Genomic DNA, 57671 nt, shown 5'->3' on the forward strand with positions numbered 1-57671 from the left:
TATATATGTGTTGCTTGTGCCCGGAAACTCAAGCTGTACTTCTCCCGGAAGGTCACAAACAGGGTGTTTGATGGTAACATTAATTGCGGGCTTTGTGATTGTAAAATCGGGCACAGTTACATCCTGCTCTTTACGGTCTCCGCCTGATGATGTAATTACCAGCTTGTATACTCCTGGCGAAATATATCTGAATTCTCCCGTTTGATTAGTTACGTTATTCAGCGTGTAAAAATAGACGTCGGGATGTACTGCGGTATAAACTTTAACGCTCGCCGTTTTAAAAACGTCGCACTCGGCAGCAGTTTCAATTTTCTCGATGGCTATAAAAGGGCAGCTTGCTTCGGCTATCACATAGTCAAGCTCATCTGCAATACAACCTTCGGCAGTTAAAATGGTAAAGTGATAGGTGCCCGTTGATAGTGCGGTAAATTCTTGACCTAAATCATAAGTGGTGCCATCATACTTTATCTTGTAGCCGTTACTTGCACCCGATAGACTGAACTTTATGCTACCTTTCGCGTTGCAAAGCACATCGGTTTTAGTAACATGATATGGGGGTATGCCATACACAGGATCTTTCACCGTTACCGACCGCCCTACCTGCTGACCGCTTGCCGATATAACAAAAAGCTGGTAAAAGCCGGGTTCCACATTGCTAAATAAGCCGGTAGTATTTGTTTGACCGGCGAGCGTATAGGTATAAACTTCCGGCGAGGGTGCGGTGTTTATTTTAACCGTCGACATTTTGAAGGCATCGCATTGTGGCGAAACGTCTACGCTGTTAATTATAATCGGCGGGCAAGGTTGCTGGTCAACAACATATATTTTTTTATAGGCAATACACCCATCCGGCTTAATGATGGTTAATTGATAATCGCCTGCAATTAAATTTTCGAAAGTATGATCGAAGCCATACAACTTGCCCTCAAACTGGATCTTATAACTGGAATTAAATGTACCGGCATCCAATTTAATACTGCCTGTTGTTCCGCATGCTGCGCTAACTATATTGGCTGTAACATTTAACCCGGGCACACTGAAACTAGGCACTACAAATGTTTTTCCATTTGGGCTCTCATTCCCATCGGACCGGACTACAACCTGGTAATTGCCCGGCGATAAGTTATCAAAAATACCTGTAGTATTGGTTTGGCTGCCGTTAAGCTCATAAGTATAGTTTGCGGTGTGTGCAGGCGTTTGTACCGTTACCCGCGCTTTGTTAAACGCATCGCACTTTTGCTCTATTTTTATATCGCCTAACTGTATTACAGAGATGTTACCCACCTCATCTGCACTGCCCGCATCAAAAACTGAGTATGGAAGCTGGCCAATTAATTTAGGCGGCGTTTTGTTTTCCATATCAAGCTCATAAACATCGGTTAACGAGTAGTTGGTTGAGTTGCCGGTAAATGTATATAGTTTTGAAGATCCGTTGATCTTGACTGTAGTTAAACCATATCCTGCGTTATAGGTGGGGTAATCTATAGAACTGCTCTCGGGGTAGTTTAACGAAACTTTAACAATGCCCGGGTATGAGGCCATGTATAATTCATCTTTATAAAATGCCAAATCGCCGGAAGGGCTGTATGGCATCTCGCCCAAAAAAAGCTTGGTGTTCGTTGCCGGGTTATAGGAGTACAGTTCAAGAGAGGAAGCGTAGTACAGGATGCCGTTTTTATCGACTGTAAGTGAGTTACTGGAAAAATCAGCTGTAATAAATTTGCAATTTGTTAAATATGGCGAAGGCCCGTCAACAATATCCGCACTGTACAGCGACCCTGTGGTTCCAAAGTAATAAAGCTGGTTGCCCCGTACCGCGATAGAAAAAAATCCACCCATACTGCAGCCGCCAACCGGAACGGAAGTTAAAATGTTATTTGTTATGGTTACTTTATTAAGCGAGCCATAGCTTGTAGCAACATAAAAAGATTGGGAATAGCTTTTAAGTACGGCGCAAACCGTTAACGCAAACAATAATATTATACGTTTAAATTTAGGGCTTAGGGTTAAAATTAAGGGCAACACAATAGTTCCCTAAATATAGCATTTTACCCGTAATAATAAATTTTTTATGCGATGAGCAAATTGCATCCGCGTATATCGGAGTTGTCGAAACGGCCTGCTATTTCAAAGGAGCCGTCATTATAGACCTTGCCTAAATCCTGTGTGGCAATAAACGAGCATGAATTGATATTGGCCAGATCGATGATGTTTATCCCGCCCGTTTTTCCTGTCGGGTTTAAACTGAGCGGGTCGTTAGGATCGCGGGTTATAATGCGCATCCAGGGCGGGCAATTGAATATGCCATGGCCCTTTGAATAAGCTTGAGATAGTAGCTCCGTCATGCCGTATTCGGAGTGTATGGCATCTACCCCAAAGCCTTTGCACAGTATCTGGTGCAATTCTTCGCGGATCATTTCTTTTCGTCGGCCTTTCATACCGCCGGTTTCCATCACAATCAATTCAGGAAAATTAATTTGGTAATTATCCGTAAAGTCAAGCAGGGCAAAGGTAACACCTATGAGCAGGGTAGGTTTACCAAGCGCTTTTTGTGCAAGCAATGTTTGGTAAAGATCATCATGATTGTAAAGGTAAAAACCACTTGCCGCGTTTTCCGATTCATTGATCATATCCTGCGCCATGTAGATAAGAGAAGAGCCTTCACGTTCCATATAGGCCGGTAAAAGCGCAAGCACCGTATAGTTACGGATATCTCCATAGAAAAGATCAAACGCGCGGCGGAAACTTTGCACATACCAATCAACATCTGTTACATGGTGGCGGCTGGTTATCATGCCCGTTGTACCCGAGCTGGTAAATATCACCTCGTCAGCATCGGTTGTGCTAACAATGTTATGCGCTTTAAAAAACTCAACCGGCATAAAGGGTATATCAGCTACCTGGTTAACAGCAGTAACATCGACCCCTAAGCCATCAATAAAGGTTTTATACACAGCATTATGCTCCGCCTGAAATTTAAAGATCTGCAAAGCGGCATCATTAAACTGCTGCTGTGTTTTAATTGCGAATACCTGTTCTTTACCGGGCTTAACCATACGTTGCAAAGATAGCAAAGATGATGCAATGCAAGCCACCGATCAATTACACAACCCAGCGGCTTTGTGCCATTTGCCTGTAAAGACATTGCATTTGCCCGAAACATTTTAAATCATGAGGCGTTAATTCCAGCAACAGTAAAAATCTACATAAAATGAAATTCCTTAAATTTTTAACATTGCCTTTATTGCTATCGGCATTTGTTGTTTTAGCCTCTACAACCCCTGCAGATGATAAAGGACCCGAAAAAATTGTGAGCGCTACCAAGGTGCTTAAAGAGTTTAGCGAAATGAAAGAGAGCATACCCCATGACCTGATTGAGCAGTATGAGGGTATTGTGATCATCCCCAAACTTATAAATGCCGGTTTTGGCATTGGCGGTAAACGCGGGCACGGTATTGCCATGGTAAAATTGGCCAATGGCAAGTGGAGCGACCCTGTATTTGTTACCCTGACGGGGGGGCAGCATTGGTTTCCAGATTGGCGTTCAATCTGTTGAGATGGTATTGGTTTTTCGTAACAAGGGCGTACTAACAAAAGTTAAAAATGGCGACTTCACCATTGGCGGCGATGTATCTGCAGCTGCTGGTCCGGTTGGTCGCAGCTCATCAGCAAGTACTGATTACAAGCTTGAGGCCGAGGTTTATTCTTACTCGCGCAGTAAAGGTTTGTTTGCCGGTATCAGCATAAACGGCTCAAACCTGGCGATAAATAAAAGTGCCAACGCCGAGTTTTACGGTAAAAATACAACATCAGCCCAGATCTTCGAGAGCTCGAAAAATACAACTCCAGCCGTTGTAGAATTAAAAGCTACTTTAAACAGTTTGTAAGTAAATACAATAGCAAAATGGAAAGTCCCGGTCAGAAATGGCCGGGACTTTTTTATTAGATACCTGTCTGTATATTCGAGAAATTCTTTAATTCTTTTACTTCGAGTTCAGACGGCTTGTTTCTTTTCAAATATCCGCTTAACCATTAACCCGGAAAGCGAAGACATGCCACCAACTATACCACCAATAATTGCCGTTATGGCTAACAATATCAGCCAGTGCGGCAAATGAAATGTTTTGGCAACCCGCATGGCGAGCAAGTGGTCATTAGGGAAGCTTTTGAGCAATGCCAAAGCTATCCAGCCAAGCGCAATGCCCGCAAACCCCGACCAAAATGCCTGCGACGATTCGCGACCCAAGATCAGGGCAGCGCCGAACGCCAAAATGCAGGCTACCCACCATGGCAGGATATAGCCGCTGATAAAAGTAAGTAACAGTATGAGTGAGAAAAGCATAGCTTTATTTGCTTAAGGTTAAAGTGGTTTTAATACGTGATGATTTTTGCGTGGCCGATTGCATGAACAATAGTTCGTTAAGTTTGCCGGCCTGCCAGGTTTTAAGCATGTTGTCATAATAAAAACTTCCCGGGTTGCCCGATTGCCCGCCGGGAATTATGCCATAGCCTTTTACATTTGGCCCAAGTTGCACCACCATTCGCCATGACGGGCCATGCCCATCAGTAAGCGCGTTTACGGTTGAGCCGGTGCCGTCGCTTTCAAAATTTCCTGATCCCCAACCTGGAACGTTACCCAAATGCTTAACCTCAAACTTTTTTACTTTGCCCCATGCCCATGACGGCCCCGGCTTTCCATAATCGCGCTGCAATTCATCTACCGTTGCAGCAAAGGCGAGATTGAGTATGTCGGCGGCAACTTCTTTGCCGGGGCTTCGTTTGTTATCAAACCAACGGGAATTAGGCTCATTCAATAGTAATGCTTCGGTACGGTCCATGGACGGGCGGTACATATACATCTTTTGATTGTCGAAATCATCCATCCAGGTAAAACGATAAAACTTGTCCCACCAGTTCCAAAAAATGCTTGCACCTACCGAGTTTACAGAAAAGTGCTTATCCCATTGCTTAAGCTCCTTTAGTGCAGCCAACTGCGTTTCATCAAGTTTGCTGGCATCCAGATAGCGCAGCATAGCAGGCAGAATATCCTGCGCGCGTATGCTGTAATCGTCCATCTGCAATAGCCTTATGCTATCGGGCGTAGCATTTTTCATAGCAGAAAGACGGTCATTAATACGCTTGCCACGCTCATACCCAGCAAACTGCCAGTTAATGTAGTATGGATAAGTTTGATCTGTTGATGATTGATTTGCCGAACTTACAAAGCCGCGTGGTGGATTTTTAACCGTTGGGTTTTGGCTGTAAGGTATCCAGCCCTGCCAGTTGTTGGCTGTATCGGCACCGTCCATTATAAACTTGCCTTGGTCCTTAAACTTCAATGGGATTTTGCCATTGGCCGTTATGGCTATATCATTATCAGCCGATGCGAATACAAAATTTTGCGCCGGGGCCGTATAATAAGTTAGTGCCTTGCGATAGTCGTCGTAATTTTTGGCCCGGTTAAGCAGGTAAAAGGTTTTAAACTCGTCCGACTCATCATGTGCCACCCAGCGCAATGCATCGCCGATAGGTATGTTTTCGCGCTTGTTGGCCGTATCGCGCAAGTTATCGTAAACAACCGGGCCATGGCGTGTGTATAGCACGGTGTCAATAACATCTGGCTGCCCTTTAACTTTTATTACCTCAACGCGGCGGTTTATCTTGTTCCATTGTTTGTTGTACCAATACTCATTTTTGCTATTGTCTTTAAATTTTATCTGGTACCAATCCAGCACGTCGGCATCAACATTGGTAACGCCCCAGGCCACTTTTTGGTTATAGCCAATAACAACGCAAGGGGCACCAGGTAACGATGCACCGTAAACATTTACGCCGGGCGCACTTAATTGCACCTGGAACCATATAGACGGAAAGGTAAGGTTCAGGTGCGGGTCGTTCGCCAAAATAGGATAGCCGCTTTTGGTTTTTGCACCTGCTAACGCCCAGTTATTGCTGCCAATACCTTCAATCTTTTCATTATCCTTAAGCGTGCCATCCATTTGCGCTTTAAAGCTTGCTGATGGTTTGGGTATAGGTAGCGGTTTAAAATCCCATTTGGTGCCCGCCGGTATTATCGGCGACTCGTGCAAAGGATAGTCCGGGAAAAGGTCATTTGTAACCTGCGCCCCAAAGCGGTTAAGCGCATTGGTCATACCCAGCTCGTTTGATCCACCCGCTAAGGTTTCCGACATCAGCTTAAGCAGGTAAGCGCAATTGATGGGCTTCCATTCTTTGGGGGCATAATCCAGCAATTTAAACTCTATTGGCCTGTTGCGTACGCTAAGCTGTTTGATGTATGCATTTATGCCCTCCGTGTATGCGTTTATCACCTTGCTCATTACCGGGTCTTTCATGATACCCTGCAAGGTATGCTCGGCCCCGTAGGCCATACCCATTCGCCTGTGATAGCGGTCGATAGCAAGGGCTTTAGGCCCAACTACTTCGGCCAGCCTGCCTGCTGCACTGCGCGTTTGAATATCCATTTGCCACAGGCGCTCTTTTGCAGTTACAAAGCCCTGTGCAAAATACAGGTCGTGATCATTTTGAGCAAAAATGTGCGGCACCATGTTTTCATCATAGTGTATGGTAACTTCGGCCTGCAGCCCCTTCATTTTTAGCTTATTCTCAGTATCAATGTTTTTGCTTTCTGCGTTTTGCCAAAACCCAGTGGCCGGGTTTAAAAAGGCGCCAAGCGGAGGTAAATCGCCAAATTTTGTTTGCAGTGCCCAAATAAGCACACCCGTAAATGCAAGCGAAATAAATGCCTTAAAAATTTTCATTAAAGGTTATTATGATGCAGCAATTTAAATATCGCGCAGCTAAAACACAACCGTATCTGCCTGCCTTTGTTTGCGTTTGCGGTAGGTTCGTTTGGTTCGCTTGCTTTTTTTGGCCGCGCCTGTTTTGCCTTGCCTAAATTGCTTTTCGCCTTTACGGAAATCCCAGGGCGGGGTAGGGTTGCTATCCTGCCAAAGGCCAAGCCTGCTTTGGCGGGCGTGCTCTTGTAACAATGACAGCTCAGGATTTTTTGAATAGGCTTGGTACTGCCATGCATAACCATTCTTTACTATCTCGTAATTAACGTTAGTGCCATCCTCTAAAAGCACCTGCCCAACAGTGCGGCCGTAGCGGTCGCGGTTGTTTACAACCAGGCTCACCATTTTACCAAAGCATAGGTCGGCTGTAAACTGTTTTGCTTTTTGGCCGAAGGCTTGGCTTTTTTCCGGGCAGTCAATCTCGGCAAGGCGCACGGTAACGGGTACATTGTCGGGGCTTAAAAGCTCAAGCGTATCGCCGTCCTTCACTTTTACAACGCGGTACAAATTCTCCTTTTTGTTGCATGCCGTGATGGATATGATAACAATGAGCAGGACAATCAGCGTTCTTTTAAACATGGCGCTAACTTCGGAAAATATTTAAGGCCGGGAAAATAAATGAGCTGGTTTATTAATCGCGGGAATAAAGTGCAGACTATGGTTTATTTACGATAGAATAATAAACTTATTTATCAACTCTATTTGAAATAAAACAGATATTTGAAAGTTTAGTTAAGCACTAAGATATTCAAGCAATGGGAAAATTTTTTGTACCGGAGAAGGTTTTGTTTGTCTGTACCGGCAGCAAGTGCGCAAAGCGCGGGGGTAAGGACATGTATAAACGCGCAGAGAAATTTGCCAAACACTCCGACAAAGCTATTGAAGTGATACGTATAGAATGCACAGACCGGTGCGATTGGGCACCGGTCTGTACATTTTCGCCGGGTAATACCTGGCTTAAAGAATATAGTGAAAAGGAAGTTTTAAAACTTCTTTTAAGTGACGATTAGGCTTCGCTATCGTATTTAATTTTACCAACGTGCTTGTCAATTTCCCATTGACCGGTACCTTCTTCACCAATAACTTCAAACAGTTCAAGCGCACGGCGTGCTTTGTATTCCTCTTCACGTTGCTCTTTCAGGAACCAGTTTAAAAACTCATTGGTTACGTAGTCCTGCTCCTGCAGGCAAAGCGCATAGATTTTTTTGATTGATTGTGTTACGCTGATCTCTTGGTCAAGCGCATCTTCAAATACTTCGCGGAAAGAGTTGTACTCCTGTTTAATGCCGGTAACTTCCGGAGAGATGGCGTTACCACCCATATCCAGGATGTATTTATAAAATTTTAATTGGTGGTGTCTTTCTTCCTCGGCTTGTTTAAAGAAGTACTCAGATGAATAATCGAAGCCGTTACGGTTGCACCATGAGGCCATTGCTAAATATATTGAAGAAGACAAAGCTTCTTTTTTTACTTGCTGATTTAAAAGAGCCTCAACTTCGTTAGAAATCAGGCTGCGTACGCGCATCAGGTCTTTCATGTTATTAATATTTTTGATGTGTAAACAAAGGCAACAAACGTGCCGAATTGGTATAACACAACAAAAGTATTGCTATAACATCAGCAATAACGAAAATAAAAGCAATATGAATTCAGTCTAAATTATTAGAACGCAGCACGATAAAGTTTATCGTGAATGATGCTGTTAAGTTGGAGCATTACAAAAGTGCCTTCCAGAATCTCCTTTAGCGCAATGATTTGTAGAATGCTGAGGATGTAGGTATGGTCGCAAGCGCAGATGAAAATTATTTCAAGGTCGGGGTCTTTAGCGCTGCTTAAAAGTTTTTCTTCAATATTAACATTGTAAACTGCCTTTTTTAGTTTAAGCAGGCAACGGTAATCAAACTTGGCAAGCTTACCAGCAAAGTTCACATACCAGCAACGATCTTCATCGCTTTGGAAGATAGCACCTTGCGTTGTGCTAAAAACTTCTGCCCAGGTGGTTTGTTTAGTGTCTGCTAAAGTTGTCGTAATCATCTTGCATTACAAATGTACGTCTATTTATAATTAATCCAAATAATGTTAATAATTATTTATAACGATTATTGACAAGCCAAAGCATAGCTTTAGAACAATGGAAAACATACAAGCCTGCATATTCGACCTTGATGGCGTTATTGTAGATACCGCAGTTTATCACTACAAGGCCTGGAAGCGACTGGCCAATACCCTTGGCTTCGATTTTACCGAACACCAAAACGAGCAACTAAAAGGTGTGAGCCGTATGGCGTCGCTCGAGTTAATATTGGGATGGGGCGGCATCAACGGAAAAACTGAAGAGGAAAAGTTGGCGATGGCTACACAAAAAAACGAGTGGTACACGGAGATGATCAACAAAATGACACCAGCAGAAATACTGCCCGGCGCGCGGGAGTTTGTTGAAAGCTGCAGGGCGGCAGCCATAAAAACTGCGATAGGCTCGGCCAGTAAAAACACACTCACAATATTAAATAAATTAGAACTTACGCCCTTGTTTGACGCCGTTATTGACGGGAATAGCGTTAACAAGCCTAAACCGGACCCTGAAGTATTTATTAAAGGTGCCGAGGCATTAAACGCAAGACCGTCTCAATGCATCGTATTTGAAGACGCTATGGCTGGTATTGAGGCAGCTATAGCTGGCGGGATGAAAACCGTAGGTATAGGTTCGGCAGATACACTTGCCCTGGCTGATGTTGTGGTAACTGGTTTGGACAAGGTTACATTGGAAATGCTAACGAGCATATAGTAAATAACAAGATTTAAAAGATGAAGTGGCTGATTATAGTAATATTCCTATTTCTTGCGGATACAGCCTTTGGGCAGACTAACAAAGATTTTAAGATCAAGATCACACCGCTTGAGAAGGAATTTTATATCTGCACATCATACGGAATGCCCGATGGCAAAACGCCCTTCCCATCAAACAGCCTGGTTGCAGTCACTGCTAAAAGTATTGTGTTGATTGACACCCCTTGGGATGAAGATCAGACACAGCAACTTTTAGAGTGGCTAAAAGATCATTTTGAAAAGCCTGTAGCGCTTTGCATTGCTACTCACTTCCATGACGACCGTGTTGCCGGGCTTGATGTGTTAAGAGCCGAAGGTATTAAAACTTATACCAGCAAATTAACAGACCAATTGTCGGTCAACAACGGCAACAAACGTGCACAATCTACTTTTGAGCAGGATAGTACTTTCACGATCGATGGCTTAAAGCTTAATACTTATTATCCGGGTGCCGGCCATACCCCGGACAATATTGTGGTTTGGTTTCCGGCGCAAAAAATCTTGTTTGGCGGTTGTTTTATAAAAAGCTTTGATACGCAAAGCATCGGCAATATTGCCGATGCCGATCTTAAACAATGGGGAAGTTCCATCAATAAGTTAAGCCAAAAATATCCTAACGCAGCTATCGTAATTCCCGGGCATCAGGGGTGGGGCGGAGCTACCAGGCAATACATTCACACATGCAACCTCGTAAACGCTAACCAGTAATCATATTAGTTTCGGCTAGCATTTACGGGTACCCGCTCTTTTGTGATAATAGCCGCAGCTTCGCGCACAAAGGCTTGCTGACTTGCTGTTAATTCATCCACTTCATCTCCGTTGAAACTGTATTTGATGTGCCGTTTTGTTCGGGATGTGCCTCAAATTTTTCATCATCCCGCTCAAACAATAGGTAGCCACCGTCTGAGATATGCTCTATTCCTTTTTTATCAGCCGTAAAAACTACCTGGCCCGAGTATTCGGTTTTTTGATAGTGGCTACCATCATTAGATCTTATAATAACTCTATGGCCTGGTTTGCACCTTAAAACTGTTACAGCTAACAGCACTACCATAAATCCCTTAATTTTTGCACTAATATTTTCCATGACTTGCAATTTGTTGAATAAATATAGCCATTGCAAGGTATAATGCAATACATAGTACTAAATTTATTTAGTTTTCTTTTTGTTCCCGCAACTCAATAGGATTATTGATGACGGCCGAGTTTGTGTTTGTTGATTTATTCACGTTAATAGACGCAATACGGCTTGGGTCAATATCGCCAAAAGGTTTGTTACCACTGCGCATACGTTGCTGGCCGCTTCCCTGGGTTGCTTTTGCAAAACCTTGAGGGTCTTTAATTCTTATTTCTTTCAAATGTGCCAGATCTTTCACGGTGGTTTTTATATCGTCTTTAGGCAGGGTTATATCTATCGCTTTATCGCTCACATCCTCAAAGCCTTTAAAATTGAACATCACTTCTTTCTTGCTGTCCATAGCTTGTAATATCAAGCCCGGCAATCCATTTAATTGCCAGGGGCCGGTGCGGAAGGGTAGCTCGCTGCAAAACCAGGCTTCATAATCGCGACCTTTAAAATGAGTTGTGGCCTTTTGTGCGTGCAATGCGCCAAAGCTCATGGTGTCTTTTTGTATATGCCATTTAATAACAGGTAAGGCTTCTTCTGTTAGGTAGTAATTAACCACCTGATCTTCTATGAAAAGTTTTTTGTCGTTTATAAACTGGTAGTACTCTTCATCGCTATGCACACCGCCTCCGGTGATAGTTAGGCTAAGTTTATTTGGATCGACTGCACTTTTAACCTGGCCATCTATTTGTTTATCCAAGGCTTCCTGTTCCTGCTGTTTACTAAGGCTTTTGTAAACACTTGCATTGCGGCCAACCAGCAAACTCATTGTTTCCTTAAATGGTTTATCACTTTTGGTCGTGTCGCGTATATGGATAAATTCATAAGTGGCCCGTCCAATAGCTGGTTCGGGCTTTTGGGCAAATACTGTTAGGAAAGCACAACAAGCCGAAACAGTAAATAAGATGTTTTTCATTTGATAGGATGTTTGCAAGTAAAACTAATTATTTAGTTTTAATACACAAACATATCATGTCATAAAAGACGATCATCAAAACTAAACGGCGAAGTTTTGATGATAACGGCTTTTTTAATGTCGGGGTGCCATGGGTTTAGCAGGTAATTATATTCTTGCGGTACTACGGCCGATGGTACCTTCATCATCAGGTATTTTGTTTCCTGTATAAACTGGTTGCCTATTTGTTTTAACTCCGCAGGGGGTAGGGCATCCTGCCAGTTCACAGGTAGTGTATTGGCGTTAAGGGTTAGGATGCTGTTATCGGGTACCTCAATTTCGGCAACGCAAAAATTGTTTGGTACCATAAGCGGGGGCAGGTGTACCAAAACTTCCAGTACCGCCAATGAGCGGGAAGATGCTGTATAAACCATTGATTTACCTTCGCTGTTCCAGCGGCCGCCGTAAAGGCGCGCGCCGGTTCCGGTAAGGTCGGTTATGTAATTACAGTTGGCAATACGGTAAAGTATCATTAAGCAAAAATACCGTGCTCTATGCGGCCAAGCTCTTTAAAAACCATATCAAACCCGGCCGATGTATCAAGAATGGTAACGGGCGCCTCGCCGTTAAAAATGTGTGCAGGTGTTTTAACCCAGGTTTTAAATTTATCCATTGAACCAAATACTTCTTCGCCACGGGTGTAAAGGCGTGCAAGCTCAACGGCCTTTTCGGCATACTCGGTTTTGATGATGGCATCATCCTCATAGCGTTGAAGCGTGCGCTCAGAAATATGTAGAATACTAGATAATTCCTGGATGTTTAAGGATATCTTTTTAGCTAAAGCCAGTAATGTTTTTTTCGGAAAACCCTGCCTCGCCAGTTTGATGATATCAAAATCTGAAGATGATTTTGCAGTTTTGGTACCGCCCAATAAACCAAAAAACGGGGTTGATGAAGCCTGAGTAATATAAATTGCCATAGGCTCATTAACCTCGTTTTTTGCGGTATGTTTTATTTTGTACGACATTTATCCAAAAATAAATACAAATTGTCGTATTAGCAAATTATTCGGCAATTATTAAAAAATAATTCTTCTTGCCCTTTTGTGCCACAAGAAACTTGCTATTAATAAGATGCGATGTATTATAAACGTCATCGGCAGTGCCAATTTTGTTGCGATTAATTGATACCCCGCCACCTTGTATCGTTTTTTTAGCTTCTGTTTTTGATGGGAACACCGCTGTTTTTCCGGCTAATAAATCGGCGGCAGTAATGCCATCTGCCAATTCGCTTTTGCTAACAGTGAAGTTTGGTACACCGCCAAACAGGCCCAACACTTCCTCATCATTCAACTCATTTAAAAACTCGATGCCGGTACTGCCAAATAAAAACTCCGATGATTTAATCGCTTTTTCATAATCGGCCTCGCTGTGCACGCGGATAGTAATATCTTTTGCCAACGCTTTTTGCAGGGTGCGGGTATGCGGTGCTACTTCATGCTCAGCTTCCAATGCCTCAATAACATCGCGTTCAAACAAAGTAAATATGCGGATGTATGCTTTAGCATCAACATCGGTTGTGTTTAGCCAAAACTGGTAAAATTGGTATGGGGTGGTGCGGGCAGGGTCTAACCATACGGCGCCGCTTTCTGTTTTACCAAACTTGGTACCATCGGCTTTTTTAATAAGCTGCGTAGTTAGAGCAAAGGCTTCGCCGCCATCTTTACGGCGGATAAACTCGGTACCGGTAACAATGTTACCCCATTGGTCGCTGCCGCCCATTTGCAGTACACAGTTGTTGTTTTTCCACAAGTAGTAAAAATCATATCCCTGTACCAACTGGTATGTAAACTCGGTGAAAGACATTCCAGTATCGCCTTCAAGACGTTTCTTTACCGAGTCTTTAGCCATCATGTAGTTAACGGTGATGTGTTTACCTACATCGCGTATAAAATCCAGGAAAGTGAAGTTTTTGAACCAATCGTAGTTGTTGACCATTTGGGCACTGTTGGCCCCAGTATTAAAGTCAAGAAACTTCTGCAACTGGGTTTTTACCGATTCGAGGTTATGCTGCAACACATCTTCAGAAAGCAGGTTACGCTCGGCCGATTTACCCGAAGGATCGCCAACCATACCTGTAGCACCACCAACCAAAGCATAAGGCTTATGACCCGCACGCTGAAAATGGATCAGCGTCATGATTTGGGTTAGGTGGCCCACATGCAGCGAGTCGGCAGTAGGGTCGAAGCCGATATAGCCCGATGCCATTCCCTTATTTAATAATTCTTCGGTACCGGGCATAATGTCATGCAGCATGCCTCTCCAGCGTAGTTCCTCTACAAAATTCATCAGTATATATGTTTCATCGCCCGACAGTTATCGAGGCTGGCAAAGATAAAATAATAATTATTTTAAGGGTAATGGCACTTAGTTTTCGGGCCAATAAATGGGCTTGGCGGCGCCTTGGTTGAGATTAGAAGCCAATATATTGCCAAAATTTTGCTATTTTGTTCAAAATGCGCTTTGCGCAAATTTATTGCCCATGAATTTTTTGTCGCATTATTACTTTGATCGAAACACTGCCAACTGCTACTTTACATTAGGTACGGTATTGCCCGATCTTTTAAAAAATGCCGATAAAAATATCATCCTTCACCCGGAAAAATTAGTTCATCCCGACGCCCGTGTTAATGCTATAATAAAAGGTTGGAATAAGCATTTGCTGGTAGATAAGTACTTTCATTCGGCCGATTTTTTCCTTACCCATTCACATCAGTTAAAGCTCGAGTTGGCTTCGGCGATAACAGGGTCGCCGGTGAAGCCTTTCTTTTTGGGCCATATAGCTATCGAGCTGATTTTAGATAACTTACTCATCACGACCGGGGAGGTAAACGTAGATGCGTTTTATAACCACCTAGATAGCTGCGATGAGGCCGTAATTGCAGCGTTTTTATCTTTTGCCGGGCTTACAGATACTACGACTTTTTTAAAGTTTTACGCCGAATTTAAACGAAGCCGTTACTTGCATACCTATGTAAACCTGCCCCAGGTTACCTATGCACTTAAGCGTATTTGCATGCGTGTTTGGCCCAGTCCTTTTACCCCGGAGCATGATGCAGCGATGACGGACATCATTTTGAATTATCGTTTAGGGCTGATTGATGGTTATAAAGTTATTTATGATGAGATAGAGCAGAAATTAACAGAGGTTTAATCCTTTGGTGTGGCACCTATAGCGCCGAGTGCGATTGTTAGTGTGCGCTTGTACAAAGCGTTTGCCCCGCCGGGGCAGATGCTAAACTGGAGAGTTTAATGCTAAATCTTTAATACCAATGTCCCGATAGGGACTACCGCTTTGTAGCTTTTCATTAAGCAGTCCTACTTCGTGCCGCAGGTACGAAACTAATCTTTTTATTTAGCCAATCATACCGCGCAAACTCGCGTTAGCGATAGCAGCGGAAAGCACGTAAACGCAGCGTAGCGAAGTGCGGACTTGCAGCGGATAGCGCGGGCCGACGGTAACGCCCAACGATAATAGCATCGAGCTGTTTTTTAAAGTGCTGAGCCTGCGATGAATATATACTTCAAAGCCACATACTTAGCCGCTTGTACATATACGAGCCTCATTTTTATAAAAACTGCCTAAAAATCAATAATTAACATTGAAATTTCTTTTATGTATGAAAAATATATCCGTACCTTTGCAGTCCCAAACGAGTGTTGGGAAAAAGGAGTAAAATTAATTAATGGCAAAAAAACAAGAAGCAGAAAAAGAATTAAAAGCTAAGGAAGCTGAACTGGGTACAGTGAACGCAACCGCAGAAAAAGAAACAATTGAGTCTGAAGCAGATTCAAAACTTATTGAAGACATCAAGTCACAAATCCTTGCTACCCCATCAGCAGATTTTGACTGGGATGCCGACGATAAAAAATTTGGTAACTACAGCGATAGCGACCGTGAGAAATTTGAGAAACTTTATGATGGCACTTTTAGCTCTATCACTAAAGGAGAAATCATCTCTGGTACAGTTGTAAGCATCAATAATAAAGATGTTGTATTAAACATCGGATTTAAATCTGACGGTTTAGTATCAGTTTCTGAATTCCGTGATACGCCTGACTTGAAAGTTGGCGATACAGTTGAAGTATTTGTTGAATCGCAGGAAGATGCTAACGGTCAGTTAGTGCTTTCACGCAAACGTGCAAAAACTCAAAAATCATGGGAGCGTATTAATTCGGCTCTGGACAATGATGAGATCATTACTGGTTTTGTTAAAAGCAGAACTAAAGGTGGTTTGATCGTAGATATTATGGGCGTTGAAGCCTTCTTACCAGGTTCACAAATCGATATCAAACCGATACGCGATTATGATGTGTACGTTGGTAAAACAATGGAATTTAAAGTTGTTAAGATAAACCATGAGTTTAAAAACGTTGTGGTATCGCACAAAGTGCTTATCGAAGACGATTTGGAAAACCAAAAAACCGAGATCGTGGCCAAACTTGAAAAAGGCCAGGTATTGGAAGGTACAGTTAAAAATATTACTGATTTCGGTGTATTCATCGACCTTGGTGGCGTTGACGGCTTACTACACATTACTGACATCTCTTGGGGCCGTATCGAGCATCCGCGTGAAGTATTGGCATTGGATCAAAAGATCAACGTTGTTGTTCTTGACTTCGATGACGAGAAAAAACGTATCGCTCTGGGCTTAAAACAATTAACTCCACACCCTTGGCAAAGCCTTTCTGAAGATATTCAGGTTGGTTCAAAAGTTAAAGGTAAAATTGTTACTGTTGCTGATTACGGCGCATTCCTTGAAATCATCCCTGGTGTTGAAGGTTTGATCCACGTATCAGAAATGTCATGGTCTCAAAACCTGCGTAACCCTCAGGAATTCCTGAAAGTTGGCGACGAAGTTGAAGCTCAAGTTTTAACTCTTGACCGCGACGAGCGCAAAATGAGCTTAGGTATCAAACAATTAACTCCTGATCCATGGCAAAACGCTGGCGAGAAATACGCCGTAGGTACAACTCACGTTGCTACTGTTAAAAACATGACCAACTTTGGTGTATTTGTTGAGCTTGAAGATGGTATTGATGGTTTAATCCACATCTCTGACTTATCATGGTCTAAAAAAGTAAACCACCCTAACGAATTTACTAAGGTTGGCGAAAAATTAGACGTAGTAGTTTTAGAGCTTGATATCGATAACCGTAAATTGAGCTTAGGCCACAAACAGCTTGAAGAAAACCCTTGGGATACTTTCGAAACTGTATTCACTATCGACTCGATACATGAAGGTACAGTTATCAAAGTAACTGACAAAGGTGCTATCGTAGCTTTACCTTATGGTGTTGAAGGCTTCTGCCCAACCAAACACCTGGTTAAAGAAGACGGTAAATCAGTTAAAGCTGAAGAAACTGCCGAATTCAAAATCATTGAATTTAACAAAGAAAACAAACGTATAGTGATTTCTCACTCACGTATATGGGAAGAAGCTCGTGCTGATGCTCGTGTACAAGAGTTTGAAAACCGTAAAAAAGAGGCAAAATCTGCTACTAACGCGGTGAAAAAAGTGAAAGAATCTGTTGAGAAATCAACTTTAGGTGACCTTAGCGTTCTCGCTCAGTTAAAAGAGCAGATGGAAGGTGCTGAAAGCAAAGCGGCTAAAAAGCCTGCTGCTCCGGCAACGCCAGAAGCTGATGCAACAGAAGAAGGCGCTGAGTAATCAGTTTGATCTTTAAAAGATTCGCATAATATAAAGCCCTCCCGATTTTTCGGGAGGGCTTTTTTGTTGAGCTACTTTTTATATAATTAATGCTTAGCGGTTGTAAGGATATTCGTTTATCCAATGGAAGCCACGCGTCATCAAGCGGTTATTGTTACTATCCATATCTTTAAGCAAATCAAGGTTAAAATTGATGCCCTGGTAGTTACCGTCAAGCACCATTTTCCCTGCACTAAGTTGTTTAAAGCCAAATTTGTAATGAGGCACTTTGTCGTCGTCTACAAACAAAAATAGCTGCTTACTTGCCATATCCACATTGCACAAAAATCCCAAAGGTGCAAGGCCGCTACGCCCAAACACTGCTGAATCTTTATTGATGGTTAGGCTCGTCCATTTAAACTGATCAATTGGCTTAACAATTTCATATTTGCCATATACCTTTTGCTGCTCGGTATAGGGCTTCATTTGTTTTTGGCGGTAAATACCCTGATAAATATTACCTGCCAGCACTTCGACTATAAAAAGGTACTTCACTACCGCTAGCGCTATATTTTGCCATTTGCTATATCGTGGTGCTTCCACTATTGCCGGGGCTACCGGCCTGTTCATTACAAAAAAGTTAAATAGCCTTTTAACGTCTTTAGCCAGCAAGAAAAGGCTTAAAACCACCAGCGTTGTCGACAGAATTTTAACCGGCACATCAAAGCAATAATTTACCATCATAATGTTTGCCGATACGGCAAGGGTAACCAACGCGCCAAATGTAGCCGTGCGTCTGAAAAATAAAAGTACGCCGCCCAAAACCTCGGCAAAGCCCATAAAATAATTGTAGCCTGCAGAGTAACCAAAGAATGTCCAGGCCAAACCCATTGGCGATGAAGCGCCATAAGTTTCCTCGAGGCGATAAGTGCCGGGGAACGGAAACTGCGTTTTAAAGATCTTGGCAAAACCATACATCACCATAGTGGTAGCCAAATAGTACCTGATAATTACTGAAACCCAATACAGCAGTTTGCTGTAGTTACGACGCTTATAATCGAGCGCCGACCATATCGCCGTTATAATTATGCTTGTAACAAGGGCGGATAGCAGCAACAGATAATTGAGTGTTGTGTCGCCACTGCCTGTTTGAAAAGGCTTTAAATCTCCGCTTAGCTGGTATAAATTCTTACCCAGCCAGTTGGCCAAAACCATAAACGGAATGGAGTAGATTTGATATGCCTGGTGAAAAAAGGGAAGGGGTATGCCGCCATTTGGGTTGAGCAGTATAACGGTCACCAAAAAAACAGAAAAGAACCTGAAAGCCAGTTTAGTTGCCCATAGCCAGGTTGTTGTATCACTTGTGTATTGCATTTTTTATTTTACTGTTTTAATACCGCTTTTGGAGATATAGTTATGGATGTTGTTTTATAGCCGAAGTGTCCGTTAAAGTCCGCCCCTTGTACAGTAACGGTATATGTGGCAGGTTTATCGGCAGCGTAAAATGATATTGTTGCACGGCCGTCGCTATCTGTAAATACGTTTGGCTCCCAATGTATGGTTGATCGATAATCCGGTTCTGTTGTTTTGATATTGGGGAGATAGCGTGGCCTGTAAAAGTCCATAGGTAATTGCATGGGTTGCGGACGATATACAAAGGTACCCACCGGCGATTTTTGTAAAGGCCCCTGCCCGCCCCGTGTGGTAATGACCAGGTATGCCACCACATCATTTATGGCCGCGATATAACCAGTGTAAATGGCTATTTTCTTGGTATCGCTAACCATAGTAGCCTGTAAATAATTATTAAGATGGTCATAAAAGGAGTTAGGCCCGCTGTAAACAAAGTTTTGCGATACGCCCCGCCCGTCAACAATAATATCTCTTAAAAAATTTCCCTTGATAGAAAATACCCGATTTGCCGATAGTCTAAAAGGGCCACTGTAAAGGCCGGCACCACTGCCTGTAAGGTAATCAAATAGGGAAACCCTTTTGGCTTTTATCAATTCCTTTTCGCTTATTACTTGTTTAGGAGCAGCAAAAAAGCTACCTATCATCTTTGGCGATACTTTGCTTTTTATCACTACTTCATTAAGCAGTTCTCCTTTGATTTCCCCGGCTTTTATGCGCTCAAACTTTTTAGCCTGTTGCTGGCTAACAACCGCGTAATTTATCATTGTGCTATCCGGATTGACTTGCCAAGGCATAATTTGGCGTGTTGGTAAGCTAACAAGTTTAGCCGGCTCAAAGTCGTCGAATTGCAGGTTTGATCCTGACGAGCCGCCCCGCTTTGTTCTGAGTTTAACAGTGTAGGCTGCAGTATCGCTGAGCGGTAAATCTGTGAATGCAAAGCGGCCTTGCTCGTCGCTAACAGTATCTAAAAGGAGAAGCTCTCCATTGTGGGCAGACATCAGCACAACTTTAACACCTGACGATGGTTTACCAAACAAACCCGTAACCTTACCTCTAACACCATTGTCGGTTTCAGCTATAAAACTTTGTTTAGTATTTGTGTTATCCCAATTAAATCCAACCCATCCTTGTGTTAGCAATAAATTATCTAAAGCTTTAACTGTTTCCTTGCTATTATCCTTAAAATACCAGGCTGCATTTTCAACGTACCCCTTCAAGTTGGCACTTAGCAGCATATGGCTAAAAATATTGTCTGAATATTTAGCCAGTTTTACAAGATCATCGCTGGTAACGCTTACCGAGAGGTTTCCACGGACAGATTTTCCCATGTTGTCACTAACATGCAGATTGATAGCTATACTATCTTTTGGATGTAGCGTAGTGTTATTTGGGTGTATATCTATATTAAGTTTACCTGTCGGGTTGTCGATAAAAATCAGTCGTTGTGTTAATAGTTGATTGTTTGCGTTTAACAAAGCCAATTGATTTATTCCTTTCCCAAGCCGGTTTTTAGGGATGCGAACGTTATAAAAACCATTCGTTAGCTCTATCTCTGTAGCATAGCAAACGGAGTCGCGTATTTGCGTTATAAAAACATAGTGATTCCTCGCCAAATCAGGTGTAGCTGAAACATACAGGTACACAGAATCAGGATTTACGGTATTCTCAACCCGCATAACAATGCCTGACTCTTTTACTTTTGGCAACGTTATCCGCCTCGTATCTCCGTTTGGTGATGATAGTACGGCAGTATAGCTTTCTGCGGCATTTGGCACCAGCATGAAACTGCCCATTCCAAATTTAGCTGATGAAAATTGTGTTATAGTTTCATTTTTGTTGTTTACAATTATGCCTTTTACATCCTTACCTAAGCCATCTGTACCAACTGCCTTAAACGCAACCTTATTTAAAAGCCCGGCAACCAAATAGCCACCCTCAGGCAAAAATTGCACATCTATACTTTGAGGGATATCTAAATTTAGTGGAAATGTGATGTGTTGCCGTTGATTTTTAGCCTCACTGATATCTACCGAGATACCACTGCCTGTTCCTTCAGATTGCAACCTGAAACTGAATTTAAATTCGCCATTTTGAGATGTTGTTAACCTGTTTTTTAAAATGGTTTTGCCGCTACCACTTACTTTTACTTCAAGAGGTTGGTTCGCAACAGCTAAATTGCCCTGCATGGTTTTAAGCCTTCCAGTTAACTCTATTTCGGTACCATCAGGTAAGTTTGTTAAGTTAACGGTATTTGTCAATAGCCACGATGAGTTTCCCGGCTTACCGATATAAAAGCGTGTAGTAAAAAAATTGTCGTACCCGAAATTTTGCGACCAACTGGTATATGCCCTTAAGGTATACGTGCCGTTATTGATGATGTCTTTTTCCAGCGGGATATACCCTTGCCCCGTGCCGGAAATCAAGGGTATAGTAATTTGTTGTATTAATTTACTACTGTCATTAATTAGCTCTACATGTAATTTGGCGCTCTTAGATGTAGGCATGTTATCAGCAGCCATAACTATATAGGCTTTAAACCATACAGTGTCGCCTACGGCATAATAAGGTTTATCAAAATGGAGATAAATTTTTTCGGCCGGATGCTTATCGTAATATGCTTTGGTCTCAGCTATTAAATTTTTCAGCCCGTGGGCAGCATTGGGCTGCGCACGGGCTGAAATTGTTATAGCAAGTGCAAGGATGAGTGCAATAAACTTAAAATAACAGCATTTTGCAGGCATATACTTGTTTATTGCGTTTGCCTTGGTTGTACTTTAATCTTGGATGTATAAACGCCAAACCGTCCGTTTAAATCCGTACCCTGTACATTTATGGTGTATGTGCCCGGTTTGTCGGCCGTATAAAAGGATAACGTTGCTTTTCCGTTAGCGTCAGTAACCATGTTAGGCTCCCAAAATATGGTTGAGCGAAGGTCGGGCTGGCCGGTGTTTTCGTTAGCTGCGTAGCGGGGCTGATAAAATTTCCTCGTAGTTTGGAAAGGTAAAGGATGATATACATAAAGCCCCCTTGTTGGCTTTATCCATGGGCCGTGACCACCACGGGTAGTAATAAAAATTACGTTAATAACAGGGCCGTACAATTTGATGCTTTTAACGCTCGATGCAGGTACGTAATTTAAAAGCTCTTTTATGTATGCCATAGCTGCGCCGTTCATGGGGTCTGTAAAGAAGGTTCCAAACATTCCTTTCAAACTTATATTGTCAACAAAAATATCATCGACAGCTACTTGGTTTATCACGAAGCGCGAGTATCCCTGGTCAACAGGCCTGCTTGAAATGTTATTTGCAAAAAACCTTGCTTCCCTAAAGCCTCTAAGCCTTATGTAAATTAAATCCATCAGCGTTTTATCGCCTGCGGCAATCAATTCTTTTTCGTCAATGCCATCAATCTCCCTCAAAAAATTGTTATTAACCCTAACGTTCTTTTGGCCATTGATAATTACTGTTTCCAGTTGATTAATGCCGTTAAAATTAGTTTTCCGTTTTTCGTGGAAAGCCTGGTTCTGGCTAAGTAAATAATTGTTTACAGTTGTATCATTTGATGCGTAAAGTGGTGCAAACGGCTTTTGTACATCTGTATAAGCTGCGGGTTTAAAATCATCGATGGTAAACTTGGCGTTTGTATTTTTACCCTTACTGTTTTTAAGCCTGAAGGTATAACCAATTGTATCTGAAATGGGCAGGTTATTAAAGGCAAAGTACCCATCTTTATTACTAACAGTATCCGCAAAAAAAGCCCCGCCGCCGGTGGCAACTAAATAAACTTTGGTATCAGCCACAGGCTTATTTAATAAATTGGTGAGTTTCCCTGTAATTCCGTTAGTAGGCTCGGCCGCGAAAACCGGCTCAGTTAAAGGCGCGGTTATTTTATCCCAACTGTAGCCAACCCAGGCCTGGGTAAGCATTAAATTATCCAGCTGCCTTTTTACCTCAAGAGTGGTATCTTTAAAATACCATGCAGGTGTTTCGATATTGCCTTTCAAATCTGAAGTAAGCAATAAGTTGCTCATAATGTTGTTGGCATATTGTTGCTGCGCAACCTGGCTATCATCCGTTACAGAAACGGAGAATGATCCTGTAACCGGCTTATTAAGTTTATCGGTTACAGATATCGTGAGAGCTACGCTGTCGCGTGTGCTGTATTTTGAAAGGCTTGGGGCAACATTAATAGCCAAGTTGTCTGGTTGTTCAATAAAAACAGCACGTTCGGCCAATGGTTGCGCATCAGCGTTGAGTAACGAAAACCTGACAACGCCGGCAGGGAAAATATTTTTAGGAATACCAACGCTAAAACTGTTTTTATTAAAGGTTACCGGGGCCCCGTAAAAAACCTGGTCTCTGGATTGGCCTATCAGCATTGCTCCCTGTGGGATAGTGGTGTTGTTGCTGTTTAAATACACAAACACCGAGTCGCGATTGGTAACACTGTTGGCGCGCATAACCACTCCCGAAGATTCAAGGGCCGGTAGCGATACTGTTTTTTGCGTGCCGTTAAATTTTATAATTGCTTTATAAGTTTCTGCAGCCTGCGGTACAAATGAAAAGCTGCCTATACCTTTATATTGCGACTGCAATGTACTAACCGGTTTGTTTTTACTGTCGACAACTACACCTTCAACATCAACACCCAAGCCGTTTTGGCCAATGGCTTTAAAACCTATACGGTTATACAAACCCGCAACCATATTGCCACCTTCGGGCATAAATTGAAGATCAACTTCTTTATTTAAAGCGGGATATACCGGGATACTTGCAATTTGCTTTTTGCTTACAGCATCTCTGATTAGTACAACGACATTATCGGCATTTGCAGGTATGTTAAAATTCAAATCGATCTTCCCGTTGCTGCCGGTATTTTGCTTCGACGACGAAATTTTCTTACTTCCTTGGACTACCTGTATGTCGACGTTTTTCGATATGATAGGTTGTGCTTTTATGTTTGTAAAATCAATAGCCATACCAACGTTTGTGTTGGTACCCTGGGGTTTTATACTTTGCTTAGCATTAAAAAGCCAGCCATTGTTGCTTGCATCGCCAATATTAAATTGCTGATGAAAAAAATACTCTTCCCCAAAATTACGTGTCCAGCTGGTGTAGGCACGGACAGTATAATTACCTTTCCATATAGTGGCAGAATCCATCGCCAAATATCCGGCTGCCAAACCATTGTTAACAGGTAAAGCAAATCTCTTAATTACCTGTGCGCTATCATTAAATAATTCAATGTAAAGTTTTGCGCTAAGCTTAGATGGCGCATTGCCCTGGCCATTTGTAACATATCCCTTAAACCAGGCTGTGTCATTTACAGCGTAGTAAGGCTTATCAAAATGCAGATATATTTTTTCTGAAGGCTTTTTATTATAGAAGCTTTCAACTTGTTGAACTGTTTTTTTTACGCCTACCAAGACGTTACTTTGCGCTAAGGCGTTAAAAAACAGTGTTGTTAAAATTGATGGTAAAAAGATGCGCAATAAGGACGACTTTTTCATAAATGTGATAATGTTACAAGGTAAACAAATTTAGGGGTTTATAGTAGGAGCTAAAAATCAGCCCAAAGTTTAACGCACCTAACGTTTTTCATGAAATTTAGATGAAAAATATTTACAGTGGTAATTTTCAGAAATCTTTTCTGGTAGATTGCACCCTTTAACTTGAAAAGCAAAAGGCCGCCCAACAAAATCAAAATAATTTTTACCTTTGCCCAAATCCACCCAAACGATGCAAAATCTAACGCTGCTGGACGGTCAGAAATTTCAAATCACAATTCAGCGTTTATGCCGGCAATTAATAGAAAATCATAACGATTTTTCGGGCTCCGTTTTAATTGGCATCCAGCCAAGGGGCATTTATTTGGCAAAACGTGTGGCCGAAGAATTACGCAAAATACTTCCCGATAACAAAATAGAGCAGGGCGACCTGGACATAACTTTTTACCGTGACGACTTTCGGAGGCGAGAAAGCCAATTGGTGCCTAACCAAACCAAGATTGATTTTATTATTGAAGGCAAAAAAGTGATCATGATGGATGATGTTTTGTGGACAGGTCGTACCATACGGGCTGCTATGGATGCCATGCAGGCTTTTGGCCGCCCCGCAAAGGTTGAGCTGCTTACGCTGGTCGATCGCCGGTACTCACGACATATTCCGGTGGCTGCCGACTATGTGGGTATCGAGGTGGATTCCATCGCATCGCAAAAAGTTGTAGTGAGCTGGAAAGAAACCGATGGTGAAGACAAGATCGTTCTGGTTTCGGAAAGTAAAGAAGAATAGGGTCACGGTAATAACGAGCGTCATTGCGAGGTACGAAGCAATCTCCCGATAGATTAGCCTAAAGCGCAATGATATGATTTTATAAGTAAATACAAAATGGCTTTAAGCACACGGCATTTATTAGGTATTAAAGATTTAAACAGGGCAGATATCGAGCTGATATTTGAAACGGCCGATAATTTTAAAACGGTTTTAAATCGCCCGATAAAAAAAGTGCCTTCACTGCGCGATGTCACCATTGCCAATATATTTTTTGAAAATTCTACCCGTACCCGCCTTTCCTTTGAACTGGCTGAAAAAAGGCTTTCAGCCGATGTGGTAAACTTCGCAGCTTCGTCATCATCGGTAAGCAAAGGCGAAACCCTGATAGATACAGTGAATAACATACTGGCCATGAAGGTTGATATGGTTGTTATGCGCCATCCTTATGCCGGTGCGGGCATATTTCTATCCAAGCATGTAAAAGCACAAATTGTAAATGCCGGCGATGGTGCACATGAGCACCCTACACAGGCGCTGCTTGATGCTTTTTCGATCCGCGAACGCTACGGCGATGTTGCCGGTAAAAAGGTGGTTATCGTCGGTGATATTTTACACTCCCGCGTGGCGTTGTCAAACATACTTTGCCTTAAACAGCTGGGTGCCGAGGTTATGGTTTGCGGGCCTACCACGCTTATTCCAAAGTATATTGGCGCTTTGGGCGTAAAAGTTGAGCATGACCTGCTTAAGGCACTTAACTGGTGCGACGTTGCCAACATGCTGCGCATTCAGTTGGAGCGCCAGGATATCAAATACTTCCCTTCGCAGCGCGAATACAGCATGCTTTACGGCTTAAATAAGCAGATACTCGATGGACTTGACAAAGAAATCACCATTATGCATCCCGGCCCTATCAACCGTGGGGTGGAAATAACCAGCGATGTTGCCGATAGCAAGCAATCCATAATTCTTGACCAGGTTGAAAACGGTGTAGCCATCCGTATGGCGGTACTTTACCTGTTGGCAGGCCAAGCCGTTTAAGCATGAAAAAGCTCGGCGGTAAAGTTGCATTGATAACAGGAACCGAGTCGGGCATTGGGCATGCCATAGCCGTTGAGTTTGCGCAACAGGGTGCTGATATTGTGATTACTTACCTGAACAATTCTGAGGCCGCTGCCGAAACCCTTTTGGCCGTGCAGCAAGCAGGTGCGAAAGGTGTAATAGTCCAGGTTGACGTAAGCAATGAGCAATCTGTCGATGCGTTATTTGATGCTGCACTTCAATACTTCCCTCAAATACATATTTTGGTTAATTGCGCAGGTGTGCGCAGTACCGATAAATATATCCATGAAGTTAGCGTGGCCGAGTTTATGGCTACCCTTAACACCAATTTGGTGGGCACGTTTATGTGCAGCCGCAAGTTTATACAACACCGGCTGGCCAACGGTGGGCTGGGGCGTGTTATTAATATCAGCTCAGTTCATGAGGAGGTTGTGAGCCCCGGTAAGACTGATTATTGCGCATCAAAGGCGGGCATACGCGGGCTAAGCCGTGCGCTGGCCATGGAAGTTGCCGATAAGCAAATCGCAGTAAATAATATTGCGCCCGGCATGATTTTAACGCCAATGAACAAGCGCGCGTTCGAAGAGCCCGAGTACCGGAAAGCATTGGAGCAACGCATCCCCTCCAAAACATCGGGCATGCCGCAAGATGTTGCAAAGGTGGCCGTGTTTTTGGCATCAGACGATGCCGCTTACATTACAGGCACCACGCAGGTTGTAGACGGCGGCCTTTCGTTGAGCAGGGCGCAGGGGGCTAAATAAGCTGCTGAAGCTCAAAGTTTCCTAAAGCCTCAGAAAACAATACTTCTATATAGCGGTTTGCAATCTGATAAGTTGCCAAGTCCGAATCTTATACGCATGAATATTTTCCTGATACTCTTTACGGCGTTACTGCTCTCTTTTACCTTGTTGTCTGTTACCAAGAATCAATATTGGGTATTCAGGGTTTTTGACTATCCGCGATTGCAAAAACTGGTTTTATCTGTGGTTTGCGCGGCGTTAATCATCAGCTTTTACAACGGCGATGCTTTAGTGAAGTGGGGAATGCTGGTGCTGCTTTTAGCCAATATAATTTACCTTGCTACCCAGGTTTTACCCTTTACCCCGGTTGGCCGAAAGCAAGTTTTAAGGACCTTTACAGATAAGCCCGGCGATTCTATATGTGTTATGATAGCCAATGTTTATGAAGACAATACCAATAGCAAAGGTTGCCTTAACGAAGTGCATAAACATAAACCCGATGTGCTGTTACTATTGGAGACCAATGCCCGGTGGGATAAGGAAACCAGCAGCCTTAGTAGTGATTACCCCCATAGTGTAAAGGTGCCTTTGGATAATACATATGGCATGCTTTTTTACTCGAAATTGCCGCTTAGGGATGCAAAAGTGAATTATTTGGTTGAAGATGATATTCCATCCATCAATACTAAAATAAAGTTGAGAAGCGGACGCGAGGTGGAGCTGTTTGCCGTGCATCCTACACCGCCTGTGCCAAATGAAAATCCGCGATCCACCGAACGGGATAAGGAACTGCTGATAGTGGCCGACATGGCAAAAGCATCAAAACTACCTGTTATTGTAATAGGCGACCTCAACGATGTGGCCTGGAGCTACACGACAGAGCTGTTCCTGAAAATGAGCGGCCTGTTGGATCCTCGTCGCGGGCGTGGCTTTTTTAATACCTTTCATGCGCATTACCCTTTCCTCCGATTTCCGCTGGATCATGCTTTCATATCAACGGATTTTAAACTCAGGGGAATAAAGCGCCTGAATAACTTTAATTCAGATCATTTTCCTATCTATATCAACCTGCAATACGAAGCCCAGGCCGAGCATCAACAGCAGTCAATGCAACCCGACGCGGAGGATATTGAAATGGCCGAGGAAAAAATGGCGGCGGTGTAGGGGTAATAAGAGCTAAAAATATATGGGCAAGAATTTTACTTTATTAATTTTGATTTTACTTGTTAGCTTCAATGCAATAGCTCAAGACTTAAAACATTATCATGATAGTGAATTAGTAAAAGTTATGGATGGTTTTCAGTATGACTCAGCTAAAGTTTACAGCATTAACTGTCAATTTGATGATATTGCGCCGCTGACTATAAGTATTGATACGCCTGCGTTATATCTTCAAAAATATCACTCAAATAGTTCTTTAAGTAAGGGTAAATTATTGAAAAGTAGGGATTCAAAACGATTGAAAAATCTAGTTAAGAATATTTGGAAGGACACTTATGCAGATGATCCAATAGGAGTTTTTATTCCGGCGATCAGCGTAATTTTTTTTAAAGGGGATGAAATTGTTGGCAATTTAGAGTATAGTCCTGCTTCTTTAGGTTTGACTTTACAAATCAGAAAAAAAACAACACTAATTAAAGAGGAGTATTGGTCTGTTGTTGGGTATAAAATGATATTGTATTTTGATAGCTTATGTAAAAGATATCAATTAGAATGTTGTGACCATGAAAAGAGTGTAAAGGCAATTTACCAACGAAACAAAACTGACTATGAACGAAGCAAAATAAAGTTGTCAATTAAACGTTTTCTTGACAATGGAAATCTGAATTAAACAATCCTCACTTTACCACCACCAAATCATTTATCTTATTGCCCACATCCAAGCCGCTGCTAAGGGCGGCTTCGACGGTGCCCATGGCGGTTCCGTTGTACAAATATTCACCGGCAAAATAAATGGTGTCTTCAATAGTTGTGTTTAGTAACTGCCGTGCCTGGGGCGCTTCAACGGTATCGTAACCGTATGATCCGCGGGTAAAAGGGTCGGCGGTCCAGTTCATGATGCGCCGGGCTATCAGTTTGCCTTTCAGCGCTTCAATATCCAGCTTGTAAATATTAGCTAATGATTGTAAGGCCTTTTCCAGGATATCCTGCTCGGACAAGTTCACCAGGTCGGCCGCCATTGGCCCGGCAACCCAGCCGGTAAGCACGTTCGATTCGTCGGGCGCTTGTGTCCACCAGGTAGGCACAACTTCGTCGCTGAACAAATAGCCCATTTGTTTAACGTCTTCTCCCGCTAACGCCTCCGCCTTTTTATCAAACCAAAAAGCGTCTGTAAACTCAAGCAGCAATTTGATAACCGAGCCAAAACCCATTTGCTGTATAGCTGAGGTGTAATTTTCAATCGCCGGTTCAAAAGTTATTGAAGCTTGTTCATTCATGGTTTGCAATACACCAAGGGGCATAGCTATAATCAGTTGAGCAGCTTGGTAAACTTTACCATCCTGCGTAGTAGCTTTAACAGCGCCTTTTTGCCATTTGATGTTCTTCACTACAGAACTCAACAAAATCTCCCCGCCATTTGCCTTTATCTCACTATTGAGATAATTAATTACTGCACAATACCCGTTATCAACGCGGTATTGCGCATCCATATCCTCATTTTGCCATTCGTTGCGCATGGCAAAAGCACTGGCTTTGCGGGCGTCGGCTGTATCATAGCCCGACACATATTTCCATACGCCATCGCGTAGCGCAGCATATTTGTCACCGGGGAAATGCTGATCCAAAAAATCGGCTATATTGGTATCTTCCTGCAACTCTTCAAGGCGAGTTATCAGCAGGTCCCAATTATCAATAACCATGGCATTTTCATGGAATTGCCCGTTTTGGTAGCGCCACATTTCGCCGCTTGCTTGGCGGTACTCAATATTGGCCTCTTTAAGCAGCTGCAACGTAACGGGTAAATCGCCATGAATAAACTCGGCACCCAGCTCAATCTGGCTAAAAAATGAAGAATTGTTTATGGTGTAAATGCGCCCGCCGGTACGGTTGCGCGCCTCAAGCACGGTAACCTGCTTGCCGGCATTGGCAAGTGTTTTGGCAGCCATCAAGCCGGACGCACCGGCACCGATGATCAATACTGAATTTTTCATAGATAGGTAATGCAAGATAAAGCTAATAGTTGTAAGCTGCAAATTGCGGCTTTTGCATAAACATATTTAAAGGACTTTATCTGCTTAGTAATGGTTTAAATAGATACTTTAGTAAAAACTAAACGGCCGCTTTGCGGTACAAACAATAGCATGAAAAACTATTTTAAGGTTGACGAGTGGAAGATCATTGAAGAAGGTTTTGATCCTGAATATAACAAGGTTGCCGAAAGTGTTTTTAGCCTGGGCAATGGCCGCATGGGGCAGCGTGCCAACTTTGAGGAAGCTTATAGCGGCGAAACCTTGCAGGGCAATTACGTTGCAGGTGTATATTATCCTGATAAAACCCGCGTAGGCTGGTGGAAAAACGGTTACCCCGAATACTTTGCCAAGGTGCTTAACGCCGCCAATTGGATAGCTATTGATGTTAAGATTGGCGATGAGCAACTCGATTTGGCGAAATGCGAAATTATCGACTTTAGGCGTGAACTGAACATGAAAGAAGGCTACCTGAGCCGCAACATGGCTGTGCGAACCGCTTCAGGGAAAGAGCTTAGGGTTGAAAGCACGCGCTTTTGCAGCATTGTTGATGATGAGGCAGGTGCTATAGCTTACACCGTTACCGCATTTAACTTTGATGGCGTAATAACCTTAACAACGTTTATTGATGGAGATATTGCAAATGCCGATGCCAATTACGACGAAAAGTTTTGGGACGAAGTTAGTAAGCAAGTAAACGGCGACAGCGGCGTTTTGCAATTGCGTACCAAGAAAACAGGATTTGAAGTTGCTACCGCTATGAAGGTTTCCGTATTGCAGGGCGGGTATCCAATTAATTTCTCGGCCAATCCGGTACGAAAGGAAAAATACATTGGCCTGGAGATAAAGATAAACGCTACCCGCAACCAGCCGGTTACCTTGTTTAAATATGCAGCTAACCTGTCCTCGCAAAATTATGAAAAGCAGGAGCTTTCTGCAAAAGCGTTGGATACTGTAGAGCGCGTGAGTGAAAAGGGTTTTGCTATCATGTTAAAAGAGCAAGCCGAAGCATGGGCCGAGAAATGGAAACACAACGATATTTTAATTGAGGGCGACGCTGCTGCACAGCAAGGCATCCGCTTCAATATATTTCAGCTTAATCAAACTTACACAGGGGAGGATGATCGCTTGAACATTGGCCCTAAAGGTTTTACGGGTGAGAAATATGGCGGCAGCACTTACTGGGATACCGAGGCTTATTGCGTGCCGTTTTACCTGGCCACTGCCGAGCAGAAGGTATCCCGCAATCTACTATTGTACCGTTATAAGCAATTGGGCAAAGCTATTGAAAATGCGCAGCTGCTTGGCTTTAAAAACGGTGCTGCCCTTTACCCCATGGTTACCATGGATGGTATCGAATGCCATAACGAGTGGGAAATAACTTTCGAGGAGATACACCGTAACGGGGCCATTGCCTATGCCATGTTCAACTATGTACGCTACACCGGCGACGAGCAATATTTAACCGATTATGGATTAGAAGTGCTGATAGCCATATCCCGTTTTTGGGCGCAAAGGGTAAACTGGTCCGCGCAAAAGGAGCTATATGTAATGTTGGGTGTAACTGGCCCAAATGAGTACGAAAACAACGTCAACAATAATTGGTACACCAGTACCATAGCAGTTTGGTGCTTGAAATATACGCTTGACGTTATTGAAAAGGTAAAGGCAAAAGATGCGTCAAAATACGCTGAACTCGCTGCCCGTATCAATTTTGATGAGCAGGCCGAAACGGATAAGTTTAAAGACATCATTGCAAAAATGTACCTGCCGTATGACGATGAATTGCAAATATTTTTACAGCAGGACGGCTTTCTGGATAAAGAACAGACACTGGTTAAGGATCTGCCCGAATCAGAACGTCCCCTGGTAAAAAAATGGAGCTGGGACAGGATACTGCGCTCGCCATTCATTAAACAAGCCGACGTATTACAGGGTCTTTACTTTTTTGAGGATGATTACGACCTCGAAACCATCCGCCGAAATTATGATTATTACGAACCGAGAACTGTTCATGAATCTTCATTGTCGCCGTGCGTGCATTCGATTTTAGCAGCCAAATTAGGCGATGTTGACAGAGCCTATGAGTTTTATTTGCGCACCTCGCGCCTGGATATTGATGATTATAATGATGATACCGAGGATGGCTGCCACATTACGTCCATGGCCGGCACCTGGATGTCGGTAGTGCAGGGTTTCGGGGGCATGCGCGTTAAAAATGGGCAGTTGTTGTTTAACCCGCTGTTGCCGCCCAAATGGAACGCTTTTTCGTTTCATATCGGTTTCAGGGGCGTGCTGCTTAATATTAAAGTAAGTAAAGAGGCTGTTGCTATAACCAATACATCTGATAGGGATATCGAAGTATCGGTTTACGATGGACGTTATTTTATAAAAGCGAATAGCGAAGAAGTGATCAAAAAATAGCTTTGTCATTCTGAGAAACGAAGAATCTGATTGCAAACATTTCAATCGGCGAGTAGATGCTTCACTGCGTTCAGCATGTCAAATTAAAATATTGAAAAATGTCAACCAACCATAAATTAACCATATATCAGTTACTGCCTCGTTTGTTTGGCAATACAAATACAACCAATAAATTTTACGGGTCGGTGCAGGAGAACGGGGTGGGTAAATTAAACCATATAACGGACACCGCCTTGCAATCGATAGCCGAAATGGGATTTAGCCATGTTTGGTACACCGGTGTTATCGAGCACGCTACCATGACAGATTACTCAGCCATCGGAATAAAGCCCGACGACCCGGACGTGGTCAAGGGCCGGGCCGGTTCACCCTATGCTATCAAAGATTATTATGACATCGCAACTGATCTGGCTGTCGACGCGGAATTTCGTATCTCGGAGTTTAAAGAATTGGTTGGCCGTACCCACAAAAACGGCATGAAGGTAATTATAGACTTTGTGCCCAACCATGTGGCGCGTACCTACTCGTCTGACGTTAAGCCCGATGGCATGCGTGATATAGGTGAAGATGATGACACCAGCCTGGCGTTTAGTCCGCGAAGCGATTTTTACTACCTGCCCGGCCAGCACTTTGTTGCACCGGCTGAGTATAATCCCGGCGGCGATGAACTTACATCGTCATTAAAAGACGGCAAGTTTGACGAGTACCCGGCAAAAGCTACAGGCAACGATGTGTTCAACGCCGAGCCATCTGTAAACGATTGGTTCGAAACCATCAAACTTAATTATGGGATCGATTATTTGAACGGCCGTGCTACCCACTTCTATCCCGTTCCCCCGTTGTGGAGCAAAATGCTGCATATTTTAACCTATTGGGCACAAATGGGTGTTGATGGTTTCCGTTGCGATATGATAGAAATGGTCCCAGTTGAGTTTTGGGCATGGCTCATCCCGCAACTGAAGGCGTCATTCCCCGGCCTGCTATTCATTGGCGAAGCATATAACAGGGAGCAGTACCGCAACTATATACACAATGGTGGTTTCGACTACCTGTATGATAAGGTTGGCCTTTATGATACCATCCGTGGGCTTACGTGCAATCACGATGGTGCCAATACCTGGCAAATAAATGCCGTAATTAACCATGATACCAAGGGTATAGACGATCACATGTTGCGTTTTATGGAAAACCATGATGAGCAGCGTATTGCAAGCCGTTTTTTTGCCGGCGATGCCATGCTGGCTATACCGGGCATGATTGTAAGCGCAACATTGTCTACCGGCCCGGTAATGATTTATTCGGGGCAGGAGGTGGGCGAACCCGCCTTGGGTGCCAGCGGTTTTAGCGGCGATGATGGCCGCACCACCATATTTGATTACTGGGGCGTTCCCGAACTGCAGAAATGGGCCAACCATGGGAGTTTTGACGGTGGGCAACTATCTAAGCAGCAAGTGCAGCTGCGCAATTTTTACAGCAGCCTGCTAAACATCGTTAAAAATAATGAGGCCATACACTCGGGCGAGTTTTATGAATTGATGATGGCTAACGAGCACCAGCCGGGCTTTGATACCATGCTGTACCTTTTTATTCGATATACTGCCCAAAGCCGCGTGTTGGTAGTAACTAACTTTAGTCGTAACTGCCGGGAACTTATTGTTGAAATGCCAGTTGATTTATTAGGCCGCCTGGACATGTCAGGTGCAACAAAGTTTACAGATTTGTTGAGCGGTATTACTTTTGAAACCGCTGATATTTATGATGGCGTAGCACTGCAAATTGAACCGTCAAATGGTTTAATACTGCGTTTCTGATGTAGCAAGAAGATTACACTGTTGCAGCCGCAATTTTGTGGAATATTTTTCCGGATGTGCGGAATTTACTTACCCGGTTTAAGAGGTACATTTATCATTTACAGGCATATTTAATCGGTAGGTTATCAGTCTATGGTAGCTAAGTAAAATATATCGTGACAGTTAAGTATAAGTGTGCTCTAAACTATTATCTTTTCCCGATAAAACCGATTTTCGGCTTCATTATAGCTTATAATTTAAAGCACTTTATTATTTATCGGCTAAAGTTTTTGCCCAAGTTTTTTAATTTTGATTTGGGTTTCCCTTGCCCGCATTTGAATTATATGATTAATTATGGAAAATAACGTACCCAATCCTAATCCGGAACTTTTAACGGCCAAGCTTTTAGAAGCCGATGAAACCATTGCGGATGAAGAATTTCACCATTTAAATAATCCCGCCGATGGAATTAAACCCATCGTTAAAAAATATCTTGGCGTTCCCAACCATGCCAAACAGGTAGGCAATAAAATTTACTTTACAGATGGCGACGCCAGTGTTGAAGTAATAGTAGTAACCAAAGAAATTATTAGGGTGAGGCTTTCTCCGCACAGCGTTTTCCTGGAAGATTTCTCATACGCGGTACCGCAATTGCCAAATAAGCCTGTTGAGTTTACCTTACTGGAAACCGACCTTGAGTTTAGGGTAAGCACGGAAGCTGTTAACTGCCACATACGCAAGGCTGATTTCTTTATATCATTCTCTGATAAAGATGAGCATGTTACCAGCACCGATGCCGTGCCAATGCACTGGGAAGAAAACACCCAGTTTGGTGGCTACTACGTTTTTTGCACCAAAACCTGCTATGATAAGGAAAGCTTTTTCGGCTTGGGCGATAAGGCTACGGAACTTAACCTGCGCGGCAAGCGTTTAAAAAACTGGAATACCGATGCTTACTCATACAGTTTTAATCAGGACCCGCTTTATCGTTCAATCCCGTTTTACATCAGCGTAAATGAGAATATAGCGCACGGTATTTTCTTTGATAACACATTTAAGGCCTATTTTGATTTCGGCGCGGAAGACCGCACCAAGACCAGCTTTTTTGCAGACGGCGGCGAACTGCAGTATTATTACATCCACGGCCCGCATATGATGGATGTGGTTAAAAATTACCACCTGCTTACGGGCACCCACCCAATGCCGCCGCTTTGGGCGCTTGGCTATCACCAGTGCCGTTGGAGCTATTATCCAGAAAATAAGGTTAAAGTTATAGCCAACGGTTTCCGCCAGAACAGGATCCCGTGCGATAGTATTTACCTGGATATCGATTATATGGATGGCTACCGGTGCTTTACCTGGAGCCCCAAATACTTCCCCAACCCAAAAAAGATGATTGCAGAGCTGGCATCTGCAGGGTTTAAAACGGTTGTGATTATCGACCCGGGTATCCGTGTGGACGACAATTACTGGGTATTTAAAGAGGGTAAGGAAAAGAAATATTTTTGCCGTCGCAGCGACGACTACTTTATGGAGGGCCACGTATGGCCGGGCCGTTGCCAGTTTCCAGACTTTACCAACCCTGAGGTAAGGGCATGGTGGGGCGACTTGTTTGATGATTTGGTTGAAACCGGTGTAGCCGGCGTTTGGAACGATATGAACGAGCCTGCTGTATTTGGCTCGGGCACTTTTCCTGACGATGTAAGGCACCAGTACGATGGTTACCGTGGTTCGCACCGCAAGGCACATAATGTTTACGGGATGCAAATGGTAAGGGCTACTTATGAGGGCCTGCGCAAGCAAATGAAAAATAAGCGCCCTTTTACCATCACCAGGGCGGGTTACTCGGGCGTGCAGCGCTATTCATCTGTATGGACGGGTGATAACGTAGCATCATGGGAGCACCTTAAAATTGGTAACATCCAGTTACAGCGATTATCAACCTCGGGTATATCATTTTGCGGTACAGATATTGGCGGCTTTAGCGGCGAGCCTGATGGCGAGCTGTTTACCCGCTGGATCCAGATGGGAACATTTTCGCCATTTATGCGTGCGCACTCGGCAGGTGATACCAAGGAGCGCGAGCCATGGAGCTTTGGCGAACCGTTCACCAGCATCAACCGCAAATTTATTGAACTGCGTTACAGGCTTATCCCGTACTTGTACTCAGCGTTTTGGGAGCATCACCGTTATGGCTTCCCAATTTTGAGGCCTGTAGTAATGCATGAGCAAGGCGAGGTATCAAACCACTTCCGCCAGGACGAATTTACCTATGGCGATAAGATCCTGATTTGCCCGGTTCTGGATGCGGGCTTGCAATCGCGTAGGGTTTACCTGCCAAAGGGTAAATGGTACAACTGGTGGACACTCGAAATGGTTGAAGGCGGCAAAGAGCATGTAGTTGCTACCCCGCTTGATATTATGCCAATATTTGTAAAAGCAGGCTCGGTTATTCCGGAATATCCTGTTATGCAATACACTGGCGAGCGCGAAATTGAGGAGGTAAAACTGAATATTTACTACAGCGATTATGAGGTAAATTCTTTCCTGTTTGAGGATTACGGCGAAACATTTGCCTATGAGCAGGATATCTACCTCGAGAAAAAGTTTGTAGTAAACGGTGACGCCCAAAGGCTTACCATCAAGCAAACAATGGAAGGATTATACACGCCCCGCTACGAAGGCTATCACTTTAAAGTAAACGGCTTACCGTTTGCACCTACAAAAATACTGGCCGATGGCAAGGAGATAACGGAGATAGCTGTAAATGCCGATAAGACTTATGAGTTTAAGTTCCCTAAAAACTTTAAGCACATCGAGATAATAAAGTAAGCATTCTGCGATTTTTATAAGCCACAAAGTAAGCCGTAATAACGGCAGCCTTTGTGGCTTTTTTATTTACAACCCGCGTGCTCAACGGCTTATGTTTATAATGCGCATTTAAATAAACATCTGCCGTTGTTGTATGTTCAATAATTATATATTTGACATACACCAGTCGACCAATAATACGGGCGTTGTAATGCGCTCCCTCTATATGGCAAAACAAACAAAAAAGGCCGAAGCATCTTTAGCCGAAACAAAACCTATCAAGACTCAAAAAGTAAGTAAAACTAAAGCCCCTAAGGCCGCGGTTTTCCCCGAGTCAGATAGTGTTAAGGTAGAAAAGCCGGTTGTTAAAAAAACCGCAGCGCGTAGGGATAAGAAAGCAGCCGTGGAGCCGGAAACATTGCCTGCACAAACTGTGCAATTAAGTGCCGTTGAACCATATAGCCGCTTTACCGAGTTTGATATCGACCTGTTTAGAGCGGGTAAGCATTACATGCTGTACGAAAAGTTTGGTTCGCACGTGGTGGAACATAAAGGTGTTGTAGGCACTTACTTTGCTGTTTGGGCACCAAACGCACAGTACATATCCGTTATTGGTAATTTTAACGGATGGACAAAACGCCAGCATTCGTTAAATTACCGTTGGGACTCGTCTGGCATATGGGAAGGTTTTATTCCTCATATAGGGGTAGGGGAAGTATATAAGTATCATATTCTTTCGTCAACAGGCGAGGATACCGAAAAAGCCGATCCGTTTGCTTTGCGTTGGGAACTGCCCCCGCAAACCGCATCAATTGTGGCTGATACGTATTACGAGTGGCAGGATGCCGGTTGGATGGCTAAGCGTTATCAGCATAACGCGCTTAACAAACCATACTCTGTATACGAGTTGCACATCGGCTCATGGGCGCGCAGCCCCGAGAGCCCCGATGAGTTTTTAAACTACAGGCAAATAGCAGATACGCTTGTGCCATACATAAAAGATATGGGCTTTACGCACGTGGAGTTTATGCCGTTGATGGAGCATCCATATTACCCGAGCTGGGGCTACCAGATCACGGGCTTTTTTGCGGCATCATCACGCTATGGTACGCCGCAGGATTTGATGTATCTGGTTGAGGAATTGCATAAGGCAGATATTGGGGTAATACTTGATTGGGTGCCATCTCACTTCCCCGGAGATATACACGGATTGTATAATTTTGATGGTACGCACCTTTACGAGCATGCTGATACGCGCAAGGGTTTTCACCCAGATTGGAAATCATACATATTTAACTACGGCCGCAACGAGGTACGTGCATTCTTGATAAGCAATGCCTTGTTTTGGCTGGAGCGGTATCATATTGATGGTTTGCGGGTTGATGCCGTTGCCTCAATGCTGTTTCTTGATTACTCGCGTAACCACGGCGAATGGGAACCAAACGTTTTTGGCGGTAATGAAAACCTGGAAGCTATATCTTTCTTAAAAGAACTTAACTCAACCGTATTCAGCAACTTCCCGGATGTGCAGACCATTGCCGAGGAGTCAACTTCGTTCCCGGGTGTGAGCAGGCCGGTTTATAATGGCGGCCTGGGCTTTGGCATGAAATGGATGATGGGTTGGATGCATGATACGATAGACTATTTTAAAACAGACCCTATTTATCGCCAGTATCACCAAAACGACTTTACGTTCAGCTTGATATACGCGTTTACTGAAAACTTTATGCTGCCTTTCTCGCACGATGAGGTGGTTTACGGTAAAGGTTCAATGATCAGGAAAATGCCGGGCGACGATTGGCAGCGTTTTGCTAACCTGCGCCTGTTATATAGCTATATGTTTAGCCACCCTGGCAGCAAATTAATGTTTATGGGCAGCGAGTTTGCTCAAAGTTCCGAATGGAACTATCAAAACTCGCTTGACTGGCACCTGCTGCAGTATGAAAGCCATAATGGTATGAAAGAAGCCGTAAAAGCACTTAACCATTTATATCGTTCACAACCGGCTCTTTATGAGAAGTCATTCGATTGGAGCGGTTTTGAGTGGATAGATGCAAAAAACCTTAACGACTCGGTTTTGGCCTATGTGCGCAAAGGCGACAATAGCGATAACGACTTGTTAATTGTTTTAAATATGACCCCTGTTGTGCATGAGGGTTATCGCGTCGGCGTACCGCATGCCGGCACATGGCAGGAGGTGTTTAACAGCGACCAGTTAGCATATTGGGGTACGGGTGTTATAAACTACAACCCAATACCGTCCGAGCCCCAACCATGGCATAATAAGGAAAACTCTATCATGATAACCACGCCGCCATTAGGCGCTGCAATATTTAAAAGGGTTTTGCCGGTAGCGGAAAAGCCGAAAGCAGTTAAAACAAAAAAGACTAAAGCAATAAAGTAATACCGGCAGATGAGCGGAAAATTTTTTATGTTGTATTTGGTGGGGGGTACGGTGGCCCTGGCGTTGCTAATATATGCCATAGTAACTGCCTATCCCGATATTAATCATAGCGGTGCGCTATTTTATATTTTACCTACGCTTGCACTTTATTATATGGCTTTTAAAACTTATCATGCCAAAAAGGATAGCGAGTTGATGTAATAACCCTGTGCCTGGTTAATAGTGCGAGTTTAAATATATAAAATGTCAGTTTCGTTAGCCCCGGTAAAAAATACCATACCAAGCTACCCGCTGTTGAAGCTTGATGGCAGCGGCCCTTGCATGATACAGGTGCGCCGTGCCAATGGTATCGATGCGCACATCGAGCCGGCATTTTTGAAACCTCACCGTAAAGATTTTTACCTCTTTGTATTCTCGCAAGGTGGCGGCAGCAGGCACTGGGTTGATTTTATCCCATATACCGTAAGGCCCAATCACTTTTATTTTACGGTGCCACACCAGGTATTATTGAAAGAGGAAACGCAGCCGCTTAAAGGTTTCTCGGCCTGTTTTACCGAAGAGTTTTTACAGCTCGAGGAAAACCGTACCCTGCGCCGCCTGCCAATTATTCAAAATCCCGCATCGGCTCATGAGTTGGAGCTTAGCGATGCAGATATGGCCTACATTGGCGACGTGATGGATAAAATGGCAACAGAATATAAGCAGGGCGGCGATTGGCAAAACCAAATGCTTACATCATGGCTGCGTGTGCTGGTCATTTACCTTAGCCGTATTTATAATGAGCAATATGGCGAAACCCGCATTACCGAAAATTACTGCCACCTAAAGCACTTCCAGCAGCTTATAGCCCAACATTATGAAACCGTGCATAATGTGAATACTTATGCCGAACTGCTTAACCTTACCCCGGGCTACCTTAACGATGTGGTAAAACAACAAAGCGGCAAAACAGCTATTACACATATCCATAATCGTTTGGTTATGGAAGCAAAGCGCCGCCTGTTACACACCGACCTAAGCGTAAAACAAATTGCCGACGAACTTGGCTTCGAGGATGCTGCTTACTTTAACCGCTTTTTTAAACGGCTTACTGATGCAACCCCAATAGCATACCGGCAGCAAATCCGCGAAAAGTACAGGTAATGCCTTGGTAAGTACAACAGCTATTTTATAACACAACCGTAGTTTTGCTTCATGGAAAAACAAACAGTATTAATAACCGGGGCCAATAAAGGAATTGGTTTCGAGTGTGCGCGCCAACTATTAAACGCAGGCTACCATGTGTTTTTAGGAAGCCGCGACGAGCAAAGAGGGGCAAAAGCCGTTGAACAGCTTAAGCAGGAAGGTTTAACAAACGTGGAGCTGGTGCTATTGAGCGTTACCGACGAGGAGTCGGTACAAAAAGCTTATGAGCAAATTTTGGCAAGCGCAGGTTCACTTGATGTATTGATCAACAATGCAGGTATCCCGGGCGGCTTTCCACAACAGGCGAGTAACACGCCCGACAGTACATTTAGAGAAGTATTCGAGGTAAACTTGTTTGGTGTAGCACGCGTGGTGCGCATACTTATGCCGCTGTTAAGCAAATCATCAAACCCAAGGATAGTTAACGTAACATCTGATCTTGGATCGCTCACTTTGCATAACGACCCAACCTGGGAGCACTACCAGGCAAAAACTTCAGTTTATGGTCCGTCGAAATCTGCTTTGAACGCATATACCGTTGCGCTTGCCCACGAGTTAAATGGCAAAGTAAAAGTAAACATGATAAATCCCGGCTATACAAATACCGAGTTTAATAACAACCAGGGGCCTAAAAGTGTAGAGGATGGCGCTAAGCCAATTGTTGAATATGCGATGATTGGCCCTGATGGCCCTACAGGTAAGTACATGAGCGATTATGGCCAATCGCCTTGGTAGGTGACTAGAGGTAAAATGGCGAAGGAAAGCGTGGCAATCTAACGTAATCATTTAGGTTGCCACGCTTTTATGCATATCTGCAGACATTATTCTTGTTCCAACAGGCGTTTGGCTTCTTCAAGCTTTTCCAGTTCACCATGCGGCAGCTCAGGATATTTCAGGTTCAGATCTTTCAGTGTTTGTAATATGATGGACGATACGGCAATACGTGTAAACCATTTCTTGTCGGCGGGTACCACGTACCAGGGGCTGTCTTCGGTGCTTGTTTCTTTTATCGCTTCTTCATAAGCATCCATGTAGTCACCCCATTTTTTACGATCCTGCAAATCGCCGAAGGCAAACTTCCAGTTTTTATCTTTTTCCTCGATACGTTTTAAAAAGCGCTCTTTTTGCTCTCCTTTTGATAGGTGGAGAAAGAATTTTATAATTATCGTTCCGTTCGCGGTAAGGTGTTTCTCAAAATTGCGGATACTCTCGTACCTGTTTTGCCAAAACTTTTTGCCTACGTCTTTCAAGTCGGTGATGCCTGGCAACTTTTCTTTTAACAAGTACTCGGGGTAAACCTTTGTAACCAACACGTTTTCGTAATGCGACCGGTTATGTATTCCTATGCGCCCACGCTCGGGCAGGGCTTTGTAGTGCCGCCATAAAAAGTCGTGATCGTAATCTTCGGCACTTGGTTGCTTAAAGCTAAAAACCTGGCAGCCCTGCGGGTTAAGGCCCGACATGGTATGCGCAATAGCACTGTCCTTCCCCGCAGCATCCATCGCCTGGAAGATGATGAGCAACGAGTGGCTATTGGCTGCATAAAGCTCGGTTTGCAGTTTAGCCGTATCCTCAATCAGGCTGGTTAATATATCTTCAGCCTCATCTTTTTTGTAGCCTGCAGTTTCGGCGGTATCGTGTTTGCTCAGCTTAAAGTCCTTTGTATCGGTAACTTTAAAACGCTTTATAAAATCTTTCATACGCTTTATCTAAATAGATAAATGCTGCTAAAGGTTTTCAATTTTAAGTATTTGCGCTTTTGCAAGTCGCCTTAAACGCAAAACGCCTCCCGGATACCCGGCAGGCGTTTTGCAATATTAAAGCGGTTTATTATAATTTTCCAATTTCTTCAACCAGGTCAATTATTTTGTTTGAATAACCCCACTCGTTATCGTACCATGATACTACTTTAACAAAGTTATCGCTTAATGCAATACCTGCTTTAGCATCAAAGATAGATGTACGTGCGTCACCTTTAAAGTCTTCAGATACAACTTCATCTTCGGTGTAGCCAAGGATACCTTTTAATTCACCTTCTGATGCTTCTTTCATAGCAGCTTTAATTTGCTCGTAAGAAGCAGGGGTTTTTAAACGTACAGTTAAGTCAACTACAGAAACGTCGGCAACCGGAACACGGAATGACATACCTGTTAATTTACCTTTCAACTCTGGTAATACCAAGCCAACAGCTTTAGCGGCACCGGTTGATGAAGGGATGATGTTTTGGTAAGCGCCACGGCCGCCTCTCCAGTCTTTAGCCGATGGGCCGTCAACTGTTTTTTGAGTAGCAGTAACCGCGTGGATAGTGCTCATCAAACCTTCTTCAATACCAAATTTGTCATTTAACACTTTAGCAACAGGTGCTAAACAGTTGGTAGTACATGAAGCGTTTGAAACGATATTTTGATCTGCTTTTAATTCTTTATGGTTTACACCCATCACGAAGGTTGGGGTATCATCTTTAGCAGGTGCGCTCATTACAACTTTCTTTGCACCGGCATCGATGTGTTTTTGAGCAGTTTCCTGAGTTAAGAATAAACCGGTTGACTCGATGATAACTTCAGCGCCAACTTCATTCCATTTAAGGTTTGCAGGGTCTTTTTCTGCAGTTACACGGATAGTTTTACCGTTAACAACAAGGTTACCGCTTTCAACAGCGATGGTGCCTTTAAATTGTCCGTGAGTTGAATCGTATTTTAACATGTAAGCCATGTAATCAGGCTCAACAAGGTCATTAATACCTACAATTTCAACATCTGGTCTGTCAACTGCAGCCCTGAAAGCTAAACGGCCGATACGGCCAAAGCCGTTAATTCCTATTTTCATGATTTAATTAATTTTTGCTTGAATAATATGATAACAAATTGTTTATAGGTGCTTTTACGATAGATGATATCTCGATTCCTTTCTCGGTAGCACACTCCTGAAGGATCTCCTTAAAATCTGATGCTACCGATCCTGCAAAGTGCACGGGGGCATCGGGATGTTGCTGGCGCAAAGGTACTAAGTATGTATCAAATAATTTAATAAACCCCGCTTTTATGACATTGCGAAGGTATGCGTCTCCAAGGTTATCGGCAAAGAAATCTGTAAAGGAGCTTAAAAACAGCGCAGGCTGCTTTTGGCGGTAAACTTTCTCAAGTAAAGTCTTTCGGTCGGCTGCATAACGCTGCTCAAACTGGCGCCTTATATTGGCCGGGAGCGTTTCGCTCATGTAGCCTTTTATGAGTTGCCTGCCAAGCCAGTTGCCAGATCCTTCATCAGCCAGAATATATCCTAAACCAAAGTTATTCGGCGTTACCTTCTTACCATCATACCAGGCCGCGTTTGATCCGCTTGCGCAAATGCAAACTATGCCGGGGTTGTTGCCGCATGTGGCAATAGCCGCAGCCTCAATATCGTGCCCTACATGTATTTTGGCAAACTTAAAAAAAGCGGCAAGCCCATCATGTATAACCTGCCTTAGCTCGTCTGACGATGCGCCGGCGCCATAAAAATAAATTCGCTTTATTTCCTCAGCGTGGTGTATAAGGTTGATGTTTTTGTTTAGCAGTTGCAGGATATACTTTTCATCATTAAAGTACGGGTTAATGGCTGCAGTATCAAAAGATGCTACTGTGCGGCCCTTATAAGATAGGCGCCAGCCGGCATTGTTGGATCCGCTATATACAACTGCTAACATCTACTATATTGAAAGGATTTCGGCCATTTGCATCAAATCCTCTTCCAGTTTAAATGAGTGTTGTGTAAGTGCCTCTTCCAGATCGGTAAGTTTGATGTGGTTAGCCTCGAGGCCAACCATCATGCGAGATTTACCGGCAATTAACGCGTTGACTGCTGCAAAGCCCATGCGGCTTCCCAATATCCTGTCGAACGCCGATGGGCTGCCACCGCGTTGCAGGTGTCCAAGTACGGTAACCTTAATATCGTATAACTTAACCTGCTTTTTTACAGCCTCGGCAACATCATAAACACCGCCGCTTTTATCGCCTTCGGCAACAATTACTATGCTTGAAGATTTTTTGTTATCGCGGCCTTTTTTAAGGTTCTCTATCAGGTTATCGATAGCGGTGGCACGTTCAGGCAACAGTATTGCTTCGGCACCGCAAGAAATACCTGCGCGCAGTGCAATAGCGCCCGAGTCGCGGCCCATTACTTCTATGAAGAAAAGGCGGTCGTGCGCATCGGCAGTATCACGTATCTTGTCAATAGCATCAACAACCGTATTGGTTGCGGTGTCAAAACCAAGTGTGTATGTTGATCCGTAAAGGTCGTTATCAATAGTGCCCGGTACGCCCATTACGGCTATATCAGGATATTTTTTTGAGAACCGCAACGCCCCTGTAAAGGTGCCGTCGCCGCCAATAACAACAAGTGCATCAATGCCTTGTGCTTTAATATTATTATAGGCTATTTCCATACCTTCTTCACTGCGGAAGGGCAGGCATCTTGCTGTTTTTAATATGGTACCACCTAAGTTTAATATGTTACTAACCGAGCGGTTATTCATATCAAACATGTTGTTATCAATAAGCCCCTGGTATCCCTGGCGAACACCAACCACTTGTAAACCGTTGAAGATTGCTGTTCGTACTACCGCCCTGATGCATGGGTTCATGCCCGGTGCATCGCCGCCTGAAGTAAGAACTGCTATTTTTGAAATTTTCTGCATCTTTAAACAAGTAACAAATAAATTGTAGCTGCGAATATACTGTGTGAGATTTACACCATTAAATTTATTTATTATTTTTTGGATATGGATTATTCACATATCTTTAAACCTTATAAATCTAACACCCCACCTTGGAAGTAAAGTTACCTACATTTGACTCAGTTTTCTCTACAGACTGTGTAATATTTGGTTTTGAAGCCGGCGAATTGAAAATTTTGCTGATAGAGCGAAACGAAGAACCCTTTAAGGACTGGCTTGCGTTACCTGGTTACATTGTTGAGCAAGACGAAAGTATTGACGATGCTGCCGAACGTATTTTGTATGAACTAACCGGCCTGCGCGATTTGCACATGCAGCAGTTTCATACATTCGGTGAGGTTAACCGCCACCCGCAGGGTAGGGTTATTACTGTTGCATACTATGCGCTTATCCGTATAAATGGGCAAAAAGAGGTACGCCCGGTAACACAGTACGCTAAGAAGGCTTTTTGGCACCCGGTAAATGAGCTGCCCAAACTGGCCTTTGACCACAGCGAGATTTTCCAGACAGGGTTTAACAAAATTCGCCGCCGCCTCAATTATCAGCCTATCGCTTTCGAGTTACTGCCCGAGAAATTTACGCTTACACAACTACAATCATTATACGAGGCCATCCTTAACAAAAAGCTGGATAAACGTAACTTTCGTAAAAAGATGCTGAGCTACGGATTCCTTAAAGAACTTGATGAAAAGCAGAAAGGGGTATCATACAGGGCCGCCAAGCTATACAAGTTCGACAGGCGCAAATACACCAAAATATTCCAGAACGATCTGACAGGCGAATAACAGTAAAGTTAATTTAGTTAGCCTTTTTGCTGCACTTAGAGCACAGGCCGCTGGCGTAAAGCGTAAAACCTTCGGCCTTAAAGCCTCCTGGTAAATTTAGTGCAGGTAGCGTAAGTTCATTTAAACAATACACGTTTTTGCAATTTGTGCAGTTGAAATGCACATGTTCGTCATGGTGTTTATGTGCGCCGCAATTCGAGTGGCATATGGCGTAGTTGGCAGTTCCGTTAAGGTCAAATACTTTATGGATAATGCCTTTTTCCTCAAACACGTTCAGGATACGGTAAAGCGTAACCCTGTCAATATCATGCATCACACTTTCTAAATCTGGCTGTGAAGTTGCCGTATTTTTTGAATACATCATAGACAGCACGCGCAGCCTCGGCGCAGTTTTTTTTAACTGGTGCTTATCAAGCAAGTCCTCAAACTGATATGTTGTTTTAGCGTGTGTCATTTGCAATTAAATATAATAAAAATCGCTTAACCTTAAATATTGGCCGGTGGATTTACAGTATCGTGCGAGTGTTTAATATGAAATACATTATTGGCAGAGTTGCATGTACCTATGTATTTATAGTTGATGAAATGTGCAACAGCTATTGTAATACCTCCAATTGGAACCACAATAGCTTCGGCAAGGCTGTTATGCCCAAACAAGTGTCCAATTAAAATGATGGCAAAACCGCTGATAAATAATGCAAACGGCAATAATTTACGGTGGTGTTTAAAATAACCCGGCCAAATGGCACTAACGCCAACAACCATGGCAACACCTATCATAAACCATTCTATCCATCGGTTTGCTAAAAAATCGAGGCCCAAAACAGGCAGGCTGCTAAAAAATACAGGTACAGCCGCGCAATGTATAGCGCATAGGGTAGATGCTGTCATCCCTATATTATCCAGTTTAAAAGCCCTTGATTTTTTCATCGCTGCAAATATAATTATAAATGCAACAATATTTCATTTACTATTGTTTTAAGTGTCTTGCCAAGTGTGCTTGAGCTGTTTTATGACGAAGTATCAACATTATTGCATTTACTTATTTATCATTTCAACCGCGTCCTTCGCTGTAGCATGGCCTATCACTTTAAATTCCTTGCCGGCCAGTTTATTGTAATTGCCAAAAAATGCTTCAATCTCTTCCATTATGGCGGCAGGCAAATCGGCAATTTCATTTACTTGAGCAAAAAGGTGCGATACCACGGGTACCCCAAAAAAGCGGTCGTTGCGCATGGTGCTGCCATCGCGCTCGGTTTGCTCAACTTTAATAGCGCCAACTATACGGCAATCTACCACGCAGCCCGGGAAACCGGTTATCTCCGAAACAACCAGCACATCCAGCGGGTCGCCATCGCCACCCTTAGTGCCCGGTATAAACCCAAAATCAAACGGAAACACCATACCGGCGGGTAGTATTTTGTTTAGCTTAAATTTATCAAGCTTTGGCTCATAATCATATTTGTGGCCGCTGCCTTTAGGGCTTTCTATTATAACGGTAACCGGGTCCATATCTGCCATATTAAGTATGCTTAAAAGGGTGTCTTTTTTAAAAAGAATGATTGACACAGATTTGTTTGATGCGTTAAAAGCAACTTTTTTCGGCTTTTTTATGTGCTTGTTATATCTTTACTTTCCCTTACAAACACCTATATCTATTATGAAGTTCAGCGTTTTACTAAGCACATTTTTTTTAGCACTAGTATTAAAAGCGTCGGCGCAAACAACGCCTGACAGATATACCCAATTGCAGCAAAATTTTGTCGACTTAAAGTTTGGGATGTTCATACACTTTAATATTCCAACCTATGCTGATGCCGACTGGCCAGACCCGCAAGCATCGCCGGCATTATTCAACCCTAAAAAGTTAAACTGCGATCAATGGGCCAAAGCGGCAAAGTCTGCTAACATGACCTACGGTTGCTTAACCACCAAACACCATAGCGGCTTTTGTATCTGGGACACCAAAACAACCGACTACAACGTGATGAACAGCCCCCTTAAAAAGGATGTTGTTAAAGAATATGTGGATGCCTTCAGGAAAAATAATTTGAAGGTAATGCTGTATTACTCGATATTGGATACCCACCACATGCTGCGTAAGGGGCATATCACCCCCAATCATTTTGAGATGGTTAAGGCGCAGATAACAGAGTTATTAACCAAATATGGCAAAATTGAAGCACTGATAATTGATGGTTGGGATGCACCCTGGTCGCGCATATCATACGATGATATTTCCTTTGAAGACGTTTACATGCTGATAAAGTCTTTGCAGCCTGAGTGCGTTGTGATGGACTTAAACGGCGCCAAGTATCCTGGCGAAGGTCTTTTTTACAGTGATATAAAAACGTATGAAATGGGTGCAGGGCAGCGTATATCAAAAGAAACCAACCGCATGCCGGCCTTGGCCTGCTTGCCGTTGCAAAGCAGCTGGTTTTGGAAAACAAATTTCCCTGCTACAGCAGTTAAGGAGCCAGCCAAAATGGTGGCCGAGCTTAAATCATTAAATGATGTTGATTGCAATTTTATACTTAACGTAGCGCCTAACCGCGACGGTGTGTTTGATGATAACGCAATTGCCGCTCTTAAAGAAATTGGCAAACAGTGGAGCCATGGCGGCCCCGCGCCAAAGCTTGCACCCACGGGCGCGCCAATTATATCAAGTAACCTGGCAAAAAATAAACCTGCAAATTCCAGCTGGAGCGACGATATGGATATATCAGATTTTGCCAACGATGATGATTTCCAAACCTCCTGGCGCTCAAGCACCACGGTTGCCAAGCCGTGGTATGAAGTTGACTTTGGAAAAGACATTGCCTTTAATGCAATTACATTGACCGAGAAAGCACCTAACATTAAAACCTTCCATGCCGAATATTTGCAGAACGGCGTTTGGAAACCGCTTGCCAAAAATAATAACGCATCAAGAGTTAAAATTAACAGGTTTGATAGGGTGTACGGCAGCAAGGTAAGGGTGTGGATTGATGCTGCTGATAAGCAGGCATCTATTGCCGAACTTGGCGTTTATAACGAACGCAGGTAATTTCATGCCAAGGTAACAACAAATGGCTTATCAATAATTGTAAAAACCGTGACACCGCCTTTGCCGTTACTAACATCAACTGATAAGATGATGGCGGGGCTTACCAAAAAACTTTACAAATACATATTGCTTGCTGTGTTGCTGGTTGTTGCCGGTAACACAGCTAAGGCATATTCCATATTGGCGCATGAGGCGGTTATTGATGCATCATGGCGTAGCGATATTGTGCCCCTGCTTAAAAAGAAGTATCCGAGCGCAACTTACGACGAACTTTTGTTAGCACATTCGTACGCGTACGGTGGTAGCATAGTGGCAGATATGGGCTACATGCCTTTTGGCAATGGCTTTTTTACTGACCTGGTACACTACGTACGCAGCGGCGATTTTATTGAAACGCTTATAAGCGAATCGCAAAATTTGAACGAGTATGCCTTTTCGCTTGGTGCGTTGTCTCACTACATGGCCGATAAATATGGCCACTCGCTCTCAACTAACCGCAATGTGCCGATAGTTTATCCTAAGCTTAAGAAGAAATTTGGCGATGTGGTAACTTATGATGACGACCATACATCACACAGCCGGATGGAGTTTGCCTACGACGTTTTGCAGGTAGGGCAGGGCAATTATACATCAGAGGCTTACCGCGATTTTATTGGTTTTAATATGGCCGTACCTGTTTTGGAACGCGCCTTTTACAAAACTTACGGGCAAAAGCTAAACACCATATTTTCGAACATTAATTCGTCAATTAACATGATGCGTTGGGGGGTACGTAATTTGTTCCCGGCCCTTACAAAGAATGCCTACAAAGCCAACCGGGCCGAGATCGAAGAAATGCACCCCGGTATTACCGTTAAAAAATTCAGATACAAGATGAGCAGGCGTGCGTTTAACCTGCAATATGGTAAGGAGCGCAAGCACGGTAACTTTTTCTCGAAACTGGCTGCTGGCTTCATTAGCATATTGCCTAAGATAGGGCCGCTTAAAACGTTAAACTTTAAATCGCCGGGTGAAGAAGGGCAGCGACTTTTTGCCGAAAGTTTTGAAGCCATTGTGAAAAACTATAAGTCATCATTAAATGATGTGGACAACGGCAGGCTTGTATTGCCGGATATTGATTTTGATACCGGCCATGATACACATATTGGCGAATACCCGCTGGCAGATAAAACATGGGCAAAATTAGTAGAGACCTTGCAGAAACAAGGATTTAAACACTTAAATCCGCCATTGCAGCAAAGCATTGCAAGCTTTTATAATGCAAGCGGCACCCCGGATATTTACCGCGACAAGCCCGAGTATTGGGCAAAGTTGAGTACAGCCTTGCAGCAAATGAAAGCTATGCAGCCAATAGCGCAGGCTGATACACAGCCAGGTGATTCGATACAGCAAAACGGCAAAACCGATACACCCTCAAGTACAAATTAAATATCGTAAAAGCTGATAGATGGAGCTATGTTAGCAACGGCCAAAGCACCGGCATAGCCTTTAGTCACAGAAAAGGATTTTACTGTCCAGGCTTTACCAGAACCAAGCAAATCCGCATTTAAGTTGCTGATTCCATTCAATGATGGTGTATCGATTAAATGCTCGCCAAGGCCTTGCCCTGTGGCTTTTAGCAGCGCTTCCTTGCGTGTCCACAGTTTATAAAAGCGATTAGTTGACTCATTTTCCTTTATAAAATCACCCTCTGCTTGGCTGAAGTTATCAGGCAATATATCGGTAAAATCAAATTTAGGGTCGATATACTCAATGTCGCAACCAACGGCGTGCTTAGACACGGCTATAAGTATCCAATCGCCGGAATGCGAAACGTTATAGTTTAGATTTTGCACGCCGGAATTGGCGATATGAGGCTTTTTGTTATGGCTGAGGGCAAATCTTAAATCTTCAGGTTTAATATCAATGTAGCCACTTAAAATAGTCCGTTGATAGCCACGGCTTACTAAAAAGCGGTCGCGGTCTGCCTGGTGCAGGTATTTACTCCCTCTTTGTGCTTCGTCGGGTGTTAGAAGCCTTTTTAGATTTACAATTTCGTTAATGTGTTGGCTAATGCAAACACGCCAAAGATGAACGTCGGGATCGTTTAACAAGAAACCGTTAACCGGCATTTGCTGCCAGTCAACGGTTTCAAGATGTGCTATTGCAACGGATGCATTTTGTGGCATCACTTCGCCTTTTTTGCGGCCCTGTCAAGGCAGCCTTGTAAAACTTCAGCAAAAATCTTATCGTTAGGCGCTTTAAAGAGGGTATTATGTTCGCCCGGTATTTTATGCACGTTAATGCCGCCAAGTGCATAAGGCTGCCAGCCCATGTACTCAAAATCGTCTACATAAAACGAGTGTACTTCGGCTCTAAAAAGCTCTATTTCGAAGTTGTGCGGTTGCAGCGAATAATGTTTGGATGCCACATCATTTGCATGATCAATTTTATGCGAGTAGCCCGAAAAGCCAACCTGCTCATCATTTTTATTTAGCCTCATGTTCCACCACACGCGGGTTACACCTCGTTTAAGTGCCTTGCTGCGGCGGCGTATGGTTTGTTCAAAACCTTCCTGGAAGGTTAACGAATACCAAAGCCTGCGGCCAAAGTACATGGCGCGTTTTAAGTATTTAACAGGCAATGAGTCATAATGTGGCGAGCGGTACGCGTAGGTATCAAACATGCCAAGCATAATTACCTTTTTATTTAGTGCCTCCATTTGCTTGGCCATTTCCCAGGCAATTATTCCACCAAAGGAAAATCCTGCCAATGCATAAGGCCCATTAGGGTTTTGCGCCATTATTGACGATACATAATGGGCCGCTATATCTTCAATGCGGTTAAGCGGTTCGTCAACACCGTTAAGTCCTTTGGCCTGCATGCCGTAAACAGGCTGGTCCGGGTCCATATTTATGGCGAGGGCATTAAACAACAATACGTTTAAGCCGGCACCGTGCACAATATAAATAGGTATTTTGCTACCCGTTGGCTTAATGGGTACAAGTGAATCCCAAACTATCGATCGGCCATCCATTTGCAGCATCAGCGATAGTTTTTCTACCGTGGAATTTTCAAATAAAATGGCAAGGGGCAGGCGTTTACCTGTTTCCTTTTCAATCTGAGCCATTACCTTCACGGCAATAAGCGAGTGCCCGCCCAATTCAAAAAAGTTATCATAAACGCTGATTTTATCCAGGTTCAGGAATGTTTTCCAGATATCTGTTACCAGTTTTTCAACGTCGGTACGCGGGGCTTGGTACTGCTTCACCACAGCTGCGGGCACAGGGCCCTGGCCAGCCAGCGCCTTTTTATCAACTTTACCGTTTGGCGTGAGCGGCATCTCTGTTATCACAACAAAGTTGTCGGGCACCATATAGTCGGGCAGCGACTTTTTAAGCTCGGTACGCCATTGGCTATTCATTTCCGGCGAGCCAATGCCGCCATTGTGCAATACCACGTAGGCAACCAACTTATCAACGCCGTTTGCATCCGGCTGGGCAATTACCACAGCCTGCTTTACACCGTCAAACTGCGATAGGTTATATTCAATTTCGCCGGTTTCTATACGGTAACCACGAATTTTTACCTGCGCATCCATCCGCGATATGTACATCAGGTTACCATCTGCAGTAAACGTAGCGAGGTCTCCTGTGCGGTACATTTTTGCACCCGCAACGCCCGAGAATGGGTCGGCTATAAACTTTTCATCGGTAAGGGTCTGCTGGTTGTGGTAACCTTTTGCAACGCCCTCTCCGTTAATGTAAAGCTCGCCGGCTACACCGGGTTTAAGCGGATTCAGAAACTTGTCAAGAATGTAAATGCCCGTATTGTCAATTGGCTTACCAATGCTGATAACCTTATCGGCAGCAGTAATCTGTTTGATGGTTGACCATATGGTGGTCTCTGTCGGCCCGTAAACGTTCCATAGTGAGCTGGCATGGTCAAGTATACGGGTAGCCAACTCCATAGGCAGGGCCTCGCCGCCGCAAATCACTTTTATCCGTTCCTTGTCCCAGCCCGATTCAAGCAAAATGCGCCATGTATATGGCGTAGCCTGCATTACGGTTATCTTATCATTACGTATAATATCCAGCAACGCGCGGCCATCTTTCGCGGTAGCGCTATCAGCTAATACAATTTGCGCACCTGTTATAAGCGGTAAAAACAATTCCAGCCCGGCAATATCAAAGCTGATGGTGGTAACAGCAAGTAATTTATCATCGGCAGTTAAGCCCGGTACCTTTTGCATGCTGTACAAAAAGTTAACCACGTTGTGATGCGCTATTTTAACCCCTTTTGGCTGCCCGGTTGAGCCGGATGTGTACAAGATGTAAAGCAGATCGTTCGGCGATACTTTTACAGTCGGGTCGGTATCAGGCTGGCTATCCAGTTGGCTCCAGATCTCGTTAAGCAATATTTCTTTCGCCTTTGATTCATAAACCCCGGCATATTTTTTTGAGGTGATTAAAATCACCGATCCCGAATCTGCCAGCATGTAATTGATGCGGTTCATCGGGAAAATAGGATCAAGCGGGATGTACGTTGCGCCGGCCTTCATGATGGCCAATAAGCCGAACACCAACTCTGCCGATCTGTCGAGCGAAATGGCGACTTTATCACCCTGCTTTACGCCATTGCTTATGAGCAGCGCAGCCAGCTGGTTAGCTTTGCGATTGAGTTGCTTATATGTATACTCCTCTGCTCCGAATTTTAATGCTATGCTATTCGGATATTTTGCAGCCGTTTCGCTGATGATTTGATGCAGTGGTTTTTCTTTGGGATAATCAACCTTTGTATTGTTCCACTCGGCAAGTTGTTTAAACAATTCTTCCGAACGCATTAACGGCAGCTGGCCGATAGGCATATCTGGAGATTGTACCAGCTGTTTCAGTAAATGCTCAAACTCCTCCATCATCCGGTTGATAGACTCAACCTCGAACAATTGTGTATTGTACGACCATTCCAGCACCAGGTCGCCTTTATTATCCGTAATGTTCAGGAAAATCTCAAAGGTTTCGTACTCGCGCGGATTGTTGATGTAACGATGCGTTAGGTTATAAAACTTAATGCCATCATCCATCCCAATATCGATGTTAAACACCACAGGTACCAGTGGCAAACGTGATGCATCCCGGGGAATGTTCAGCTTTTTTAAAAGCGTACCAAAAGTGTATTGCTGATGCTCGTACGCATCCAATACCTGCCCTTTGCGGGTTTTAAGGTAATCAACAAATGATTTATCCGGTTTTGGGAAGCTGCGCAGCGCCAAAAGGTTTACGCAATGCCCTACAAGACCATAGTTACCTGTTGCTGATTGACCTGCAGATGGTAAACCAAGTATGATCTCGTCCTGCCCGGTTATTTGCTGCAGAAATACCTCGAATGCGGCCATTAAGGTAGTAACAAAGCTACCGCCTGCTTTACGGCCCATAGCCTTCACATCAGCAACTAGTTTGGCATCTAAGGCAAAGTCGCAGCGCTGGCTTTTGAAAGTACGGAAAGCGGGGCGCGGGTTATCAACCGGCATATTAAGCAGGTGGCTGCTGCCGGCAAAATGATCGAGCCAGTATTTTTCCGTTTCACGCTGCGACAAATTTTCTGCCATACGAATTTCTTCTTTGGCGTAGTCGCTAAATTTTGGTGCAGGTGGCACATCGGGCGTTTGCCCCTGTGCAAAAGCAGTATACAGTTTGCCCAGATCCTGCAGCATTATACCAACCGACCAGCCATCACAAACAATATGATGTGCCAGCATGGTTACATAGTGCTCATCACTGCTCAGCTTTAAAACTGAGGCCTTAAACAAGGGCCCGTTTACCAGATCGAGCGGTGTGATGGCGTTTTGACGGGTATAGTTTTTAAGAAACAGGATATGCTGGTCATGATCCTGCGTGGAAAGGTCCTGGTAATCGATACTGATTTCCGGATTTTCGAGTACGAAAATGGTTTTACCGTCGGCACTAAAGGTGCTGCGCAGAGCCTCGTGCCTGTCGCTCAGGGCCTGCAATGCCTTAAACATGGCATCCTTATTAAAAGCGCCATTAAGGCGTACAGACACAGAATCATTATAGGCACAACTGGCATCGGCACCACCTATAAGGCATGATGTCCAGATCTCGGCCTGCGACTCTGTTGCCGGGGCTATCAGTGAGATCTCCGGGCCCGCAAACGGGTCAAAATCTACAGGGCTTACCTCGTAACTGAAGTTTTTAGTTTCCAAATCCTACTCCGTTTTATGTTTAACCTGTAAAAACTTGCCGGGGTTTTGTTCATCTTTAATAAACCAACCCGGGTTGCCTTCACTGTCCCGGCCAAGCTTTGCACCAGGCACGGGCGGCTGCGTTAAATCAACAGGGGCAGGGGCAATGGCAGCCGTTTTTGGTGCATTGTCAGTTTCGCCGGAATTATACGTTGGTATAAATCCTGCCTCATGAAGTTCTTTAACGCTCTCGCGGAATTTCTCAATAATGGTATCTATTTCGGCATCGCCATGCGCATCTGTAATAAAGCAAGGGAAACCATCCATAATATGGATGCCCTTTAAACGCAGGTTGGTGAACAGCAATTCGCTGTATGGATACTCCTCATAAAATTTGGTTTTCCATAACGAGCCGAAGTGCGCTACATACATTGGCGTTTTGTACTCTTCCAAAATGCCGTTTATGGCGTTAGCCAGGCGGGTACATTTATCGGTTAAGCTTTGTTGCAGGGCAGGGCCGCGCTCTTTCATGTATAATAATGATGCCTTACAAGCGGCAAGTGCCAGTGGGTGCCTTACAAATGTGCCTGCAAAATAAGTAACGCCAGCCTCAGGGGTGGAGTTATCACCAAATTGCCAAAAGCCGCCATCAAGGGCATCCATAAATTGTTTTTTGCCTGCAATCACACCTACAGGTAAACCACCTCCAATAACCTTACCATACGTACCAAGGTCAGCACGAATGCCGGTTATGGCTTGTATGCCACCGGGGTGCATACGGAAGCCCGTAATCACTTCATCAAATATCAAGGCAGTGCCTGCATCGGCAGTAATTGTTCTCAGTTCTTTCAGGAAATCAAGCGGCAAAAATTCCGGCCGGCGGCTTTGTACCACCTCAACCATAACGGCTGCAATTTCATCGGCGCGCTCTTTAATGATCCTAAGCGTTTCGTCGGTGCCGTAGTCGAGTATCAGCATGTTTTGTACAGCCTCGGGCATAATCCCTGGAGCAGCCGGTACGGTTTTTAGTTTTTTGGTACCACGAACAATCACTTCATCCATAATACCATGGTACGAACCACTGAACGCTACAATGATTGAACGGCCTGTTACGGTACGCGCTATGCGCATAGCACCCAGTACACCTTCGCTGCCGGTGCTGCAAAGTGCTGCACGGTCAAACCCGGTAAACTCGCATAAAAGTTTTGAAACTTCACCGGCAAGTTCATGCTGCGGGCCAATTTCGTAACCTTTCTCTAACTGATCGGCAATAGCATTCTTTACAACGTCAGGCTGGTAGCCCAGCATGTTGGATCCAAACCCGTTTAAGGCATCAATATATTCGTTACCGTCAACATCCCAAAGGCGCGCGCCCTTTGATTTGTTTACCACTATTGGGTAAACAATTTCTTTTGTCAGCGGGCGGAACCCATTTACCACTCGCGGATCGGCCATGTAGGCGCGGTGCTGCTGGGTTTGTGACTTGCTTCTTTCAGTTTTTGCGGTATAATCGGCAATTACCTTATCAAGGTACGCCTGTTGTGTTTCGTTTAAGGTTTGTATGTTTTTTTCAATACGGGCTGTAGCACCAAAAGGCTTTTTAATCTCAATTAGCTCCTCGGGCGTTAAATCGGGCTGTAGTTCCTGCGGAGCTACCGGGGCTGTAACCTGCTCGTTTGTTACAACCTCAGGAGCAACAGGTGGCGGTTGTAATTCTACCTGCGTAGTGCGCACTTGCGGCGCAGCAGCACCACCCTGCATGCTGGCTACCTGGCTTGCCAATAGTGATAGATGCTGCGCTATCATGTTAAGTGCCTGGTTACCGCCATCGTTATAAACCGGAGCAGGCGCGGGCTGATAAACAGGCTGCTGATAACTTGCCTGTTGATAAACAGGTTGCTGATAAACGGGTTGTGGCGCTGCTTGCTGCTGGTATACAGGCTGCTGCTGTTGCGGCGCCGCTGCTTGTGGTGCCGGTGCAGTTGGCTGATACTTATCGGCAGGTAATACCTGGTCCAGGTAAGTGGCCAGCTCGGCAAGGGAGCCATATTCTTCAAACAGCTTCCGGAAAGTAAGCGTTACGTTAAATTCTTTTTTAAGATTGGTTGCCATTTGTGTGAGCAGCAACGAATCAAACCCAATTTCGACAAAGCTGGTTGTTGGGCTATCGATGTCGATGCCTGATGCATCTTCAAAGATATCCCTCAGCTTGTCAATCAACAGATCTTTTCTAACGGGCATAGTGATTAGTGTTTCTTTAGTGTTATCTATTAAAATTTCTGTGGGGGCT

General features: G+C 43.8%; 48 protein-coding genes (2 of these 48 cut by a window edge). 22 read left to right on the forward strand and 26 right to left on the reverse strand.

Annotated elements, in window-relative coordinates:
- Nucleotides 1-1974, reverse strand: partial view of a T9SS type B sorting domain-containing protein gene (locus FPZ43_RS16315; protein WP_146383000.1) — the 5' portion only. 888 nt of this gene lie to the left of the window's left edge; only the first 1974 of its 2862 coding nucleotides appear in the window; the start codon lies at nucleotides 1972-1974; its stop codon lies beyond the left edge, outside the window.
- A 95-nt stretch (nucleotides 1975-2069) separates the two neighbouring features.
- Nucleotides 2070-3056: a LuxE/PaaK family acyltransferase gene (locus FPZ43_RS16320; protein ID WP_146383075.1), complete on the reverse strand. Its 987-nt coding sequence runs from the start codon at nucleotides 3054-3056 to the stop codon at nucleotides 2070-2072.
- 155 nt (nucleotides 3057-3211) lie between these two features.
- On the opposite strand from FPZ43_RS16320, the gene FPZ43_RS19600 reads away from it, so the two are divergent.
- Together FPZ43_RS19600 and FPZ43_RS19605 are read left to right on the forward strand one after the other, a co-directional pair.
- Nucleotides 3212-3556, forward strand: coding sequence for a lipid-binding SYLF domain-containing protein (locus FPZ43_RS19600; protein WP_261381108.1), 345 nt, complete (start codon nucleotides 3212-3214; stop codon nucleotides 3554-3556).
- 1 nt (nucleotide 3557) lies between these two features.
- Nucleotides 3558-3887 carry a lipid-binding SYLF domain-containing protein gene (locus tag FPZ43_RS19605; protein WP_261381110.1) on the forward strand — a complete coding sequence of 110 codons (330 nt, stop codon included), beginning with the start codon at nucleotides 3558-3560 and terminating at the stop codon, nucleotides 3885-3887.
- A 107-nt stretch (nucleotides 3888-3994) separates the two neighbouring features.
- On the opposite strand, the gene FPZ43_RS16330 is transcribed toward FPZ43_RS19605, so the two are convergent.
- The 3 genes from FPZ43_RS16330 to FPZ43_RS16340 are packed head-to-tail and all read right to left on the reverse strand — an operon-like array spanning nucleotide 3995 to nucleotide 7394.
- Complete coding sequence (locus FPZ43_RS16330; RefSeq protein WP_146383001.1) at nucleotides 3995-4342, reverse strand: hypothetical protein; 348 nt, start codon at nucleotides 4340-4342, stop codon at nucleotides 3995-3997.
- A 4-nt stretch (nucleotides 4343-4346) separates the two neighbouring features.
- A complete protein-coding gene (locus tag FPZ43_RS16335) occupies nucleotides 4347-6779 on the reverse strand; it encodes a penicillin acylase family protein (protein WP_146383002.1) in 2433 nt (810 codons plus the stop codon).
- Between the two features lie 39 nt (nucleotides 6780-6818).
- Nucleotides 6819-7394 (reverse strand): thermonuclease family protein, encoded by a 576-nt coding sequence (locus FPZ43_RS16340; protein ID WP_146383003.1) that lies wholly within the window; start codon nucleotides 7392-7394, stop codon nucleotides 6819-6821.
- Nucleotides 7395-7570: 176 nt separating this feature from the next.
- Here FPZ43_RS16340 and FPZ43_RS16345 point away from each other — a divergent pair, with 176 nt between their 5' ends.
- The gene (locus FPZ43_RS16345) at nucleotides 7571-7825 is read left to right on the forward strand and encodes a (2Fe-2S) ferredoxin domain-containing protein (RefSeq protein ID WP_146383004.1); all 255 of its coding nucleotides are present in this window, start codon (nucleotides 7571-7573) and stop codon (nucleotides 7823-7825) included.
- On the opposite strand, the gene FPZ43_RS16350 is transcribed toward FPZ43_RS16345, so the two are convergent.
- Together FPZ43_RS16350 and FPZ43_RS16355 are read right to left on the reverse strand one after the other, a co-directional pair.
- A complete protein-coding gene (locus FPZ43_RS16350; RefSeq protein ID WP_146383005.1) occupies nucleotides 7822-8352 on the reverse strand; it encodes a ferritin in 531 nt (176 codons plus the stop codon). The genes FPZ43_RS16345 and FPZ43_RS16350 overlap by 4 nt on opposite strands.
- A 125-nt stretch (nucleotides 8353-8477) precedes the next feature.
- Nucleotides 8478-8849: a hypothetical protein gene (locus tag FPZ43_RS16355; RefSeq protein ID WP_146383006.1), complete on the reverse strand. Its 372-nt coding sequence runs from the start codon at nucleotides 8847-8849 to the stop codon at nucleotides 8478-8480.
- A gap of 97 nt (nucleotides 8850-8946) precedes the next feature.
- Here FPZ43_RS16355 and pgmB point away from each other — a divergent pair, with 97 nt between their 5' ends.
- Nucleotides 8947-9600, forward strand: a complete 654-nt coding sequence (gene pgmB / locus FPZ43_RS16360) for a beta-phosphoglucomutase (protein ID WP_146383007.1) — start codon at nucleotides 8947-8949, stop codon at nucleotides 9598-9600.
- Between the two features lie 20 nt (nucleotides 9601-9620).
- A complete protein-coding gene (gene bla, locus FPZ43_RS16365) occupies nucleotides 9621-10349 on the forward strand; it encodes a subclass B1 metallo-beta-lactamase (protein WP_146383008.1) in 729 nt (242 codons plus the stop codon).
- 88 nt (nucleotides 10350-10437) lie between these two features.
- On the opposite strand, the gene FPZ43_RS16370 is transcribed toward bla, so the two are convergent.
- The 5 genes from FPZ43_RS16370 to tyrS all read right to left on the reverse strand — a co-directional run bounded on the left by FPZ43_RS16370 (nucleotide 10438) and on the right by tyrS (nucleotide 14010).
- On the reverse strand, nucleotides 10438-10728 hold the full coding sequence (locus FPZ43_RS16370) for a hypothetical protein (RefSeq protein WP_146383009.1): 291 nt from the start codon (nucleotides 10726-10728) through the stop codon (nucleotides 10438-10440).
- A gap of 67 nt (nucleotides 10729-10795) precedes the next feature.
- Nucleotides 10796-11683, reverse strand: a complete 888-nt coding sequence (locus tag FPZ43_RS16375) for a GLPGLI family protein (protein WP_146383010.1) — start codon at nucleotides 11681-11683, stop codon at nucleotides 10796-10798.
- 59 nt (nucleotides 11684-11742) lie between these two features.
- Nucleotides 11743-12195: an RES family NAD+ phosphorylase gene (locus FPZ43_RS16380; RefSeq protein WP_146383011.1), complete on the reverse strand. Its 453-nt coding sequence runs from the start codon at nucleotides 12193-12195 to the stop codon at nucleotides 11743-11745.
- A complete protein-coding gene (gene parS / locus FPZ43_RS16385) occupies nucleotides 12195-12641 on the reverse strand; it encodes a type II RES/Xre toxin-antitoxin system antitoxin (RefSeq protein ID WP_261381111.1) in 447 nt (148 codons plus the stop codon). The genes FPZ43_RS16380 and parS overlap by 1 nt, the downstream gene beginning before the upstream one ends.
- Nucleotides 12642-12726: 85 nt before the next feature.
- A complete protein-coding gene (tyrS, locus tag FPZ43_RS16390) occupies nucleotides 12727-14010 on the reverse strand; it encodes a tyrosine--tRNA ligase (RefSeq protein WP_146383013.1) in 1284 nt (427 codons plus the stop codon).
- A 193-nt stretch (nucleotides 14011-14203) separates the two neighbouring features.
- Between tyrS and FPZ43_RS16395 the strand changes: the two genes are divergently transcribed.
- Complete coding sequence (locus FPZ43_RS16395; RefSeq protein WP_146383014.1) at nucleotides 14204-14875, forward strand: hypothetical protein; 672 nt, start codon at nucleotides 14204-14206, stop codon at nucleotides 14873-14875.
- Nucleotides 14876-15407: 532 nt separating this feature from the next.
- Nucleotides 15408-17393, forward strand: a complete 1986-nt coding sequence (gene rpsA, locus FPZ43_RS16400; protein ID WP_146383015.1) for a 30S ribosomal protein S1 — start codon at nucleotides 15408-15410, stop codon at nucleotides 17391-17393.
- A 93-nt stretch (nucleotides 17394-17486) separates the two neighbouring features.
- Here the strand turns inward: rpsA and FPZ43_RS16405 are convergent, their stop codons facing one another.
- Genes FPZ43_RS16405 through FPZ43_RS16415 form a run of 3 tightly spaced genes read right to left on the reverse strand, consistent with a single transcriptional unit; the run spans nucleotide 17487 to nucleotide 24294 of the window.
- Nucleotides 17487-18746 carry a DoxX family protein gene (locus FPZ43_RS16405; protein WP_146383016.1) on the reverse strand — a complete coding sequence of 420 codons (1260 nt, stop codon included), beginning with the start codon at nucleotides 18744-18746 and terminating at the stop codon, nucleotides 17487-17489.
- 8 nt (nucleotides 18747-18754) lie between these two features.
- A complete protein-coding gene (locus FPZ43_RS16410; protein WP_146383017.1) occupies nucleotides 18755-21526 on the reverse strand; it encodes a carboxypeptidase-like regulatory domain-containing protein in 2772 nt (923 codons plus the stop codon).
- 8 nt (nucleotides 21527-21534) lie between these two features.
- On the reverse strand, nucleotides 21535-24294 hold the full coding sequence (locus FPZ43_RS16415; RefSeq protein ID WP_146383018.1) for a carboxypeptidase-like regulatory domain-containing protein: 2760 nt from the start codon (nucleotides 24292-24294) through the stop codon (nucleotides 21535-21537).
- 229 nt (nucleotides 24295-24523) lie between these two features.
- Here FPZ43_RS16415 and pyrR point away from each other — a divergent pair, with 229 nt between their 5' ends.
- The 5 genes from pyrR to FPZ43_RS16440 all read left to right on the forward strand — a co-directional run bounded on the left by pyrR (nucleotide 24524) and on the right by FPZ43_RS16440 (nucleotide 28687).
- Nucleotides 24524-25075 carry a bifunctional pyr operon transcriptional regulator/uracil phosphoribosyltransferase PyrR gene (pyrR, locus tag FPZ43_RS16420; protein WP_146383019.1) on the forward strand — a complete coding sequence of 184 codons (552 nt, stop codon included), beginning with the start codon at nucleotides 24524-24526 and terminating at the stop codon, nucleotides 25073-25075.
- A gap of 96 nt (nucleotides 25076-25171) precedes the next feature.
- Nucleotides 25172-26095, forward strand: coding sequence for an aspartate carbamoyltransferase catalytic subunit (locus FPZ43_RS16425; protein WP_146383020.1), 924 nt, complete (start codon nucleotides 25172-25174; stop codon nucleotides 26093-26095).
- Between the two features lie 2 nt (nucleotides 26096-26097).
- Entirely contained in the window at nucleotides 26098-26877 is a 780-nt protein-coding gene (locus FPZ43_RS16430; protein ID WP_146383021.1) for an SDR family NAD(P)-dependent oxidoreductase, read from the forward strand.
- A 96-nt stretch (nucleotides 26878-26973) separates the two neighbouring features.
- Nucleotides 26974-28020 (forward strand): endonuclease/exonuclease/phosphatase family protein, encoded by a 1047-nt coding sequence (locus FPZ43_RS16435; RefSeq protein WP_146383022.1) that lies wholly within the window; start codon nucleotides 26974-26976, stop codon nucleotides 28018-28020.
- 22 nt (nucleotides 28021-28042) lie between these two features.
- Nucleotides 28043-28687 (forward strand): hypothetical protein, encoded by a 645-nt coding sequence (locus tag FPZ43_RS16440; protein WP_146383023.1) that lies wholly within the window; start codon nucleotides 28043-28045, stop codon nucleotides 28685-28687.
- A gap of 7 nt (nucleotides 28688-28694) precedes the next feature.
- On the opposite strand, the gene FPZ43_RS16445 is transcribed toward FPZ43_RS16440, so the two are convergent.
- Nucleotides 28695-30008, reverse strand: coding sequence for a flavin monoamine oxidase family protein (locus FPZ43_RS16445; RefSeq protein WP_146383024.1), 1314 nt, complete (start codon nucleotides 30006-30008; stop codon nucleotides 28695-28697).
- Nucleotides 30009-30158: 150 nt separating this feature from the next.
- Here FPZ43_RS16445 and FPZ43_RS16450 point away from each other — a divergent pair, with 150 nt between their 5' ends.
- The 7 genes from FPZ43_RS16450 to FPZ43_RS16480 all read left to right on the forward strand — a co-directional run bounded on the left by FPZ43_RS16450 (nucleotide 30159) and on the right by FPZ43_RS16480 (nucleotide 41393).
- The gene (locus FPZ43_RS16450) at nucleotides 30159-32468 is read left to right on the forward strand and encodes a glycoside hydrolase family 65 protein (protein ID WP_146383025.1); all 2310 of its coding nucleotides are present in this window, start codon (nucleotides 30159-30161) and stop codon (nucleotides 32466-32468) included.
- A gap of 98 nt (nucleotides 32469-32566) precedes the next feature.
- Entirely contained in the window at nucleotides 32567-34279 is a 1713-nt protein-coding gene (locus tag FPZ43_RS16455) for an alpha-amylase family protein (RefSeq protein ID WP_146383026.1), read from the forward strand.
- 333 nt (nucleotides 34280-34612) lie between these two features.
- Complete coding sequence (locus FPZ43_RS16460) at nucleotides 34613-37090, forward strand: glycoside hydrolase family 31 protein (protein ID WP_146383027.1); 2478 nt, start codon at nucleotides 34613-34615, stop codon at nucleotides 37088-37090.
- 205 nt (nucleotides 37091-37295) lie between these two features.
- Nucleotides 37296-39473, forward strand: a complete 2178-nt coding sequence (glgB, locus tag FPZ43_RS16465) for a 1,4-alpha-glucan branching protein GlgB (protein WP_146383028.1) — start codon at nucleotides 37296-37298, stop codon at nucleotides 39471-39473.
- Between the two features lie 9 nt (nucleotides 39474-39482).
- Nucleotides 39483-39674 (forward strand): hypothetical protein, encoded by a 192-nt coding sequence (locus FPZ43_RS16470; protein WP_146383029.1) that lies wholly within the window; start codon nucleotides 39483-39485, stop codon nucleotides 39672-39674.
- 42 nt (nucleotides 39675-39716) lie between these two features.
- Complete coding sequence (locus tag FPZ43_RS16475) at nucleotides 39717-40616, forward strand: AraC family transcriptional regulator (protein ID WP_146383030.1); 900 nt, start codon at nucleotides 39717-39719, stop codon at nucleotides 40614-40616.
- Nucleotides 40617-40667: 51 nt separating this feature from the next.
- Nucleotides 40668-41393: an SDR family NAD(P)-dependent oxidoreductase gene (locus FPZ43_RS16480; RefSeq protein ID WP_146383031.1), complete on the forward strand. Its 726-nt coding sequence runs from the start codon at nucleotides 40668-40670 to the stop codon at nucleotides 41391-41393.
- Nucleotides 41394-41479: 86 nt separating this feature from the next.
- On the opposite strand, the gene FPZ43_RS16485 is transcribed toward FPZ43_RS16480, so the two are convergent.
- The 4 genes from FPZ43_RS16485 to pfkA form a co-directional block, all read right to left on the reverse strand.
- Complete coding sequence (locus tag FPZ43_RS16485) at nucleotides 41480-42358, reverse strand: polyphosphate kinase 2 family protein (RefSeq protein WP_146383032.1); 879 nt, start codon at nucleotides 42356-42358, stop codon at nucleotides 41480-41482.
- 130 nt (nucleotides 42359-42488) lie between these two features.
- Nucleotides 42489-43484 carry a type I glyceraldehyde-3-phosphate dehydrogenase gene (gene gap / locus FPZ43_RS16490; RefSeq protein WP_146383033.1) on the reverse strand — a complete coding sequence of 332 codons (996 nt, stop codon included), beginning with the start codon at nucleotides 43482-43484 and terminating at the stop codon, nucleotides 42489-42491.
- A gap of 7 nt (nucleotides 43485-43491) precedes the next feature.
- Nucleotides 43492-44340 (reverse strand): hypothetical protein, encoded by an 849-nt coding sequence (locus FPZ43_RS16495; RefSeq protein ID WP_146383034.1) that lies wholly within the window; start codon nucleotides 44338-44340, stop codon nucleotides 43492-43494.
- A 3-nt stretch (nucleotides 44341-44343) separates the two neighbouring features.
- Nucleotides 44344-45330 (reverse strand): 6-phosphofructokinase, encoded by a 987-nt coding sequence (pfkA, locus tag FPZ43_RS16500; protein WP_146383035.1) that lies wholly within the window; start codon nucleotides 45328-45330, stop codon nucleotides 44344-44346.
- 131 nt (nucleotides 45331-45461) lie between these two features.
- On the opposite strand from pfkA, the gene FPZ43_RS16505 reads away from it, so the two are divergent.
- Entirely contained in the window at nucleotides 45462-46154 is a 693-nt protein-coding gene (locus FPZ43_RS16505; RefSeq protein ID WP_146383036.1) for an NUDIX hydrolase, read from the forward strand.
- 13 nt (nucleotides 46155-46167) lie between these two features.
- Here FPZ43_RS16505 and FPZ43_RS16510 read toward each other — a convergent pair whose 3' ends face one another.
- The 3 genes from FPZ43_RS16510 to FPZ43_RS16520 all read right to left on the reverse strand — a co-directional run bounded on the left by FPZ43_RS16510 (nucleotide 46168) and on the right by FPZ43_RS16520 (nucleotide 47723).
- Entirely contained in the window at nucleotides 46168-46608 is a 441-nt protein-coding gene (locus FPZ43_RS16510) for a Fur family transcriptional regulator (RefSeq protein WP_146383037.1), read from the reverse strand.
- A gap of 32 nt (nucleotides 46609-46640) precedes the next feature.
- A complete protein-coding gene (locus FPZ43_RS16515) occupies nucleotides 46641-47084 on the reverse strand; it encodes a MerC domain-containing protein (RefSeq protein ID WP_146383038.1) in 444 nt (147 codons plus the stop codon).
- Nucleotides 47085-47192: 108 nt separating this feature from the next.
- The gene (locus FPZ43_RS16520; protein ID WP_222430990.1) at nucleotides 47193-47723 is read right to left on the reverse strand and encodes an inorganic diphosphatase; all 531 of its coding nucleotides are present in this window, start codon (nucleotides 47721-47723) and stop codon (nucleotides 47193-47195) included.
- A gap of 91 nt (nucleotides 47724-47814) precedes the next feature.
- Between FPZ43_RS16520 and FPZ43_RS16525 the strand changes: the two genes are divergently transcribed.
- Complete coding sequence (locus FPZ43_RS16525; protein WP_146383039.1) at nucleotides 47815-49200, forward strand: alpha-L-fucosidase; 1386 nt, start codon at nucleotides 47815-47817, stop codon at nucleotides 49198-49200.
- A gap of 48 nt (nucleotides 49201-49248) precedes the next feature.
- On the forward strand, nucleotides 49249-50628 hold the full coding sequence (locus FPZ43_RS16530; RefSeq protein ID WP_146383040.1) for a zinc dependent phospholipase C family protein: 1380 nt from the start codon (nucleotides 49249-49251) through the stop codon (nucleotides 50626-50628).
- On the opposite strand, the gene FPZ43_RS16535 is transcribed toward FPZ43_RS16530, so the two are convergent.
- The 3 genes in view from FPZ43_RS16535 to FPZ43_RS16545 are tightly spaced (at most 3 nt apart) and all read right to left on the reverse strand, a layout consistent with a single transcriptional unit that may run on beyond the window.
- Entirely contained in the window at nucleotides 50625-51368 is a 744-nt protein-coding gene (locus tag FPZ43_RS16535) for a 4'-phosphopantetheinyl transferase family protein (RefSeq protein ID WP_146383041.1), read from the reverse strand. The two genes, FPZ43_RS16530 and FPZ43_RS16535, sit on opposite strands and share 4 nt — an antisense overlap.
- Complete coding sequence (locus FPZ43_RS16540) at nucleotides 51368-55402, reverse strand: non-ribosomal peptide synthetase (RefSeq protein WP_146383042.1); 4035 nt, start codon at nucleotides 55400-55402, stop codon at nucleotides 51368-51370. The genes FPZ43_RS16535 and FPZ43_RS16540 overlap by 1 nt, the downstream gene beginning before the upstream one ends.
- Before the next feature lie 3 nt (nucleotides 55403-55405).
- Nucleotides 55406-57671, reverse strand: partial view of a polyketide synthase gene (locus tag FPZ43_RS16545; RefSeq protein WP_146383043.1) — the end only. 4502 nt of this gene lie beyond the right edge of the window; 2266 of the gene's 6768 nt are visible here — the last part of the coding sequence; its start codon lies beyond the right edge, outside the window; the stop codon is at nucleotides 55406-55408.

This window comes from Mucilaginibacter pallidiroseus (assembly GCF_007846085.1).
Lineage (GTDB): Bacteria > Bacteroidota > Bacteroidia > Sphingobacteriales > Sphingobacteriaceae > Mucilaginibacter > Mucilaginibacter pallidiroseus.

What these genes read in the sequence shown, in the direction of transcription:
- FPZ43_RS16320 (WP_146383075.1), bottom strand. Translation starts at nt 3,056, where the DNA reads ATGGTTAAGCCCGGTAAAGAACAGGTATTCGCAATTAAAACACAGCAG.
- FPZ43_RS19600 (WP_261381108.1), top strand. Translation starts at nt 3,212, where the DNA reads ATGAAATTCCTTAAATTTTTAACATTGCCTTTATTGCTATCGGCATTT.
- FPZ43_RS19605 (WP_261381110.1), top strand. Translation starts at nt 3,558, where the DNA reads ATGGTATTGGTTTTTCGTAACAAGGGCGTACTAACAAAAGTTAAAAAT.
- FPZ43_RS16330 (WP_146383001.1), bottom strand. Translation starts at nt 4,342, where the DNA reads ATGCTTTTCTCACTCATACTGTTACTTACTTTTATCAGCGGCTATATC.
- FPZ43_RS16335 (WP_146383002.1), bottom strand. Translation starts at nt 6,779, where the DNA reads ATGAAAATTTTTAAGGCATTTATTTCGCTTGCATTTACGGGTGTGCTT.
- FPZ43_RS16340 (WP_146383003.1), bottom strand. Translation starts at nt 7,394, where the DNA reads ATGTTTAAAAGAACGCTGATTGTCCTGCTCATTGTTATCATATCCATC.
- FPZ43_RS16345 (WP_146383004.1), top strand. Translation starts at nt 7,571, where the DNA reads ATGGGAAAATTTTTTGTACCGGAGAAGGTTTTGTTTGTCTGTACCGGC.
- FPZ43_RS16350 (WP_146383005.1), bottom strand. Translation starts at nt 8,352, where the DNA reads ATGAAAGACCTGATGCGCGTACGCAGCCTGATTTCTAACGAAGTTGAG.
- FPZ43_RS16355 (WP_146383006.1), bottom strand. Translation starts at nt 8,849, where the DNA reads ATGATTACGACAACTTTAGCAGACACTAAACAAACCACCTGGGCAGAA.
- pgmB (WP_146383007.1), top strand. Translation starts at nt 8,947, where the DNA reads ATGGAAAACATACAAGCCTGCATATTCGACCTTGATGGCGTTATTGTA.
- bla (WP_146383008.1), top strand. Translation starts at nt 9,621, where the DNA reads ATGAAGTGGCTGATTATAGTAATATTCCTATTTCTTGCGGATACAGCC.
- FPZ43_RS16370 (WP_146383009.1), bottom strand. Translation starts at nt 10,728, where the DNA reads ATGGAAAATATTAGTGCAAAAATTAAGGGATTTATGGTAGTGCTGTTA.
- FPZ43_RS16375 (WP_146383010.1), bottom strand. Translation starts at nt 11,683, where the DNA reads ATGAAAAACATCTTATTTACTGTTTCGGCTTGTTGTGCTTTCCTAACA.
- FPZ43_RS16380 (WP_146383011.1), bottom strand. Translation starts at nt 12,195, where the DNA reads ATGATACTTTACCGTATTGCCAACTGTAATTACATAACCGACCTTACC.
- parS (WP_261381111.1), bottom strand. Translation starts at nt 12,641, where the DNA reads ATGGCAATTTATATTACTCAGGCTTCATCAACCCCGTTTTTTGGTTTA.
- tyrS (WP_146383013.1), bottom strand. Translation starts at nt 14,010, where the DNA reads ATGAATTTTGTAGAGGAACTACGCTGGAGAGGCATGCTGCATGACATT.
- FPZ43_RS16395 (WP_146383014.1), top strand. Translation starts at nt 14,204, where the DNA reads ATGAATTTTTTGTCGCATTATTACTTTGATCGAAACACTGCCAACTGC.
- rpsA (WP_146383015.1), top strand. Translation starts at nt 15,408, where the DNA reads ATGGCAAAAAAACAAGAAGCAGAAAAAGAATTAAAAGCTAAGGAAGCT.
- FPZ43_RS16405 (WP_146383016.1), bottom strand. Translation starts at nt 18,746, where the DNA reads ATGCAATACACAAGTGATACAACAACCTGGCTATGGGCAACTAAACTG.
- FPZ43_RS16410 (WP_146383017.1), bottom strand. Translation starts at nt 21,526, where the DNA reads ATGCCTGCAAAATGCTGTTATTTTAAGTTTATTGCACTCATCCTTGCA.
- FPZ43_RS16415 (WP_146383018.1), bottom strand. Translation starts at nt 24,294, where the DNA reads ATGAAAAAGTCGTCCTTATTGCGCATCTTTTTACCATCAATTTTAACA.
- pyrR (WP_146383019.1), top strand. Translation starts at nt 24,524, where the DNA reads ATGCAAAATCTAACGCTGCTGGACGGTCAGAAATTTCAAATCACAATT.
- FPZ43_RS16425 (WP_146383020.1), top strand. Translation starts at nt 25,172, where the DNA reads ATGGCTTTAAGCACACGGCATTTATTAGGTATTAAAGATTTAAACAGG.
- FPZ43_RS16430 (WP_146383021.1), top strand. Translation starts at nt 26,098, where the DNA reads ATGAAAAAGCTCGGCGGTAAAGTTGCATTGATAACAGGAACCGAGTCG.
- FPZ43_RS16435 (WP_146383022.1), top strand. Translation starts at nt 26,974, where the DNA reads ATGAATATTTTCCTGATACTCTTTACGGCGTTACTGCTCTCTTTTACC.
- FPZ43_RS16440 (WP_146383023.1), top strand. Translation starts at nt 28,043, where the DNA reads ATGGGCAAGAATTTTACTTTATTAATTTTGATTTTACTTGTTAGCTTC.
- FPZ43_RS16445 (WP_146383024.1), bottom strand. Translation starts at nt 30,008, where the DNA reads ATGAAAAATTCAGTATTGATCATCGGTGCCGGTGCGTCCGGCTTGATG.
- FPZ43_RS16450 (WP_146383025.1), top strand. Translation starts at nt 30,159, where the DNA reads ATGAAAAACTATTTTAAGGTTGACGAGTGGAAGATCATTGAAGAAGGT.
- FPZ43_RS16455 (WP_146383026.1), top strand. Translation starts at nt 32,567, where the DNA reads ATGTCAACCAACCATAAATTAACCATATATCAGTTACTGCCTCGTTTG.
- FPZ43_RS16460 (WP_146383027.1), top strand. Translation starts at nt 34,613, where the DNA reads ATGGAAAATAACGTACCCAATCCTAATCCGGAACTTTTAACGGCCAAG.
- glgB (WP_146383028.1), top strand. Translation starts at nt 37,296, where the DNA reads ATGGCAAAACAAACAAAAAAGGCCGAAGCATCTTTAGCCGAAACAAAA.
- FPZ43_RS16470 (WP_146383029.1), top strand. Translation starts at nt 39,483, where the DNA reads ATGAGCGGAAAATTTTTTATGTTGTATTTGGTGGGGGGTACGGTGGCC.
- FPZ43_RS16475 (WP_146383030.1), top strand. Translation starts at nt 39,717, where the DNA reads ATGTCAGTTTCGTTAGCCCCGGTAAAAAATACCATACCAAGCTACCCG.
- FPZ43_RS16480 (WP_146383031.1), top strand. Translation starts at nt 40,668, where the DNA reads ATGGAAAAACAAACAGTATTAATAACCGGGGCCAATAAAGGAATTGGT.
- FPZ43_RS16485 (WP_146383032.1), bottom strand. Translation starts at nt 42,358, where the DNA reads ATGAAAGATTTTATAAAGCGTTTTAAAGTTACCGATACAAAGGACTTT.
- gap (WP_146383033.1), bottom strand. Translation starts at nt 43,484, where the DNA reads ATGAAAATAGGAATTAACGGCTTTGGCCGTATCGGCCGTTTAGCTTTC.
- FPZ43_RS16495 (WP_146383034.1), bottom strand. Translation starts at nt 44,340, where the DNA reads ATGTTAGCAGTTGTATATAGCGGATCCAACAATGCCGGCTGGCGCCTA.
- pfkA (WP_146383035.1), bottom strand. Translation starts at nt 45,330, where the DNA reads ATGCAGAAAATTTCAAAAATAGCAGTTCTTACTTCAGGCGGCGATGCA.
- FPZ43_RS16510 (WP_146383037.1), bottom strand. Translation starts at nt 46,608, where the DNA reads ATGACACACGCTAAAACAACATATCAGTTTGAGGACTTGCTTGATAAG.
- FPZ43_RS16515 (WP_146383038.1), bottom strand. Translation starts at nt 47,084, where the DNA reads ATGAAAAAATCAAGGGCTTTTAAACTGGATAATATAGGGATGACAGCA.
- FPZ43_RS16525 (WP_146383039.1), top strand. Translation starts at nt 47,815, where the DNA reads ATGAAGTTCAGCGTTTTACTAAGCACATTTTTTTTAGCACTAGTATTA.
- FPZ43_RS16535 (WP_146383041.1), bottom strand. Translation starts at nt 51,368, where the DNA reads ATGCCACAAAATGCATCCGTTGCAATAGCACATCTTGAAACCGTTGAC.